General features: G+C 37.7%; 52 protein-coding genes, 1 pseudogene and 1 riboswitch (1 of these 54 running past the window's edge). Of the genes and pseudogenes, 43 read left to right on the top strand and 10 right to left on the bottom strand.

Annotated features, from left to right (window positions below):
- From JOE23_RS07020 to JOE23_RS07000, 5 genes are all read left to right on the top strand, one after another.
- A protein-coding gene (locus JOE23_RS07020) for an NUDIX hydrolase (protein ID WP_204436998.1) crosses the window boundary here: on the top strand, positions 1 to 125 show its end. Its footprint begins 292 nt before the window's first position; 125 of the gene's 417 nt are visible here — the last part of the coding sequence; its start codon lies off the left edge, out of view; it ends in the stop codon at positions 123 to 125.
- Positions 126 to 452: 327 nt separating this feature from the next.
- On the top strand, positions 453 to 1,034 hold the full coding sequence (locus tag JOE23_RS07015; protein ID WP_204436997.1) for a TetR family transcriptional regulator: 582 nt from the start codon (positions 453 to 455) through the stop codon (positions 1,032 to 1,034).
- 47 nt (positions 1,035 to 1,081) lie between these two features.
- Entirely contained in the window at positions 1,082 to 1,786 is a 705-nt protein-coding gene (locus JOE23_RS07010; RefSeq protein WP_338021902.1) for an ABC transporter ATP-binding protein, read from the top strand.
- A 1-nt stretch (position 1,787) separates the two neighbouring features.
- The gene (locus JOE23_RS07005) at positions 1,788 to 2,201 is read left to right on the top strand and encodes a hypothetical protein (RefSeq protein WP_204436996.1); all 414 of its coding nucleotides are present in this window, start codon (positions 1,788 to 1,790) and stop codon (positions 2,199 to 2,201) included.
- 65 nt (positions 2,202 to 2,266) lie between these two features.
- Positions 2,267 to 4,102, top strand: coding sequence for an ABC transporter permease (locus tag JOE23_RS07000; RefSeq protein WP_204436994.1), 1,836 nt, complete (start codon positions 2,267 to 2,269; stop codon positions 4,100 to 4,102).
- Between the two features lie 313 nt (positions 4,103 to 4,415).
- Here the strand turns inward: JOE23_RS07000 and JOE23_RS06995 are convergent, their stop codons facing one another.
- From JOE23_RS06995 to JOE23_RS06980, 4 genes are all read right to left on the bottom strand, one after another.
- Complete coding sequence (locus JOE23_RS06995) at positions 4,416 to 4,556, bottom strand: hypothetical protein (RefSeq protein ID WP_204436991.1); 141 nt, start codon at positions 4,554 to 4,556, stop codon at positions 4,416 to 4,418.
- 226 nt (positions 4,557 to 4,782) lie between these two features.
- Positions 4,783 to 6,009, bottom strand: a complete 1,227-nt coding sequence (locus tag JOE23_RS06990; protein ID WP_204436988.1) for an MFS transporter — start codon at positions 6,007 to 6,009, stop codon at positions 4,783 to 4,785.
- Positions 6,010 to 6,122: 113 nt separating this feature from the next.
- Positions 6,123 to 7,166 carry an ArsR family transcriptional regulator gene (locus tag JOE23_RS06985; protein ID WP_204436986.1) on the bottom strand — a complete coding sequence of 348 codons (1,044 nt, stop codon included), beginning with the start codon at positions 7,164 to 7,166 and terminating at the stop codon, positions 6,123 to 6,125.
- A 457-nt stretch (positions 7,167 to 7,623) separates the two neighbouring features.
- Complete coding sequence (locus JOE23_RS06980; protein ID WP_204436984.1) at positions 7,624 to 8,220, bottom strand: YkoF family thiamine/hydroxymethylpyrimidine-binding protein; 597 nt, start codon at positions 8,218 to 8,220, stop codon at positions 7,624 to 7,626.
- Between the two features lie 74 nt (positions 8,221 to 8,294).
- Positions 8,295 to 8,403, bottom strand: a riboswitch (TPP riboswitch).
- 272 nt (positions 8,404 to 8,675) lie between these two features.
- Between JOE23_RS06980 and JOE23_RS06975 the strand changes: the two genes are divergently transcribed.
- The 7 genes from JOE23_RS06975 to JOE23_RS06945 are packed head-to-tail and all read left to right on the top strand — an operon-like array spanning position 8,676 to position 14,917.
- Positions 8,676 to 10,625 (top strand): BglG family transcription antiterminator, encoded by a 1,950-nt coding sequence (locus JOE23_RS06975; protein ID WP_204436981.1) that lies wholly within the window; start codon positions 8,676 to 8,678, stop codon positions 10,623 to 10,625.
- On the top strand, positions 10,622 to 11,065 hold the full coding sequence (locus JOE23_RS06970; RefSeq protein WP_204436978.1) for a PTS sugar transporter subunit IIA: 444 nt from the start codon (positions 10,622 to 10,624) through the stop codon (positions 11,063 to 11,065). Before JOE23_RS06975 ends, JOE23_RS06970 begins: the two co-directional genes overlap by 4 nt.
- On the top strand, positions 11,062 to 12,063 hold the full coding sequence (locus JOE23_RS06965) for a 6-phosphofructokinase (RefSeq protein WP_204436977.1): 1,002 nt from the start codon (positions 11,062 to 11,064) through the stop codon (positions 12,061 to 12,063). Before JOE23_RS06970 ends, JOE23_RS06965 begins: the two co-directional genes overlap by 4 nt.
- Positions 12,064 to 12,067: 4 nt before the next feature.
- Entirely contained in the window at positions 12,068 to 12,358 is a 291-nt protein-coding gene (locus JOE23_RS06960; protein WP_338021901.1) for a PTS sugar transporter subunit IIB, read from the top strand.
- A 16-nt stretch (positions 12,359 to 12,374) separates the two neighbouring features.
- Entirely contained in the window at positions 12,375 to 13,658 is a 1,284-nt protein-coding gene (locus JOE23_RS06955; RefSeq protein ID WP_204436976.1) for a PTS sugar transporter subunit IIC, read from the top strand.
- Between the two features lie 15 nt (positions 13,659 to 13,673).
- Positions 13,674 to 14,060 (top strand): tetratricopeptide repeat protein, encoded by a 387-nt coding sequence (locus tag JOE23_RS06950; RefSeq protein WP_204436975.1) that lies wholly within the window; start codon positions 13,674 to 13,676, stop codon positions 14,058 to 14,060.
- A gap of 14 nt (positions 14,061 to 14,074) precedes the next feature.
- Positions 14,075 to 14,917: a class II fructose-bisphosphate aldolase gene (locus tag JOE23_RS06945; protein WP_204436974.1), complete on the top strand. Its 843-nt coding sequence runs from the start codon at positions 14,075 to 14,077 to the stop codon at positions 14,915 to 14,917.
- Between the two features lie 285 nt (positions 14,918 to 15,202).
- Here JOE23_RS06945 and JOE23_RS06940 read toward each other — a convergent pair whose 3' ends face one another.
- The 5 genes from JOE23_RS06940 to JOE23_RS06920 form a co-directional block, all read right to left on the bottom strand.
- Positions 15,203 to 16,594, bottom strand: coding sequence for a prolyl oligopeptidase family serine peptidase (locus tag JOE23_RS06940; protein ID WP_204437400.1), 1,392 nt, complete (start codon positions 16,592 to 16,594; stop codon positions 15,203 to 15,205).
- Positions 16,595 to 16,689: 95 nt separating this feature from the next.
- The gene (gene srtB, locus JOE23_RS06935) at positions 16,690 to 17,376 is read right to left on the bottom strand and encodes a class B sortase (protein ID WP_204436973.1); all 687 of its coding nucleotides are present in this window, start codon (positions 17,374 to 17,376) and stop codon (positions 16,690 to 16,692) included.
- Positions 17,377 to 17,994: 618 nt separating this feature from the next.
- On the bottom strand, positions 17,995 to 20,247 hold the full coding sequence (bglX, locus tag JOE23_RS06930; RefSeq protein ID WP_204436971.1) for a beta-glucosidase BglX: 2,253 nt from the start codon (positions 20,245 to 20,247) through the stop codon (positions 17,995 to 17,997).
- A gap of 199 nt (positions 20,248 to 20,446) precedes the next feature.
- Positions 20,447 to 21,847, bottom strand: a complete 1,401-nt coding sequence (locus JOE23_RS06925; protein WP_204436968.1) for a sucrose-specific PTS transporter subunit IIBC — start codon at positions 21,845 to 21,847, stop codon at positions 20,447 to 20,449.
- A gap of 83 nt (positions 21,848 to 21,930) precedes the next feature.
- Entirely contained in the window at positions 21,931 to 22,767 is an 837-nt protein-coding gene (locus JOE23_RS06920) for an AraC family transcriptional regulator (RefSeq protein WP_204436966.1), read from the bottom strand.
- Positions 22,768 to 23,282: 515 nt separating this feature from the next.
- On the opposite strand from JOE23_RS06920, the gene bglS reads away from it, so the two are divergent.
- The 3 genes from bglS (at position 23,283) to nfsA (ending at position 29,030) form a co-directional block, all read left to right on the top strand.
- The gene (gene bglS, locus JOE23_RS06915; RefSeq protein ID WP_204436965.1) at positions 23,283 to 26,711 is read left to right on the top strand and encodes a beta-glucanase; all 3,429 of its coding nucleotides are present in this window, start codon (positions 23,283 to 23,285) and stop codon (positions 26,709 to 26,711) included.
- Between the two features lie 285 nt (positions 26,712 to 26,996).
- Complete coding sequence (locus tag JOE23_RS06910) at positions 26,997 to 28,064, top strand: LacI family DNA-binding transcriptional regulator (protein WP_204436964.1); 1,068 nt, start codon at positions 26,997 to 26,999, stop codon at positions 28,062 to 28,064.
- Between the two features lie 228 nt (positions 28,065 to 28,292).
- Positions 28,293 to 29,030, top strand: coding sequence for an oxygen-insensitive NADPH nitroreductase (nfsA, locus tag JOE23_RS06905; protein ID WP_204436963.1), 738 nt, complete (start codon positions 28,293 to 28,295; stop codon positions 29,028 to 29,030).
- A 180-nt stretch (positions 29,031 to 29,210) separates the two neighbouring features.
- Here the strand turns inward: nfsA and JOE23_RS18265 are convergent, their stop codons facing one another.
- A complete protein-coding gene (locus JOE23_RS18265; RefSeq protein WP_204436962.1) occupies positions 29,211 to 29,354 on the bottom strand; it encodes a helix-turn-helix domain-containing protein in 144 nt (47 codons plus the stop codon).
- Between the two features lie 366 nt (positions 29,355 to 29,720).
- Here JOE23_RS18265 and JOE23_RS06895 point away from each other — a divergent pair, with 366 nt between their 5' ends.
- The 28 genes and pseudogenes from JOE23_RS06895 to JOE23_RS06760 form a co-directional block, all read left to right on the top strand.
- Positions 29,721 to 29,957, top strand: a complete 237-nt coding sequence (locus JOE23_RS06895) for a hypothetical protein (protein ID WP_204436959.1) — start codon at positions 29,721 to 29,723, stop codon at positions 29,955 to 29,957.
- A 587-nt stretch (positions 29,958 to 30,544) separates the two neighbouring features.
- Positions 30,545 to 31,639 (top strand): hypothetical protein, encoded by a 1,095-nt coding sequence (locus tag JOE23_RS06890; protein WP_204436956.1) that lies wholly within the window; start codon positions 30,545 to 30,547, stop codon positions 31,637 to 31,639.
- Positions 31,640 to 31,738: 99 nt separating this feature from the next.
- The gene (locus JOE23_RS06885) at positions 31,739 to 34,999 is read left to right on the top strand and encodes a MucBP domain-containing protein (RefSeq protein WP_204436954.1); all 3,261 of its coding nucleotides are present in this window, start codon (positions 31,739 to 31,741) and stop codon (positions 34,997 to 34,999) included.
- Between the two features lie 140 nt (positions 35,000 to 35,139).
- A complete protein-coding gene (locus tag JOE23_RS06880; RefSeq protein ID WP_204436953.1) occupies positions 35,140 to 36,738 on the top strand; it encodes a T7SS effector LXG polymorphic toxin in 1,599 nt (532 codons plus the stop codon).
- A gap of 12 nt (positions 36,739 to 36,750) precedes the next feature.
- Positions 36,751 to 37,113, top strand: a complete 363-nt coding sequence (locus JOE23_RS06875) for a hypothetical protein (RefSeq protein WP_204436952.1) — start codon at positions 36,751 to 36,753, stop codon at positions 37,111 to 37,113.
- Positions 37,114 to 37,387: 274 nt separating this feature from the next.
- Positions 37,388 to 37,869, top strand: a pseudogene (locus JOE23_RS18260) (DUF2247 family protein).
- A 181-nt stretch (positions 37,870 to 38,050) separates the two neighbouring features.
- Positions 38,051 to 38,854 carry an HNH/ENDO VII family nuclease gene (locus tag JOE23_RS06865; protein WP_204436951.1) on the top strand — a complete coding sequence of 268 codons (804 nt, stop codon included), beginning with the start codon at positions 38,051 to 38,053 and terminating at the stop codon, positions 38,852 to 38,854.
- Between the two features lie 13 nt (positions 38,855 to 38,867).
- The gene (locus JOE23_RS06860) at positions 38,868 to 39,338 is read left to right on the top strand and encodes an SMI1/KNR4 family protein (RefSeq protein ID WP_239585315.1); all 471 of its coding nucleotides are present in this window, start codon (positions 38,868 to 38,870) and stop codon (positions 39,336 to 39,338) included.
- Positions 39,339 to 39,555: 217 nt separating this feature from the next.
- A complete protein-coding gene (locus JOE23_RS18255; RefSeq protein WP_420827536.1) occupies positions 39,556 to 39,792 on the top strand; it encodes a hypothetical protein in 237 nt (78 codons plus the stop codon).
- Between the two features lie 783 nt (positions 39,793 to 40,575).
- Positions 40,576 to 40,959 carry a hypothetical protein gene (locus tag JOE23_RS06850; RefSeq protein ID WP_204436947.1) on the top strand — a complete coding sequence of 128 codons (384 nt, stop codon included), beginning with the start codon at positions 40,576 to 40,578 and terminating at the stop codon, positions 40,957 to 40,959.
- Positions 40,956 to 42,206, top strand: coding sequence for an ATPase, T2SS/T4P/T4SS family (locus tag JOE23_RS06845; protein WP_204436943.1), 1,251 nt, complete (start codon positions 40,956 to 40,958; stop codon positions 42,204 to 42,206). Before JOE23_RS06850 ends, JOE23_RS06845 begins: the two co-directional genes overlap by 4 nt.
- Positions 42,203 to 43,021, top strand: coding sequence for a hypothetical protein (locus JOE23_RS06840; RefSeq protein ID WP_204436939.1), 819 nt, complete (start codon positions 42,203 to 42,205; stop codon positions 43,019 to 43,021). The genes JOE23_RS06845 and JOE23_RS06840 overlap by 4 nt, the downstream gene beginning before the upstream one ends.
- Entirely contained in the window at positions 43,018 to 43,743 is a 726-nt protein-coding gene (locus JOE23_RS06835) for a hypothetical protein (protein ID WP_204436937.1), read from the top strand. The genes JOE23_RS06840 and JOE23_RS06835 overlap by 4 nt, the downstream gene beginning before the upstream one ends.
- 11 nt (positions 43,744 to 43,754) lie before the next feature.
- A complete protein-coding gene (locus tag JOE23_RS06830; RefSeq protein ID WP_204436935.1) occupies positions 43,755 to 44,117 on the top strand; it encodes a hypothetical protein in 363 nt (120 codons plus the stop codon).
- A 62-nt stretch (positions 44,118 to 44,179) separates the two neighbouring features.
- Complete coding sequence (locus JOE23_RS06825; RefSeq protein WP_204436934.1) at positions 44,180 to 44,326, top strand: hypothetical protein; 147 nt, start codon at positions 44,180 to 44,182, stop codon at positions 44,324 to 44,326.
- A 171-nt stretch (positions 44,327 to 44,497) separates the two neighbouring features.
- Positions 44,498 to 45,616, top strand: a complete 1,119-nt coding sequence (locus tag JOE23_RS06820) for a hypothetical protein (protein ID WP_204436933.1) — start codon at positions 44,498 to 44,500, stop codon at positions 45,614 to 45,616.
- A gap of 26 nt (positions 45,617 to 45,642) precedes the next feature.
- On the top strand, positions 45,643 to 47,301 hold the full coding sequence (locus JOE23_RS06815) for a T7SS effector LXG polymorphic toxin (protein WP_204436932.1): 1,659 nt from the start codon (positions 45,643 to 45,645) through the stop codon (positions 47,299 to 47,301).
- Positions 47,302 to 47,429: 128 nt separating this feature from the next.
- The gene (locus tag JOE23_RS06810) at positions 47,430 to 48,254 is read left to right on the top strand and encodes a hypothetical protein (protein ID WP_239585314.1); all 825 of its coding nucleotides are present in this window, start codon (positions 47,430 to 47,432) and stop codon (positions 48,252 to 48,254) included.
- Positions 48,251 to 48,706 carry a hypothetical protein gene (locus tag JOE23_RS06805; RefSeq protein WP_204436928.1) on the top strand — a complete coding sequence of 152 codons (456 nt, stop codon included), beginning with the start codon at positions 48,251 to 48,253 and terminating at the stop codon, positions 48,704 to 48,706. Before JOE23_RS06810 ends, JOE23_RS06805 begins: the two co-directional genes overlap by 4 nt.
- Complete coding sequence (locus JOE23_RS06800) at positions 48,703 to 49,158, top strand: DUF5085 family protein (protein WP_204436925.1); 456 nt, start codon at positions 48,703 to 48,705, stop codon at positions 49,156 to 49,158. The genes JOE23_RS06805 and JOE23_RS06800 overlap by 4 nt, the downstream gene beginning before the upstream one ends.
- A 229-nt stretch (positions 49,159 to 49,387) precedes the next feature.
- Complete coding sequence (locus tag JOE23_RS06795; protein ID WP_204436924.1) at positions 49,388 to 49,684, top strand: WXG100 family type VII secretion target; 297 nt, start codon at positions 49,388 to 49,390, stop codon at positions 49,682 to 49,684.
- Between the two features lie 122 nt (positions 49,685 to 49,806).
- Positions 49,807 to 50,241 carry a type VII secretion EssA family protein gene (locus JOE23_RS06790; RefSeq protein WP_204436922.1) on the top strand — a complete coding sequence of 145 codons (435 nt, stop codon included), beginning with the start codon at positions 49,807 to 49,809 and terminating at the stop codon, positions 50,239 to 50,241.
- On the top strand, positions 50,222 to 50,488 hold the full coding sequence (locus JOE23_RS06785) for an EsaB/YukD family protein (RefSeq protein ID WP_204436920.1): 267 nt from the start codon (positions 50,222 to 50,224) through the stop codon (positions 50,486 to 50,488). The genes JOE23_RS06790 and JOE23_RS06785 overlap by 20 nt, the downstream gene beginning before the upstream one ends.
- A 20-nt stretch (positions 50,489 to 50,508) precedes the next feature.
- Entirely contained in the window at positions 50,509 to 51,708 is a 1,200-nt protein-coding gene (gene essB / locus JOE23_RS06780) for a type VII secretion protein EssB (RefSeq protein WP_204436918.1), read from the top strand.
- Between the two features lie 62 nt (positions 51,709 to 51,770).
- Positions 51,771 to 56,216, top strand: a complete 4,446-nt coding sequence (gene essC, locus JOE23_RS06775; protein ID WP_204436916.1) for a type VII secretion protein EssC — start codon at positions 51,771 to 51,773, stop codon at positions 56,214 to 56,216.
- A 10-nt stretch (positions 56,217 to 56,226) separates the two neighbouring features.
- On the top strand, positions 56,227 to 56,652 hold the full coding sequence (locus JOE23_RS06770) for a YwqH-like family protein (RefSeq protein ID WP_204436913.1): 426 nt from the start codon (positions 56,227 to 56,229) through the stop codon (positions 56,650 to 56,652).
- Complete coding sequence (locus JOE23_RS06765) at positions 56,645 to 56,920, top strand: TIGR04197 family type VII secretion effector (RefSeq protein ID WP_204436910.1); 276 nt, start codon at positions 56,645 to 56,647, stop codon at positions 56,918 to 56,920. The genes JOE23_RS06770 and JOE23_RS06765 overlap by 8 nt, the downstream gene beginning before the upstream one ends.
- A 33-nt stretch (positions 56,921 to 56,953) precedes the next feature.
- Positions 56,954 to 57,671 (top strand): T7SS effector LXG polymorphic toxin (locus tag JOE23_RS06760; protein ID WP_204436907.1); only part of this gene is annotated, 718 nt, incomplete at its 3' end.

Raw genomic sequence — 57,671 nt, 5'->3', positions numbered from 1 at the left:
TTGCTTTTTTTGATGTGGAGGAGGCTTTACAGCTCATTACACATGATGAATTCAAGCAAGAACTGTTAGCATGTTTAAATCAAGATGAACACCCTTTTTTACTTAATTTTTATGGGAAATTTTAATTCACAGCTATCCGTTAATCTAAAATATTTTTATAGCGACTAAACGGGGGCTGCAGATAGTGTGAAGCCATTCAAACAAGAGATACACTTTTATATTTTTTTACATTGGCTCAAAACGCCATTCAAGTATTCTATTCATATTCAATAAAGTCCAACATAAAGCTTCCTAGCTACGGTTCAATAATGTAGAATATATATTTCATTACAGTCCTCCGATGTGTTAATTAAGATAAGGGTTATTAATTGATAACCCCTAACATTTTTTGTATAATATAAATGACTAAAAAAATTAATTTAGTCATTTATAAATTAAAAGGTGTGATAAACGTGTCAAGGGGTTTCAGTGAAGACGAAAAAAGAGAAATTAAGAAGAAACTAATTGTTTCATTTGAAGAACAGCTAGCAAAAAGTAATATTTCAAAAATAAGCATTGACGATCTTGTTTATAGAGCTGGTATTTCCAAAGGCTCATTTTATGCTTTTTACCCATCAAAGGAATTACTTTTTGTCGACGTTGTTCATCATGTTCAAGAAAAATTATTGATGAAGGCCAGTGAAGTATTAGCTGATGATAGACAGTCTAAGAAAAAACGGTTAAAAGACATGTTCTTTATCATCTATCACCACATAGAAACATATCCATGGTTGCTTAAGCTTACCTCGATTGAATACGAAAAATCGATTAGAAAGCTACCATCAGAACTAAGAAATGAGCTTATATCCCAAGATAATAAGGACATTGAAATGGTTTTAGAGCAATTAGATATTGAAACAGATTTATCTTTAGATGAGATATCGGCTGCCTTAAGAACCATTTTATTTTCAATAGAATTTAATAATAAACCGAAAAGCAAAGAGGGTGTATCACTATTAATTAATGGGTTGATTGATCAAATTATTAATGATTAGCTTTGCTAAAACGATCCGCATTCAATAATCAAAGGAGAGAAGAAAAAGTGAGCCTTATGGTTGAAGTAGAAAATTTATCAAAAGTTTACCAGATGGGTGAAGTCAAAATTGATGCGTTAAAAAATGTTTCATTCTCAATTGATAAAGGTGAATTTGTCGTTGTTTTAGGAGCAAGTGGTGCAGGTAAAAGTACTTTATTGAATATTTTGGGCGGAATGGACAAAGCGACGTCTGGAAAAGTAATGATTAGTGATGAAGACATCAACACTTATTCAGATAAGGAATCTACCATTTATAGAAAAGAGAAAGTCGGCTTTGTTTTTCAGTTTTATAACTTAATAAATAATTTGACAGCCTTAGAGAACGTGGAATTTGCCAGTGGATCTATTAAAGATAAACTTAATGCTGAGTCAACTTTAAAGAAAGTCGGGTTAGAAGAGCGGATTCACAATTTTCCTGCTCAATTATCTGGTGGAGAACAACAAAGAGTTTCTATTGCCAGGGCAGTTGCTAAGAATCCTGATATGTTATTATGTGATGAGCCAACTGGTGCCCTTGATCATATAACCGGAAAATCGGTACTTCAGTTACTATTGGATATTCATCAAGACTATAACAAAACAATTATCGTTATTACGCATAATCAAGCTATCTCATATTTAGCTGATAAAGTGATTAAGATGAAAAGCGGTGGGATAGAAGACATTATTAAAAATGCTGACAAAAAAAATATTGATGAGGTAGAGTGGTAAGATGAATCATTCATTCAAAAAATTTATCAGAGACACTTTAGGCAACAAAGGTCAATTTATTGCTATTACATCTATTATTGCTATTGGAATAGCTTTTTTGACTGGTTTATCAGTGGCCTATCGAGACATTAATGATTCGATAGATGATTATTATCAAAATGCTAATTTAGCAGATTACTGGTTTATGTATGATGCGATTGATCAATCAACCATTCGTGACTTGGAGCTAGTTGAAGGTGTTAAGAATGCAGAAGGAAGAACAAAGTTGATGGCAGCTACTGATAACGAAAAAGAAATCTTGTTGCATTCTACTACAGAGGATACTGAGATCAATCAACCTTTAGTCACAGAAGGGCAATTACCAACAGGTTCAGATGAGATTGCATTGGATCAGGATTTCAGGCTAATCAAATAAGTATTGAAGATGATTTTACCTTAACGATTAACAATAATGACATAACATTTACTGTAAGTGGATTGTTGAGTGCAGCTGAGTATATGTATATGGTTACTGACAGTGCGCAACCTGTTCCGGATCATGAGAATTTTGGAATAGCTTGGGTGAATGAAGACTATTTTGATTCTATTGCATTTAATGAAGTGATGATAACTACCGAAGAAGATATCAATGAAGAGCAACTTTTGCAAGATATAGAGGAGAAATCAGAACCTTCTTCGCTACTATCAACAACTAAGCAACAACAACATGTGAGTTATAATATGGTGGATAGTAAAGTAACCACCATAAAAAATATGCGATTTGCCTTGCCTGTTTTGTTTTTCTTAATAGCAGCTGGCATATCCTTTATTAGTATGGGACGACATATTGAAACGGAAAGGTCACAAATAGCCATCTTTAAAGCACTTGGAACGAAAAAAGTGTTCATTTTAATTCACTATCTTTTCTATCCAACCATTACCACATTAGCTGGAACTGTAATAGGCACAGCAGTGGGTACGACCATATTTCCTAATGTTTTAATCTCTACACTTTCAGTACTCTTTAGTTTACCAGATATCACAGGGCAGGGCTTTATTATGTATGCTTTAGGTGGTTTTTTAATGGCTCTGGTGTTAAGTGGCTTGGCTACCATTTTAGCGTGTAGGTTAATTTTTAAAGAAAATCCTGCTCAAGCACTTAGGCCGAAACCGCCTAAGAGTGGGAAAAAGGCGTTGATAGAGAGGCTGCCAATAGTAAAAAACAAATTATCATATTTACACCTGTTAATTATCCGTCAAATGACAATGAACAAGAGAAGGTTTTTATTAAGTAGTTTTGGCATTTTGGCCTGTACGGGACTAACTATTGGGGCGTTAGGATTGAAGTTTGCATTTGATGATGTTATTGATACTGAATTTAATCAAGTTAAAAATTATGATATTAGTGCCTCTTTAGTTGAACCTAAGCCCATTGAGGAAATTGACAACTACGAGTTAGAGGATGCTTCATTTCCAAGTCCCTATACGTCAGGTTCAGTTACAATAGATCGTGATATTGAAACCACCTATCATGTCATTGATCATAACAATCACGATATTAACTTATTTCACCTTGATCAGGAGATCGACTTGAATGATCATGGCATAGTCATCTCGGAAAAATTAGCAACTGAACATAACATTAAAGTTGGGGATACACTTTCTTTGAGTGTTTTTACCCCAACCAATACAAGTGAAGAGCTAGATGTACAGGTAAAAGAAGTTTATACGAGTTATACGAGTCAAGGTATTTATTTGACTTATGATTACTTAACAGCAAATGATGTAACCCTTCCTGTTACTAGGCTTTTTTATTCAGTTGAACAACCCAATCATTTATCTGAATTAAAAACTGAATTAGCTGAATATGAAGACTTAACAAGAATAGCACTTAAGCGTGATCAAGAAGAAGACTATCGATCAGGTTCCGAATCGATTAACTCCATTATATTAATCATGATCATTGCTTCGATTATCTTAGTAATCGTCGTTCTATACAATATAAGTTCAATAAACATTTTTGAAAGAAGGCGAGAAATTGCTACTCAAAAAGTATTGGGCGTACTTCCTGGTGAAATAAACAAACAAATTCTGACGGAAAATATAATTCTAACGACCTTATCAGTGTTATTAGGTATGGTCTGTGGACATTTTATTTACAAATGGTTAAGTGAAGCCATTATTCCAGAGGAAATGGCTTTTCCACAAAATATAAATTTAATGTCAATTCCAATAACGATCCTTATTGTCTATGTATTTACTTTACTTGTTAACCTCTTCTTAAAGAGAAGAATTAAGAAAATACAAATGGTGGAGTCATTGAAAAGTGTCGAATGATTTTATCGCTAAATAAAGAAGCAGAAGTCCTTCTGTAACAAAATTTATCTTAATCGCAGATGGTCCGTAAAACCCCCACCTCAAAAAGGAGAACATCTGTAAATTTATTGAGGTGAATGATAACGGACGCAAATGTCCAGATTCACTCAACTAAACATCAGTGGGCGAAGGACGAAAGCGCCCACTGATTGAAGGTTCATTTTTATGTATACGCCATATCTGACATTGCAGGAGAACAGCTGTTAGTTGTTCTCCTGCAATGTCAGTCCTTGCGTACATTATAGTTTCATATCGGCGCCATCGCTTTGACAGATTAAGTATGTTTACTGAGTAACAACCCACTCATTGTAACACCGATAATTAAGAAAAGTGCACGCTTGGTGAATAAGTAACTGATACATCCCATAAATAAGACAAGCATTGAAAGTGCAATTTTTGTTTTTGTCTTAGACATTGTAAATCGCCTCTCTTTATAAGGGTGTAATATAAATTTTTTCAGTTCATTTTGTTAATGTATTGTAATTTGTTCTTAGAATATAATCAAATGAAAGTTTAAAGACATTCACATGGTCATTTGTGAGTGTGCTGCCTAAAAAATTACAGGATAATGAGAGTCGGAAAAGTGAATATCTTATTAGCTATTTTTGAACAGTATTACATTGAAGCTCCTCACTAACCATCTACGCCGATAAATTATCATCCTTTTCAATTTTAGATGTATCAATAAACTTAAAATACGGCAGAGCCATACCTAATAACGAAATCGTACAAATAATAGACCCTATCATTAAATACAATGGTCGAACACCCCAGACATTACTCAAAGCCCCACCAGCTAGGACGCCTAAAGGCATACTACCCCTGATAATTAATAGCCTTACGGAGAAAATTTTCCCCATGAGATGATGTGGAATGCTTTTTTGGCAGAGTGTTGTATTATGAACGCTGAAAATAGCCATAACGATTCCACCCAATACCTCTGTTGTCATACCGAATGCAATACTTGTATTAAAGAAAAGGGCAATAAAAGTTAATCCACCGATAAATAATGAGCCTAGCATTAATCGTCTGCGACTTTGATAGTGTATTTTTCCAACGAGCATGGCTCCTATAATGTACCCGATAGGGAAACCTGCCATAAAATAACCATACTGCGCATAGCTTCCATTTAATACCTCTGTAATATAAGGAAGTGTGGTCACCATCGTGACACCTACACCGAACTGAACAATACTTAAAAAAACACCTAGCCAAACAATAACGGGTTTTGTAAAGAAATAAGCGATCCCTGTCCCAAATTCTTTTAACCATGGTTTTCTAACCTGCTGAATTTCCCTAGACTCGTGAATAAATAGCAATGCAAAACCACTTAGCATGAGTAAGATGCTGACTAAAATAAGGGTGGGTGTTACACCAGTAGATTCAACGACGATTCCAGCAAGAAGGGGAGCTACAAATGACATTAATTTTACCGTTCCATCTATGTAGGCATTTGCCGTTTCTAAATGCTCCTTAGAGACAATGGCTGGGGTTAAGGCATGATTGGCTGGGACATATAGTGGTGTAATTAACCCCACCACCATTTGTACCATATAGATATGCCAAGGTGAAAGTGACTCCGTCAATAAAGAAAACAGAGGAATTAGGAAAATAATGCCCCTCGTCCACTGAGAAAAGATCATCACCCACTTTCGGCTCCAGCGATCGATAAAAGGGCCGATGAATAATTGGAGAATCAACGAGGGTATAAAGTATAATAACCACATACTCCCCAAGGCCATTGTAGAACCTGTTAATTGATAAATTAAAACAGAATTGCAGAAGGTTCCAAATGCGCCACCTAATTCGGAAATGCCGTTTCCAATGAATATAGAGACAAAGGACTTGTTTCTCAATATGGATGTCATCTTTAATCCCTCCTTTATCACAGATAACCGGCCGTAAAACACCTCCCCAAAAATAGAGAGGAGAGCAACCCGGTTGAGGTGAATGATAACGGACGCTAATGTCCGGGTTCGTTTTATCTGTCCAGATAGAATGCTAATTCTTTATATAAAAGTTCAAGTGCATCCCTTTTTAGTACATATTTTGAATCGATAATCTCGACTAATTTAGCTGCTCTTAGTATTTTTAGATGATGATGAATAGTAGACTTTCCAACATCAAGTTGTTCAGTGATATCCTGTAATGTCCGGTTTTTCTCTGATAGCAGTTTAGTAATCTTGAGTCGTACCTCATCCCCTAACGCTTTGTGTTTCAATACTAAGAAATGATTCGGCGTGTATTTATCATCGGGAGAGATGCTTTCATTTGAAACAGGATAGTAGAAAACCTTTATTCCCTCAATGTCTGCTTCAATAGTCCAAGGGCGATAGATAAATTGTGGGATTAACAATACAGTATGCACACTAGGCTCGGGTAGATAGGCAATGCCACCAGTAGCCCACTGGACCAATTCTTCTGGTGTTAATTTTTTCTTCATCCTTTCTTTTGCCTGATAATCATTTTTTAAAATGCTCTCTGTTTCCTCAAGTTTTTTTACTATAATTTCTTCGTACCACTTTCGCATAACAATGATGAGATGTTTCTTTAATAACGATAGGTCAACTTGACTTATAAATCTGATGTATTGCGGAAAGAACGGATTGCCCTCTGTTAGCTGTATGAACTGTTCGGTTGAATGCTCATCACCCTTTGCACTACCTACTCGATATGTTTCATATTGATCACCTATAAAGGGGAGACATTCAAAGCGCATGTTGTATGCCTCAAGATCTTCAATGTATGTAATAAATTCAGACAAGCTCGTAAATGTTTTGCAATGGAGTAATTGGAGCAGAGCTTTCCATGTGTTATTTTCTTCGACGAACTTTAGTTCTGCTTGTAATGCTGTTGTCATGGATTGCTTTAGCTGTTGCCAATACGAGCTTGGTTGATCGAGTGTTTTAATTAGCTTAGTATTTGTAATGGCGGCAATGCCTAAAGCACACTCCCATAGCGTTGAATAGTTGAGTTCCACATTGTAGGTTTCTCTTTTCTTACTGGTTAATTGAAGAATGTCCACGTGACCACCTCATCCCTTTAATTTGTTTTATAATACTATGATATTCTATAAAAGTAAAACGTTTTGTTCTAAATTTATAGAATTATTGGATTAAAAAAGAGTAAGCCTCTTTAGCTAGTGGCTTACTGGATCTATCTTTAGATTAATAAGTCATTTCCAAAATAACATCATTATTTTTATAGTAAGTATCTGCTTCGTCACAAGGCAGATACTTACTGTGTTGATTTTTTAAATATGACGTTTTTTTCTTAGGAAGCATAACCCTAAACGACTTAAGACAGCTATGATCATGAAAACTCCAATCGAGGTAACTTCGATCCATCCTACTAGATTTTGGATCGGTGTTTCTTTATGACGATCCAATAAATGATTTTTTGTAGATTCCTGAATAATGACAAAATTTTCATTTGTGGAGCTTTCAATAAAATAAGTCACTATATTGAAGGTTTGTTTTAGTCTAGCTTTTTACTGAAGGGCTATTTGCCGATATTGACACTGTCATCACGGTATGTGACGACCCGCTTTCCTCCATATCAATAAATACTTTCTCTAAGCCGTTAAAGATATTAACAACTTCGCCGTCTAGCCGAGTCGCATAATGGGTCCCGCTAACCTCAACGCCATGTTGTTTCATCGCTTCAATTTGTGCATAGATCTGATCCATGTAATCACCACCGCCTAATGGGTACAACGCGAATTTAGTCGCTGCTTTTTGTTTAATGGTGTCAACGTTTTTCTTGTTCAGCGCATTGTCATCTTCGGCCATATAGACATCACCAGCCGTATCGCCAGGACAGCCGATTGAGTAGGTGGCTTCAAATGCGACGTGGGCCCCGGTTTTAGCAGCATGGAGAAAAATCGCCTTAGTCACATCGAAAACATGTGGAATTCTCCCCCTCACTAAGGTGGTCACATCATCAGTCTGCATCCAAACCTTCGAGGTATCGACATTTTTTAGTGCACGCATAATAATCTCAATAAAGTCATCACGCATGGGATGGATTGAAAAGCTACACCCTGCGATCCGGTTACTTCCACAAATAAACTTGGTCATAACTATTGCCTCCTTAAATGCGAAAAAACTGCACTCCCGTGGGAATGCAGTCGAATTTATCCTCTCATTTATATATCTGTTCGACTGCCCTTCCCCACGCTAGTATGATCTAGATCAGGTCCAAAGGGTTAGAACAATAATTGTTCCTCTCAGCCATCTTGTATGGCACCCCTAGTGCAATTCTCGCTATTGTTTTATGGTGACTATGGTAAAGGAATTTTCCTGACTTGTAAAGGATGATCACAGATAATCGTTCGTAAAACTCCACTGATTGCAGGTTCGTTTTATGCATAATGCCATTTGTTAACAGTGATTATCTCTTAACAAGGTTATCGTGGTACCTGCTAATTAGCGTATAATTAGTTGTGATAGGGTTTCCGCTTCATAGGAAAAAATCCAACTTAATAAAATGTAAGTGCTTTCTTATACTATAAATAGAAAGGAGCAAATGAAAAATGGAACTACTAGCGAGAAGAGAAGTAGAAATTCTTCATTTGTTACGAAACAGTAAGACGTTGCAGACGGGAGAAAGCCTCTCCCTGTTGTTAGGTGTGACACCAAGGACAATTAGAAACGATGTTAAAAAGTTAAATGCAACGATCTCCAAATATGGCGCAGAAATCATAGCTTACAGAGGAAAGGGTTATGAGTTGGAGATACGGGAGGGGGATGCTTTTCACCAATTATACAGTCGTCATTTATCACTAATCAAAAGCCACAAGGTTATGACAGGAGTCAGATCTGAAAATGAGATAGAGGAACAGATTATAAAGAAAATACTGATGAATTGTTTAACAGAGACAAGTGTTTATCAGGAGGCATTGGCGGAAGAGCTGTTTATTAGTCTCTCGGCTTTGAAAAGCTACTTAACGTCAATTAAAGCAAAAATAGCAGCATATGGCTTAGTACTCGTCACGGATCGATTAACAGGCATTAAAGTAACGGGTAGTGAAGAGAAAATCAGGTTCTGTATTTCCCAATATCTTTTCAATCATCAAAGTATTGGCGTTTATAATGACATCTTTCCTGATAATGAAATAAAACGGCTCAAGGACTTGACGCTACGCATTCTTTTGCGTCATCAGTTGCAATTGACGGATGTTGCCTTAGAAAACTTAATTATTCACATTGAAATTACCATAAGACGAGCGATGAAAAATAGATTGTCAGACTATCATGTACATGTCACTGAGCATTTGATCAAGACAAAAGAATATATGGTTGCTCGCGAAATGGTTAATGACATAAAGGAAGAGTTGGAGATTAATATTGAAAGTGAGATTTTCTATCTGACGCAGCACCTTCTTGCTAGTAGCAGGCTCCACATGAAGGATATTGTGAAAGAAGAATACAATAAAATAGCAGGCATGGTTAATGATGTTTTTGTTGAAATAGAAAAAAAGACGTCGCTTCATTTGTATGATGATCAAAAACTGATCGATGGCCTGATTGTCCACCTTAGTGTGGCACTAAAGCGGATTGAATACCAAATGAACAGTCGGAATGACATCTTAAGCAGTATTAAAAACAATTATCCATTGGCTTTTCAACTTGCAGCTATCGCGAGTAACAGAATTCGCGAGCTAACGAGTTTAAATGTTGATGAAAATGAAATAGGGTTTTTAGCCATTCATTTTGGTGTTGCTCTAGAGAAGAAGGGATTAAACAAGCAGGATGTAAAAAAGATCATCATCGTATGTGGATCAGGAGCAGCCACGGCTTCTTTGATTAGAGAGAAGCTTTTAAATCATTACGGGGACCAGGTGAGTGTGGTAGAGACGATAAGCCTTACCGAATTTCATGAAGACCTTATTGATCAGGTAGATCTGATTGTAACGACGGTACCTATCGCAATCGAATCCGATAAAATTTTCACGGTTAGCCCTGTGTTGAACTCTCAGGATCTAAGAGCACTCAAGCAAAGTATATTTCGGGGTAAGGATGACCCTGACATCATTCATTTTCACGACATTTTTAAAAAGGACTTATTCAAAAAGGATGTGCAGCTGTCGTCAAAAGCCGAAGTCTTGCATTATTTAACAAATCTAATGGTGGACAAAGGCTACATCGATTCGTATACCAAGCAATCAATCTACGAGCGAGAAACGATGGCTTCAACAGAGCTTGGCAACCTGCTCGCTATTCCTCACCCTCTTGATAACGGTATGGACGAGTCTAGTATTGCGGTGTGTGTATTAGCGAAGCCAATCAGATGGGATCGAGAAAAAGTTCAAGTTGTTATTGTTTTAAGTGTACCTAAACAGCAACAGAAAACCTGGGAGACATTATTTAGACAATTGTATCTCTTTTTAATAGAAGAGTTGGGGATTACAAAATTGATAGCAACGTATTCCTATGATGATTTCATAAGAAATCTAAGTAAGTATAAGGAGAAGAGTTTATGAAAGAAATCTATTTTACCGAAGAAAATGTTGCATTTAATGTGGAAGCGACAGATTGGGAGGACGCCATATACAAAGGTGTGGCATTGCTGAAGAAGAATGGATGTGTCAATGAGCATTATGCAGCAGAGGTTGTTAACAATGTAAACGAGTATGGTCCATATATCGTGTTATCTCCAGGCATAGCTATTCCCCATACACGTCCAGAGAATGGGGCATTAAAAGTAGGTCTGAGCCTAATAACGCTAAAGACACCAGTCCTTTTTAAAGATACGCAAGAGCCAGTCAAGGTGATGATCAGTTTCTCTGCTACTGATAGCGAAAAGCATCTCAATATTATTAAAATAATCGTCAAAATTGTTGAAAAAGGGCTTATTGATCAAATTTCGCAAATAAATTCACTATCTGATCTAAATCATTTAATAAAGGAGGAACAGCCATGAAAAAGGTTGCTTTGATTACAAGTGGAGGGGATGGAGCAGGTGTAAATGCTGCTATCAATATCATCGCCGAGCATCCGGACATTAACCTGTATGGCTTTAATGGTGGCTATCAAGGCATTCTGACAGGCGAGCCGATTTTGCTTACCGAAGCGGTTATTCACCATCAAACACTTGGTGGCGTGCACTATGTACAAACGGGCAGAAGTGATCTCCCTTATACATCAGAAGGAAGAAATAAGCTCAAGGATAAGCTCAAGTCGGCCGACTTTTCATGTTTAATTGTATGTGGCGGCAATGGTTCGCAAAAAGCAGCCCAGCGCTTACACGAAGAAGGGATGGATACACTGTTTATCCCGATGACAGTCGATAACGATGTTATAGGTAGCGATCATAGCATTGGCTATGATACCGCGCTTAACAAATTGCTTGATCTATTATATGGCTTTCATGATACCGCAGCTAACATGCCAGGCAGAATTTTTTTAGTCGAGGTATTGGGAGGGGCATCAGGTAATTTAGCGCTAGAAAGCACCATCGCCGGAGCTGCAGATTTAGCCATTATCCCGGAATACTCAACGAAATTGAGTGACATAACGCGTGTCGTGAAGCAAAAGCTAGCCAATCAAAAATCCTTAATTATCGTTTGCTCAGAATCTGCTTATGAGAACAAGAACTATAAAGCGGGTCAACAAGGTGTATCCTTCGATATTGCCAATGCAATAGAAGAAGCGACTGGTATTAGGGTGAGAAAAACAATCGCTGGCTTTTATATCCGAGCTGGTCGACCATCCTTTAGGGATGCATCTTTAGCAGTCAAGATGGGGACAAAAGCCGTCCAGTGTATGATGAAAGGGCAATTTGGTCAAATGATTGGTGTGACAAATGATCAAGTTACAGCGACAGCCTATCAGGATTTAAAGGGCTCACTAAACACCCTTCATCCGCAGACGGTTGAAGTAGCTGAGTATAACCATAAGGTGATCATAGAAGGGAGGTGAGCACGTGTTGAAAATATTAGTCGTATGTGGAGCTGGTCTAGGAAGCAGCTTTGCCTGTCAGATGAGCGTGGAAAGCGTCCTGCAAGACATCGGGGTAAAAGCAGATTTGGATCATTCAGATATTTCGTCAGCAGCTGGCACGAGAGCAGACATTATTATTTCAGGGAAAAATTTTGAGTCGCAATTTCAACGGTACGATTTACCAATGGATCTGATCTTCCTAGAACGTTTAGTTGATAAAAAGGAGATTGAGGAAAAGCTCGTCCCGGTTTTAAAAGCTAAAGGCGCATTATAAATAAGGAGGTAGTGGAATGGGATTTATTGATTTTATTATTAATAGTATCTTGACGCAGGCTTCAATCACGATTGCATTAATTGCTTTTGCGGGACTTTTATTGCAAAGAAAGCCTTTTGGTGAGGTGTTGTCTGGTAGCTTTAAAACAATGCTTGGTTTTCTCGTGTTATCGGCTGGATCATCCATTATCGTAGGTTCGTTGCTTTATTTTGGAGAGATATTCTCTGAAGGCTTCGGCATGGAGGGGATTGTCCCTTCTATTGAGGCGATTAATGGCCAGGCAATGAATGAGTTAGGGCTAGCTAATCAAATTGCCTTGACCTTCCTAGCTATCTTTATTTTTAATATTTTGTTGGCGAGGCTGACTAAATGGAAGTATATTTTCTTAACAGGACAAGCCCTGTTATGGATGGCGACCATCACAACTGTTTTTGGAAGTGCGGCCGGTTTTAACGGAATAGGACTTATTCTAGTTGGTGGACTTGTGGGTGGTATCTTCGCAGTAGCAATGCCTGCAATCGCACAGCCAATCGTCAAAAAAATAACTGGTAGTGATGATATTGCATTAGGCCATTTTTGTACGATTGGTTATTTGTTTGCGGCAGGTATAGCCAAAGTAGTTGGTAAGAATTCAGATTCAACAGAGAACATTAAGTTCCCAAAAGGATTGGGCTTCTTATCTGATACGTATCTTTCCGTTGCGATTGTCATGGTGCCTTTATATGTCATCACAGCCGTATTCGCCGGATCAGAGTTTGGTACGGTATTGTCTGGTGATGTTAATTATATCGTGTATGCTTTCTTGCAGGCTGTTCAATTCGTTGTCGGTGTCTATGTGTTACTTTCTGGTGTTCGTCTGTTATTGGGAGAGATTGTACCTGCTTTCAGAGGTATTGCGCTTAAGGTGGTTCCTGATGCCAAACCTGCTTTAGACTGTCCGGTACTATTTCCATATGCACCAAACGCTGTAACGGCTGGTTTTATTACGACAACCATTGGAACTGTCATTGCCATGTTTGTTCTGCCTTGGTTTGGACTAGCGATGATTTTACCTGGTATGTTGACAAATTTCTTTGCTGGTGGGACTGCAGGTATTTTTATGAACGCAGTAGGTGGCCGACGAGGTGTCCTAATTGGTGGCATTGCGCATGGCTTTTTCATCACGTTGCTACCCGCATTACTTGTGCCAAGCTTTAACGGCCTAGGTTTTGTTAATACGACGGCAACCGATGTGGATACGGTAACAGCTGGCTTGTTATTTGAATGGATCATTCAACCTATCATGAGTTTATTCGGCTAGGAGAGGAGGGAATGCATGTCATTTTTTAAACGAAAGAAGCAAAAGCAGCAACCAGAAGCAGAGGAGCAACAACCGGTAAAAAAAGAACATCTTCTAGAGCAAATTGATATCTACCAAAATAAGCTAGCAAGTAGCGATCAAGACGACCATGTCCCTCTATTCAATATGCTAGGTAGTCTCTATTTCGAACTAGAGGATTATGATCAGGCCATTCATTATTATGAGCAAAGCATCGAGCAAAATAAGGCAATGGGTAAGGCTTTTACTGACTTGGTTAAATTATACAACATTAAACGAAAACAAGCTTCAAGTGAGAATGATCGCGATGGTGTGCAATATTACTTGCAGAAATCTGATGAATTAATGAAGTTAACGAAAGATACAATTAGAGGAAACATGTGAGAGGGGATACAATCATGTTAAAAAGTTTAGATCAGTTGTTTAAAGAAAATGAAGGTAAGCGGGCCATAGGTTCATTCAATGTCCATTGTCTGGAGATGCTGCCAGCTATGCTAGAGGGAGCAAAAGAGCTCGACGCGCCAATTATTATTCAAACATCGCCGGGGACGGCTGAGTATATTGGCTTGGATCTGCTCGTCTCAAGTATGCATACATTAGTAGAACGATTAGGGATCAATGCCTGCCTGCACATGGACCATTGTAAATCGATCGAGTTCTTGAAGGAAGCAATTGATGCAGGGTATACCTCGGTCATGTATGATGGCTCTAGTCTAGAGCTGGAAGAGAATATTAAAAACACCAAGAAGGTCACGGACTATGCAAAATCGAAACGGGTGTCGGTCGAAGGTGAAGTAGGGACAATTGGTGGTGCGGAAGATGGCTTGGTTGTAGCTGAAGAGGATGCTATTTACACCAATCCAGCAGATGCGTATCTATTCGTTAAGGAAACAAAGGTAGATGCAATAGCGGTAGCGATAGGAACGACCCATGGTCAATATAAATCAAAAGCTAAGATCAATTTAGACCTCTTAACAGAACTTTCTACTAACCTTCGGGATGTTGGGCTCGTTTTGCATGGTGGTACGGGCGTGTCAGATGCGGATATGCGAAACTGTGTCGCACAAGGAATGAAAAAAGTAAACGTTGGAACAGAATTGAATAAATCATACATTGAAGAAGTCAATCAAACCTTTTCTACAGCAACACCGTTAACGTCATTACGAAAGCTTCTATTACCTGCCAATAATAGAATCAAGGAAATTGTTGTAGAGAAATCAAAGCTGTTCCAACTGATGTAAGACGTATTATACCATATAAATCAAATTATTTACAGCGGAAATGCGTGTACATTTCATCATCTCAAAATACTAAGAGCAGCTAAATTAGTCGAGATTATCGATTCAAAATATGCACTAAAAAGGGATGCACTTGAACTTTTGTGTAAAGAATTAGCATTCTATCTAGAATTAATAATTAGGTTAGGAGATCTTACTAGGCAAATCAAGCGATTTACAAAATAATATCATTAATTTTACAGTAAGTATCTGCTTCGTCATAAGGCAGATACTTACTGTGTTAACTTTTTAAATATGACGTTTGTTTCTTAAGAAGAATAACCCTAAACTACTTAAGACAGCTATGATCATGAAAAAACCAATTGAGGAATGATCGCCTGTTTTTGGATTTTCAATTTGATCTGAAGTGTTGCTATCAGTGTCTTCGTTAATCTCATCAACCCCATTATTATCATCAGGCAGTGTTGACGTTTCCTCTTCTGTGCTCTGTTCATCATCTGTAACTGTTTTTTCTTGAGCGAATAGCCAGTCAAGAATCGTGTCATCATTAAAAACAGGTACCCAAGACCAGTGGGCAAGGGGGCCATAAAACCTTTGATCGTTCATCGTTTGCTCATCATAAATTGTAAGGTGTAAATCTTCTGCCCCTAATGTTTCTAATGCTTCGTGGGTGAGTAAGCTGGTTCTAACATCCGTAATCGGATCCGTTTCGGCATGGATAATCCAATGTGGGATATGTTCAATACCTTGTAAAGCGTCAATAAAGGCATCGACATCGCCCGTATAATCAGCCACTGCATCTTTCGGTGCGACGGTAATCGCTGCTGCAGCTAAGTCAGGGTATTGCATTAAGAAACGTAAAGTCCAACCGCCACCACTAGAAATGCCGTAAACATAAATGCGATCTTCATCAACATCGCCACTGTCGATGAGTGATTGGATTAATTCGTAGTAGGCTTCAAACTGTGCTTGCATCGTTGCCAGTTCTTCTTCGTTATCGTAGACCGCCCAGTCATAATTATCAGGGAATTGGACGCTAAGGACGTTCGTTGTTTTTCCAGCTTCTAAACCGAAAACAGCACCGCGATTGGAGGTAATGTGAATTTGATTGTCAGAACCCACTTCACCACCTCCATGCATAAATACCATTAAAGGCTCGGGCTGTCCGGTGTCTGCCAAATTCAAGCGATAGTTCAATGTTGTCCCGTTCGAACCTGTGAATGAGTTAAATTCGAAGTCATCTATGGTGCGTCTCGTTTCACTTGTTACATCATCTGCGGTAAACGATAAGGTAGGATATTGTTCGTTTACCACCTCAAAATCTTCAACCGGACCGCCGGGATATTTGAATGGTCTGAAGGTTAAGGTAATCGTATTTTCGTCAATGGATAGAGCAAGCTCATCATCTTGATAGTTTTCTTGTGCTGTCTCTTCCGCCTCGTTCAACGGATAACCGTCATAATTACCGGTAATGTCAAAGTCTTCAGCTGTTAAGTCTACTAGCGTTGCTGGATCATCGACTGTAATCTCAAACGATTCTACCATTTCTCCGGCATCACCAATAAATAAATTTGCTTTAATGTCCTCGATCACCACTTCCTCTTCTCCTGATAGTTTAAGGGGAGTTATTAAACCAAGGATGCATACAAACGTAAAAGCAGTAATGACAAGTTTTTTCATCTTGATCGCTCTTTCATTAAATTTTTTATATTAAACTAGTGTGCACTAGTTAAATAACGGTAAATCCATAATCTCTATTGATTGCGCTTACATTTTTAAGAAGTACGCTTGGAATGTACAACATAACGCCCATTTTCAAACGTATAATCACAAGTCGACAATGTGAGAATATAATCATCCTCAGTGACACGAGTATTCGTGCTGATGAGTGACCTTTCAACTAATTCCTCAATAAAAGCTGTGAATTGAGCTGGATTGGCGAAATCTATATCAAGGTAATAGAAGTCAGCGCCAACGGAATAGGATGAAAATACTTCCCAGACCATCTCTTCTCCTTCAGGACTAAGTGTATAGATGTGCGTGTTTTCTTCATAAAATGATTGGTTGCTATATAAACTTAAGTCATGAAACATAGAGCCGTCTTTCATATGGTGACCATAAATAATCGTGTGCTTATCCTGTCCCAATCCTTTGTTTCGAAAGTCCATAAAGATTGATCCGTATTTTGAATTTTCTTTGTTAATATTGCGCGTTAAATAAAAGTCATTATCATCGGCTTGAACGACAGGGTAGTTAATCGTAGTTGATGTCACTTCGATCCACCCTACTAAATTTTGGACCGGTGCTTCTTTACGACGATCCATTAAATGATTTTTTGTAGATTCCTGAGTGGAGACATATAAATTTTTATTTGTAGAGCTTTCAATAAAATAAGTTGCTATGTAAAATAAGGAAATGATAAGAAAAGAAAATAGTATCGTTTTCACAAGAGCTAGCTTCATTCTATCCCTCCATAATAAGAATTAATTTATAACAGATAATCAGTCCATAAAAAGAGAATAGAGCAAATCGATTAAGGTGGGTGATAGCGGACGCTCATGTCCGGATTCACTCAACTAACAACCAGCAGGGAAGAACGTAGACTAAAACCGCCATATCTTTAAGAAGGATGACAGACTAAGACCGCCACGTCCTGTGGCAACGTCTGCATGACCTATGTTCTGTAGCCCTCCGCCCGATGGTTGAAGGTTCGTTTTATACGCCCTCTAAATACAAAAAACCCAAGTTAACCAACACATAGAAGTGCCTATGTGTTGATCAACTTAGGTTTTGCCTGAAAAACAGTAACAATCCTAAATTCACCATTAATGAAAACGCTTTATAAATTATTATATATTAATAGCTTTTAAAAAACAAGAGTAAGTTTATAGGGGCTACTATTTGTTATCGGAGATTGGAGCCACCCTTTTGCGTCATTTCCAATTAAAATGCATTTAGGGAAAATGATCGCCAAAGTATTTCCCTAAATGCATGTCATTTAAGCTGTTAAAAGCGGGTAATACCTATTCTACTTAAACACGAAATCAGAAGTTGAAAACGTGTTGTTATTGTATCGCTGATTAAGTAGTATGTTTAGAAACGAGTCGAATCTTTCTTTTAAATAAATGTTCCGCAGAATCTTTACCGATAAAGATATCGAAATCGCCAGATTCACTATCAAAACTTCCATCCGGACGATAAAATTTCAACATATCATTATCTATTTCAAATTCGACCCTTTGTGATTCGCCTACTTTAAGCTCTATTTTCTTAAATGCTTTTAATAATTTTACAGGTCTTGTGATGCTAGACACTTTATCACAAATGTATAATTGAACAATTTCTTTTCCAGAATATGATCCGGTGTTTTTTACAGTAAGGGTTACTTTTATTTGTTCGTTTTTTGTCATCTCTTCTTGATTTAAACGAAAATCACTGTATTGAAAGTGTGTGTAGCTTTTACCAAATCCGAATGGATAAAGCGGAAGATTGGATTGATCGATATACCTTGAAGCAAATCGGTACTTGTTCTCTTCATCCAATTGTGGTCTTCCCGTACGAAGTTCATTATAATAGATTGGAATTTGACCGACAGATCGGGGAAATGTCATTGATAGCTTTGCAGACGGATTTGCCTTTCCTGTCAGAAGGTTAGCGACTGCAAGCCCGTTCATTGTCCCTGGGAACCATGCATAAAGAATCGCTGATACTTTTTCCTCAACTTCAGTGAGGATCAGAGGTCTGCCACCATAGATTACTAGTACAATCGGTTTTCCTAACGTGCTTAATGCATTGATGAGTCGTAGCTGAGTAGTAGGCAATACGGGATTTGTACGCGAGCCACCTTCGCCACTTTGGTAAGTATTTTCCCCTACTGCTAATACAATGGTGTCAGAAGTTTTGGCTATAGCAATTGCTTCTTCAAGTAATGCTTCTTCATCTTCACGCTCAACGGGTAATTTATCAGTATACTTGTCATATAGATTTTCTGTATGTTTATCTAAAAGGTAAGCGCCTCTTGCGACTGATAAACAGCTACTATCTAATAAGGTGCTTAAACCGTCTTTTAACGTAATCGTGTCTTCTTCATCTCCAGTAATTGCCCAAAATCCTAAAGTGGCTTTTTCCTCTGCATACGGGCCTATTAATGCAACTTTTTGGTTTCTACTTAATGGTAAAGTATGCTTGTTATTTTTTAATAAAACAATCGACTCTTCTGCTAATTTAAGTGCTGTTGCTTTATGCTCTTTCGATAGGACGACGCTTGTCATGTCTTCTTCTGTTGTTTGAATCCCTCGATAAGGATCATCAAATAAACCCAAATCATTTTTAAGTATTAACACTCTTAAGACCGCCTCATCTAACAAGGCGTGTAATTCCTGATTTTGTTCAACCAATTTTTCTAATTCGTTCGCATATACGGCGGTTTTCATATCAATGTCCACACCAGCTAACAACGCTTGCTTAGCGGCCGAGGTTTGGTTTTCTGCGTAACCGTGAGTGATTAATTCATCGATAGCAGCATAATCAGAAATAAGGACACCATCAAAATCAAGTGCATCTCTTAAAATATCCCTATTAAGCCATTTGTTCCCCGTGCAAGGGATGCCGTTAAGTGTGTTGAAAGCAGTCATGACTAATTTAGCGCCAGCTTCAATGCCTTTCGCATAACTTGGCAGGAAAAAATTCTTTAGCATGTTTTCAGACATATCGACAGCATTATATTCTCTACCCGCAACCGCAGCGCCGTATGCAGCAAAATGTTTAATGCAGGCGGCAAGTTTTCCTTTTGGAATATGTTGAGAAGCACCGTTACCTTGAATCCCATTTACCATGCTCTCTGCATAGCGTTCTCCAAGCAGTGTGTCTTCTCCCGGTGCCTCCATCACGCGTCCCCACCTCGGGTCACGCACTAAATCGACCATAGGTGCAAAGGTGACATGAATGCCTTCCTCATAGCATTCTTTGGCAAGTACAGTTGCTGATTCCTCAATTAACGGAAAATTCCAACTGCATGTCTGTGCTAAGGGAATTGGAAAGATGGTTTTAAAGCCGTAAATAATGTCGGCCATAAAGAGTAATGGGATTTTATGAGTGGATTTAAGGAGGTGATTCCTTTGTATCTCTATAATTTGCTGCTTATCAACTGTGTTCAGAATCGATCCTGTATTATGGATTTGATAAGATCCATTTAAACCAATCTTCTTTTGTGGTCCGGTAACCACACTGTCATTGTGTTTATCGAAAAAGTTACCTGTTAACTGAATTAACTGTCCAATTTTTTCTTGAATAGTTAACTGATCTACTTTCTTTCTTAACATTTCATTATTCATGTGAAAAGCTCCAATCTATTTATCAGGTTGATTAAAATGAATGATATCCGCTTGTGTTTGCAACTGAAATGAGCACCATTGGTAAAGATAAGAAAAGGGCAATGCGGCATATTGATTATGCCTTTTCGCCCTCTTTATAAGATACTTTTCAACTGCACGATGATGAAGCCAGACATTTAGATGAAACGAAATATGCTGTTTATTCTATTTGATCTTTATAGCCAAAAGCATAGGTTAGTGCAAAGGCGACAGCAAATCCGACAAAGGAAACAAGGATGTAAAGTAATAATTGGTTATTTAAGTACAATAGAACGCCCGGAATTGCTGTAATGGACATACCAGTCGCTTTAACATTTAACAGAGTGGCTAGGAATCCACCTACGCCTCCACCTATTAAGCCCATAATAAAGGGTTTACCATAACGAATATTAACACCGAAAATCGCAGGTTCAGTAATACCAAGTAACGCGGACATTGCAGATGGATATGCGATCGCTTTAATTTTTGTGCGTTTGGCTTTCATACCTACTGCTAATGCAGCACCTGCTTGAGCACAAATAGAAGCCGAACTAATTGGGTTAACCAAATTCCAACCCGTATCTGCTAACATGTCAATTTCAATTAAGTTTAAGGCATGATGAAGTCCTGATATTACAATAATCTGATTGATCGCTCCATATATAAGTCCACCAATACCGAAAGGAAGCCCTATTAATACATTTACTAGTGCGAGCATCCATACCTCTACTTCATGAAAAACCGGTCCAATAATAAAGAAAGCGAGTAACATCATGATCAGAAGAGAAAGTAAAGGCGTTAGAATAAGGTCTAGTGCTTCTGGTACTATCTTTCTTACTCTTTTTTCTAATGTGGCTCCAACTGCCCTAACAATAAATGCTGGTAAAACAGATCCTTGATAACCAGCGACTTTTATAAAACCAAAGAATAATAACGGTTCATCGTTACCTTGTGCAACATCCCATGAAGTGGGTAACAATGGGCTAACTAACATTAATCCTAGCAGAATACCTAGAAGTGGCGATCCACCAAACACTTTAAATGCTGACCAGCAAACCAAAGCTGGTAGGAATGCAAAAGCTGTATCGGTCAAAATTTGTGTTAATACTATAAAATTCTGTGAAATATCAGCTGGCGTTAAACCAAACCACGAGAGTAGTTCTGGTTGCGTAATTAAACCTCGTAATCCCATAAATAATCCAGTCGCTACTAATGCTGGAATAATTGGAACAAATACATCGCCAAATATACGAATCATTCTTTTGAACGCATTGTCTTCTTCCTCTGAAGCGAGCTCTTTTAAGTGGGATTTTGATGTAGCTGATACCCCTTGATTCACCATTTCTTCATAAACTCTATTTACAGTACCTGTCCCAAAAATAATCTGATATTGTCCCGATGTGAAGAAGAATCCTTTTACTTTATTAATATTGTCTACTTTGTCATCATCAATAATATCTCGATTTTTGACAATCAACCTTAATCGTGTCGCACAGTGAGCCATTGAGATAATGTTATCTTTTCCTCCGACTGCTTCTATCACTTGTTGAACGATGGAAGTGTATTCGTTATCAATACTCATAACCCTACATCCTTTCTGTATTTGCATTATTATTAACGTAGTATTAGAGTATCATGTTTGCGGTTACAATAAGAGTTTTTATTTTACTTGATTTCGGTCGTTTTTTTACTACTTTTATATTCCCGAGGTGTTTTACCTATCACTTGTTTAAACACTTTTCTAAAAGATTTTTCATTTGAAAACCCTGTCTCCATAGCAATTTGTTCAAAAGTCTTATCGGATGTTTCCATCAATTCGATGGCTTTTTCCAAACTTAGTATTTGCTTGAATTCCACAAAAGATTGTCCTACATGTTGATGAAACATTCTGGATAAATAAGCGGGTGAATACCCACAAAGTGACGCTACTTCTTTTAAGCTAATATTATCCTGATAATGTTCTTTAACGATATGAATAATTTCTTTAATCTTTTTTTGTTGATTTGAATAGAATTTTTTTTCGTTTTTCAATTGACAAGCAAGTTGGGTGACTAATATATATTCTAAATCTAAAATAAGACTCTGCTCTTTTAAAAATGAGAATTTCCCATAAGAACAGTGAAGTTCATACAAGGAAGTAATTATCTTTATTATTTGTTTTTTTATACGATCTGGTATATCTTCATTGACAGTATCAAGTTTGATATATAATTTTTCTTGTACAAATAGCGCTTCAGGTAAATGAATGACAATCACTTCATTTTTTGACGTACTTTGACTCAAATGGGGCATTCCACTATTGATGAAAAGGAGATCATCTTTACACATAATGCTATTCTTACCTTCGTGCCATATTTTTAATTGACCTTTAACACAATATATTAACTCTATTTCATTATGAAAATGCATTGGTATGATCCGGTCAATGTCTGTAGCTTTAAACTTAAAAAGATTCATTTGTGTATTTCTATCAATACTTATGTTTTCATATATTTTTTTCATAAAATACTCCTTGTCCACTTTTATCACGGATAACCGTCCGTAAAACGTCCACTGATTAAAGTTTTTTTATAGTAGGGGTTTTCATAAATTGAATAAAAGCATCCTTCTTCTTTTAGCGGTATACTACCATTAATGATGGGTAGTGTAAATGTCGTTACGTAAGTATCTATATAAAAGTCTGATGAAAATTCATACGAATGTCAGTTTTAAAAAAGTACCTTTTTGAAAAAGATTGATTTATTTATAAATATCATTTAAAATATTTTTGAAAGCGCTTTCGATATATTGTTTACAACAAAAGCTCTTATACAGCACTTAAGAAGGTGCATGATGGTAAAGTCTATTTTTTTACTCATTGACTAACGCGCGTTAGTAATTGAGTTAGTAAATGAAAGAGAAGTAATTGATCGCAGTACTGTCCATTGTCTCAATTCACAATGGACGGTTAGCTGCTTTTAAGAAGGTGATGCTTCATTTGCAACACTATTTACAAAAAATAATGGAGGTTATTTAGTATGAAGCTTAGGAAAGCATTTATTGTTTTATTGGCAGTAATTCTAGTTAGTTCCAACTTTAGTTATTTCGGTGTAGGTAGTGTTTCTGCAGAAGATCGTTCAAATGTTGACAGAAGCTCAGATCCAGAATCAGATGGTTGGGAGTTAACGTGGTCAGACGAATTTGATGGTAACGAGATAAATATGGATAACTGGAGCTTTGATGAACCAACAAATGGTAGATGGAACGATGAGATACAATCATATACAGAGGATAATGCTTGGGTTGAAGATGGTTCTTTAATTATTGAGGCTAGAGAAGAAGATATTACAGAGGAGGATGGTCAAGTATATCATTACTCTTCTTCTAAACTATGGACGCAAGATAAGCAAACGTTGACTTATGGAAGAGTGGATGTAAGAGCGAAATTACCAGAAGGGCAAGGCATGTGGCCAGCGATTTGGATGATGCCAAATAATGAACCATTTTATGGGACGTGGCCAGTAAGTGGAGAAATTGATATTATGGAATTGTTAGGGCATGAGCCTGATACAGTCCATGGAGCGGTTCACTTTGGTGCACCACACCGATCAATCGAAGGGACATATAGATTAGAAGATGGTACGACCTTTGCTGATGATTATCATGTGTTTAGCATAGAATGGGAACCTGGAGAAATTAGATGGTATGTCAATGATGTTCATTACCATACTGCAAATGACTGGTTCACTAAACACCCTGACCATGCAGATGCTTATACTTATCCTGCTCCATTTGATCAACCATTCATGTTAATTTTAAATATTTCTGTTGGTGGTGGATGGCCTGGAAATCCTGATGAAACAACCGTATTTCCACAGCAAATGGCAGTTGATTATGTAAGATTCTACGAGAAAGATGAATATCCAGTCCATGAAAAGCCTGAAAGTGCGGAGGATGGTGAAGGAAGGGCCCCTTTAGAAGATGGTAACTATGTATATAATGGGAACTTTGATAGTAATGATCCTGAAATCGATGGAATAGAAGGTGTTCCGTATACAGATTATTGGACATTTTTACAGGCTGATGGTGGTAATGCTACCCTTGAAGTTAATGACGGAGCGTTAGATGTTCAAATCGGATCAGGCGGAAATGTCGAACACGGCGTTCAGGTGCTTCAATCTCCAATACATCTCGTTGAAGGTGCTACGTATAGAGCCTCTTTTCGTGCAAAAGCGGAGAATGAAAGGCCGTTAAAAGTAAAAATAGGTGGAGATGGCGATGCCGGTTGGGCTGACTATGCCAGAAAAGAGCCTTTTACGCTTTCTAATTCTTGGGAAGATTATGCATTTGAATTTAAGATGGAAGATTTAACGGATGTAAAAGCAAGATATGAATTTAATATGGGGTTAGACGATAGCAATGTTTCGCTTACAGATGTTAAATTAGAGAAAATTGCTGAACCAGACCCTGCTGATACGATAAGAGGTCCCCTTCCAACTGGAAATTACATTTATAATGGCACGTTTGATCAAGGGGAAGGGAGAATGGGATTCTGGGAATTCCATACCGATGCAACGGCAGATGCTACTTATTATATTGGAAGTGCAATAAATGAACGTCGATTCGATGCATTAATTACCGATGGCGGTACTCATGTAAATGCTGTACAGTTAACACAAAGCAATTTTAGATTAGAGAATGGCAGAACATACGAATTAACTTTTGATGCAAGTGCAGAAGCTGAGAGAGATATTCAAGTTGCTTTTACAAACTCAAATGCCGAAGTTGTTTATGAAGAAACAATTGGCTTAACAACAGATACAGAAGTGTATACCGTATCATTCACTATGGAAGCTGAACATGATAATAATGCCATGCTTCAATTCAACTTGGGTGGTCATAACAGTGATGTCTACATTGACAATGTATTTTTAGAGAGGCTTCAATTAGATATAGAATCAGAAAATCTTCTAGAAAACGGTACCTTCGATTCTTTATCTGGTTGGAGAAGGGAAGCATATAGTCCAGGGGAAGCAACTTTCTCTGAAGAAGATGGACAAGCTAAAGTTTCCATTGCTAATATCGGCGAAGCTGATTGGAACATTCAATTATTCCAACATGGCGTTGAAATAGAACAAGGTGCTTCTTATGAAGTGACATTTGATGCAAGATCAACAGTGGATCGGCCATTACGTGTTCAAATTCAACGTAATGGTGAAGAAGATGATATATGGACCGAGTACTTTGATGAAACCGCAGCGTTAACGGATCAATTGCAAACGTTTACTTATTCTTTTGAAATGACAGAACCATCTGATCCTGCAGCTAAGTTTGGTTTTGCTTTAGGGAAAGATGCCGAAGGGTTAACGCCTGAAGAAGAACATGATGTATTTATTGACAATGTTGCAGTTAGAAAGGTTGAGGTTGGGGATCCGGACATAGGTGATCCAGATACAGAAGACTCGGATAGCGAGGATCCGGGCAATGAAAATCCAGGCAATGAAGATCCAGACATAGACGATCCAGATGCGCCGACAGAAAGGCCAATGGGTGCGGCGTTTTTTGAAGAATTTCATTTCCATGATGAAGAACGATGGTCAATGGCAGGCGTTTGGACAAACGGAGATATGTTTAATACAACGTGGTATCCTGAACAAGTGACGTTCGATAATGATAAAATGCAATTAACGCTTGATCATGACGAGAACGCTTCGGAAACAGGCATACCGTACAAGTCTGGTGAACTCCGTACAAATGATTTCTATCACTATGGTTTTTACGAAGTAAGTATGAGACCTGTAGCATCAGAGGGAACCGTCTCATCCTTCTTTACGTACACAGGTGAATGGGATTGGGATAATGATCCTTGGGATGAAATTGATATCGAATTTTTAGGTAAGGATACAACAAGAATACAATTTAACTATTTTACTGATGGTGTTGGCGGTAATGAATATTATCATGATTTAGATTTTGATGCATCTCAGTCATTTAACACCTATGGATTTGATTGGAGAGAAGACTCTATTACATGGTATGTAAATGGTGAGGCTGTTTATACAGCAACAGAAAATATTCCACAAACACCACAAAAAATCATGATGAATCTATGGCCTGGAATTGGTGTTGATGACTGGACAGGAACCTTCGATGACGATGATATTCCGTTGGTTGCAGAATACGATTGGGTACGCTATACACCGGTTTCAGAATTAGATGACCCAGAAATAGTAATACCAGAAACAGATCCAGACGAAGATCAAGATCCAATAACAGATCCAGATCAAAGCGAAGATCAAGACCATTTAGAAGATGAAGATCGTGAAGAGGATGATAGAGATGGAGAAAAACTCCCAAGCACAGCGACGAGCATCTATACAATGCTGTTCATTGGCGTCCTAACTTTACTTATTGGAGCGGTTTGCTTCGCGGTGGTATCTTACCGGAAGCGTTTGGAGCAAAAGTAAAGTTATAATAACAAAAGCGTCTAGGTATTAGTCATACGCTTAATCAAAATACAAGCCTCCGATCTTTAAATAGTCGTTAGCCTGGTAGGTATGATATCTATATTGTTTCTGCGAGTGGGCGTGTAAACTTAGGTGAGCTGTGGTTTCAAAGCGGTTGTCGAAAGGCTACTATGCCCAAGAGACAGCCGCTTTCTATGAGAAGGAAAGATAATAAAAAATCAAACATATAACGTTCTGTGTTTTCTGATATAATGGTGTAAATATCATTTAATAGGTGGAGACTTTATGCGTAGTGAGGATTTAGCTAAACTTTTAGGGTTATCCAGAAGTACGATATCAAGAGTGATAAACAATTATCCAGATATACCCCAAACAACAAGAGATAAGGTTTGGAGAGCGATTGAAGAGTATAATTATGCGCCCAATGCTTCAGCGCGAAAGTTAGCTGGAGTGAAAAATAAAATGATCGCCCTCATTTTATTGGATGTAAAAGATAATGAGGAAGATCATCATATAAAAGTATCAGAGCATACATTAATACATGATAATCCTTTTTTTTCTCCAATTGTTAACGCAGTCATAGACCAGGCGAATAAAATGGATCATTACGTCCTTGTCTCTATTTCATATACAAAAGATGATTTGAGAAAGGTTCAAAGTATTTTTCAACAAAAGCTAATTGATGGAGCTATTTTTGTAGGAACACAAGAAGCGGAAAATGAACTTATCTTTAGTCTCATTGAACAAAACCATTTGATTGCTATGATTGATACGAGTGAAGTGAATAACGCTAATCATAATGCAATATATATTAATGCAGATAACTACGAGGGCAGTATAAAGGCGGTGTCCTATTTACTAGAACTTGGCCATCGTTCGATTGGTATTATTACGGGAAATTTAAATAAATTGTCTGCGCAAGAAAGGCTAGCAGGTTATGAAACAACGCTAAGGCAACATGGAATAGAGATGACAGAAAAGATGATTTATCAAGGTGATTTTACAGAGAATAGTGGTTACGAAGGGATAAAGCATTTTTTTAGAACGGCTAACCCTCCGACAGCTATTTTTGTAAGTAATGATACGATGGTAGTAGGTGCATATAAAGCCATAAATGAGTTAGGGTTACGGATTCCTGAAGATATATCAATTATTGGATTTGATAATTCTTTTTTTTCACCTTATTTAAATCCACCGTTAACAACCATCGACATCTCGTTTTCTGAAATGGCGAAAAGAGCAACAACACTACTTATCGAATCAATAGAGCAAGAGCAACAACGTGGGATTGTAGAAAAGGAAAATGCAACGCTGATCAAAAGAGAATCCTGTAAAAAAATACATGGAGATTAAATGTAGAAAAGCCAGTGTCAGCTCAATTGCCCTGATTTTCTTACGTGTTTTATTCCAATTAAAGATACATATGGGGTCATCTGCACTTAGAAAGGCACCCAAACTTTAGTCAACAACGTTTGATATATAACATGGCAAGCATTCCAATCCGAATGCTTGCTGCTTGCATTTTAGCTGATATGAAGTACGCTAATAATAGCGTTGCAACAGCAAAAGGAGTGGTGATAAATGAATGAAGTGATCAAGCAAATGGAGGCCCATCGATCGATTCGTTCTTATACGGATCAAGCTGTTTCAGACCAGCAAGTTGAGGCAATTACCCGGGCGGCAAGATGGGCTTCGACCTCAAATCACGTGCAGTCCTACACGGTTATTGTGATTAAAGATAGTGAGAAGAAGCGCATACTAGCTGAGCTAACTGGTGGCCAAAGCTGGGTTGAGCAGTGTCCGGTGTTTTTTGTCATTTGTGTTGACTATACGCGTCAGAAATATGCGAGTGAAAAACATCAAATGAGCTTTGATGTAGGGGGAGCAGAACAATTACTTGTAGGAGCTGTTGATGCTGCTCTAGTTGCGCAGAATATGCAACTTGCCGCGGAGTCACTAGGTCTAGGTGGCGTTATGATCGGTGGTATTCGTAATCATCCTGATCAGGTGAGTGATCTGTTAGGGCTACCGGATTTTGTCTTTCCTCTTGTTGGTCTTACAGTGGGACATCCAGATCAATTGGTTGGGCAAAAGCCAAGACTACCTCAAACAGCGGTCGTCCATTATGAAGGCTACAACGCAGATCACGTCAACGAGATCGAGCAATATGATCAGGAAATGGAGCAGTATTATCACATGCGAACGAATGGGGCGCGCCAAACATCGTGGACAGCGTTAATGGCAACCTATACAGAAACTCGCAAACGCCCTCACATGGATGCCTATTTAAAAAACAAGGGATTTTTACAAGCTGATTAAAAAAAGCATATTTGAAATCTGGAGAAAGACTAGCCTAATTAGAAAGCTAGTCTTTCGTATTTAAACACTAAACTAATTTATCTTTTCTTTGTAGTAATTCTAATACCATGAGGGCTCTTGTTCTATCACTATCCTCCATTTCAAGTAAAAGCGCCATGGCTTGATCAATCGATTGATTATCTAGTCGGTCGAAGCAATATTTACAATATTGCTTCGACCGACTAGATAATCAATTGAAACCTCGAATACGTCGGCAAGCTTGATTAAAATAGTAAAACTAGGATAGGCAGCATTCTTTTCGTATTTAGAAATGGTTGGAAACACTTAGTAAATCGGCTAAATGTGCTTGGGTTAATCCATGTTGCCTTCTTAGCAATACCAATTGATATCCTTTGTTAGCTTATGATACATTTTTACCCCCTCAATAAAACTACTATAAGTTGATTTCAAACAATATGTAAATGTGTCAAAAAATAAGAAAAGAATTAATATTTTCTAGAATAATATTGTAAAAACAGAATCTATATGGTATTTTTATATCATAAGTTTTCAAAAAGTTACAAATAAGTATTTTTTACCCGGTAAATTAGTCGTTAATGCATAGGGTAATTTGTACTATTATTGAATTAAATTCAACATTCTGTGTGCAATCATTAGTATGCTAATCATAAATAGGAGGTGATCTTATATATGACGAAAAAATCACTAATGCAAAGGTTTGATTTTTTAACAATTAAACAAGGAACAGTCAGAACCTTTAATAAAGAAATCTATGAGGTTAAAGCAAGCCTAGTTGTAAAAAATATTCAAACGAATACACTGAAAAAAGTTGAAGATATTTACTATGACATTAGAACAGTAAAAGATAAGCATGGAAAAGTTATCGCGAAAAGAAAAAGCCCTAATCAAGATTTATTTATCCTTTAAGTGATTTAGAGCAGGTTGTATACGTTATCATGTGTGTAATTTCCAATACACATGTCGCAACTTGACAATTTGATATAGCGTGGTGCTCAGATTAATCCAAAGGAAAAGTCGCATTCTGAGTTAACTATACTACAAATCGAGTTAGTGGACTGCATGCTTAAAATCCACTTGTGACTTACCAAAAGAACAACACATATGTGTAGGGTTGTTGGAATGAGCCAAAAACCAACAAATCATTCATTATATTAAAATGAATATGAAATAAAAATGCACTAGATAAACACATCAAAGGTTGTTCTTTCAAGATTATTGAAAGAACAACCTTTTTCTATTTTTAAAGATTAAAAGTTTCTTGTCATTAATTATAGGTATGATAACGTATATAACAGATTTCTTTGTCCAATTGGCCAAGAATAGTATGCTTACCGACTTTAAAAGAGTTTAATGTAATTCGAATAAGAATTATGTTAAACTCTTTTTTAATTTTATAAAGGATAATTAAATTCTAACATTGAAAATTAAATCAAGATAAAGTTTAATTTTACAGTAAAATATTGAGATGAATTTTTCTGTGTAGGGGGACTAATATGAAACGAAGCAAAAGAGGACTTATGATGATCTTAATCATGATTGGACTAATGGCGATAGCTGGAACAACCTATGGTTATGTGCAACATCAAAATGACCAACGACTAGAGGAACAGCTTACAGAAGGGCAGAATAAAGTACGTGCTAGCTGTGAGGAGCTAGACACCTATCTTGATGAGCAAGGATTTATGACGGAGGCCTTTGCTGTAGAAAAAATAGAAACGATCAAAACTAATCTTATCTCGTTACAAACGACATATTCTGAAATGACGATTAGGAAGGGTACTTTAAAAGAAACAGCCGACCAGTTGCTACATAACATTGATACTCTTCTGGATCGTGCGGATCAGCTCTTAAGTCAGTACGATCATCAGCAGGCTTTAAACCAGTTTTTTGTTGAAGATGCTATTACTGGAAATGAGGTAACCCATCCAGTAATTGTTGAAAATCTCGATCATGAGAAGTTGGAAGCTTACTATGAAGCTTTTGAGCAACAAGGTTTTGATGAAGAAACAACATGGTATCAAGCTATTGCGCAAGTGCTAGAGGATGCCTCAGAGCAGTTAACACAGATTGAAACAGCAGAAGCTGCAGTAGCTGAACTTTTTAATAATGACGAGGTAATAAAAGAGCCTTCACGCTCAATTTATGAAAATGCACGAGTTAGCGTAGCTAACATAAGGAACGTCAAAATAAAAGAATTTTCAGATGCTAGGTTAGATGCTGTGTTAAAAATAATTGAGGAGAATGAAGCTAAAGCTAATCGTTTGGCAGAGGAGATGGCACGTGCTGAGAATCAGCAGCTTACTCAGGAACAATCATCACAAACTAGTGGGAATGCTAACTCAGCTGGAACTTCAAGTCAAGTGTCTACTGGTGAGAGCTCGCCTAGTGACACAGCCCGTCATTCGGAATCTAATGACGAACATGTGTCAAGTTCCGTAGACGATTTGGAATGGAAACAGGTTGTAAAAGATGAACCCATGCCTAATTGTGAGGATAAAAGCAGGGCAAAAGAGTTAGGGTGTGCTACATACGATGCATGGATAACAGAAGGTAAACCAGAGGATTTTAAAGATCTTTTTGAAGACTAGTTTATAAAGTGGTTGAAGTAAGTCTAGTAATGTCTATTTAACATTAGATATTTCTAGGCTTTTCTTTATGGATCAGAAAATACAGGGAGGGATAAACGAGTGTCTAAATTCAAAAAAACATGTATTGTTTTATTGATGATGATATTGCTTTTTAGTGAAATTTCTTCTCTATTAGTCATCATGGCATCTTCAACTAATCAAGAAAATAGTATTGATGCAGATGGCAAAGGAACGAATCATTCAATCGAATCATTAGAGGAGGAAGTACCAACAAACCTGGATGTTGAAATAGATCATTCCGATGTAGGCACTGATAAAGAACACAATGATGATGATTATTTAATGGATACAGAGGATATTGATATTCAATTTTATGAAGGTAACTATGAAAATATAGAATTTCCAGATGGAATTCATGTTTGGAGCCCCAGCAATTACAATGAACTAGTAGTGAATGGTGATGAAGTGCTTGAGGTGGATGATAATGGAATCTATTGGCTCGGTGATGCTATTTTTTCTACTGAAGGGGATCATAATTTTGATCCAAGACTTGATTTTTTGTTAGCAAAGCCAGCGATTAAAAAGGAAACCAGTAAAACTGTTTTCAGTAGTTTTACAGATATGATAACGTCTATCCTATCTGTTGAAGAATTAAATGCTAGCAGTAACCCCTCAATAGAAAGAATTAGAACTGTTCAATCGGGGTTGTCTAGTGTAGGAGAGTACAGAGTGAATAACAGGCTTGCTTATTGTATTGAGCATAACTCGCCCCCGGCTCAAACGGGGTCATCTTACACAGCCCAAACTCCTTATCGAAATGCTGAAATTCTTAGAGCGCTCTATTATGGTTGGGGTGGTGAGGCTAATATTTTTAGTTCAGGCCAACAGGATGCTGGACTTGTAGTAACATCGCTAATCTTATCTAGGGTGCAGAATCCTGGCGATAGAGAGACTGGTAAATCGTTACCTCGGTATGAGCAACTTTGGAATTTAGTGCGTAATGGAACGAATCCGCCATCTTCGGCCATTAGTCTAACGAGAACAAATTTAAGTGTGAGTGTTAGTGGTAATAGGCAAGTATCTCAGTCAACACGATTGGAGGCCCACAGTTCTAATAGAATTCAAATATCAGTACCTAGTAAGGTTAGAATCGTAAATGAAACAAGAAATACGAGTTCAACAGGGGGCACATTAACTATTAGAGGTGGAGATACGTTCTACTTCTCAGCTCCTTTAGATTATAATACGACATTAAGAAGATCTAATATTAAGGGCGACCTAAAAAGGTACACCCCGATGATTACTTATCATACTAGTGGGAGATCGCAACCATTAATACAAATGAGGGTGGATGATGATCCAAAGGGATCTGTTTCTTTTACTGTTCCTTTTAAACGTCAAGAAGTAGGATTAAAAGTATTCCATAGAGATCTACATTCAAATACTTTATTTGATACAACAACAGCTAAAAGATTGATAGGTGATTCTTACAGAGTTAGTCACTCTTTAATTGAAGGCAAAATAGGGAGTAAGAAATATCCGTTAATTAATGCTGGTGGACAAACGGGTGCTAAAACGATTAGTGCAAATGCATCAAATAATGAGTGGACGGTGTACTACAATACAAGGCACAACCATACTGTTCAGATAATAGATAAGTATTCAGGTAAACTGTTAGAAACTTCGAGTACGAGAACATATAGCTACAAACAAGATTATAGTCGTTCGTTCACGAAAAACAGGACTTACAACGGTACAAACTATGTGTTAGAAGATGGGACAATTGTATCTGGAACGATGGGGCGTGGAGACAGGACAGATAAGTTATTGGCCACACCTTATCATGATATAACGGTAAAATGGCAGAATAGATTCCCGTCGTTTGATGTTTTAAGAGAGATAGAGACAACCCAACCTGTGGGATATAGATACAACTACACACAGCCACTTACGTTTCCCTTAAATGATGGTCGTGTCTTTGAACGTGAGAATAATGATGTTTTTGCTGGTACGCTAGGCTATCGTGACCTATCACACACCTTCCTTTATCGCTTAAGGCGTGATGTGACCGTTAACTATATCGACAACCGGACAGGTGAACCGATTCGGGATAGTAAGGTTTATACTCTGCTTCAAGGGGACACATACAGTGAAGTACCGGCTGTTATTGAGAAGGGTGAATATGTCTACCGATATATTCGCCATGATGGGGATCCTGAATCAGGTGTGATAGGGACATCGCACCTGACGGTTAATTACTACTATGACATTCCTTTAATTAAAACGGGGTTAGAACGGATCCAAATCTATACCACACCAGCTTCCGAAGGCCTTCCTGTAATCGTCGATTTGTTGAAGGAAAACAACTATGCCGATACTTTACAGGATATGGGTGAAGCGACGGTGATGGTTAATGTTTATAAAGGGGATACATTGATTACAGGCAAACGTTATACAGCCCGATCCTTACCAGAACAGCTCACACTCACGATTCCGCCAGAGGCATTAGCGGTGAATGAGACGGCCATCTATACCGTTAAGCTCGAAGACTTTAATCCGAATGATATTCGGGTTCCTGCTGAACAAGCAGAGGTCGACACGGAAGGGCACACAGCTGAACAGGGCGCGCTCCATGCAGAAGTAGCCGGATCAGATGTTCTCCGCTATGAGGGTGTGATCAAAACCGAGCGCATGATTGGCGAAGAGATGGAGGTGTTTCGCGAAAGCTTTGCCATCCCGCTCGAGCCGATTCGCAAGATGAAGACCGGCTATGGGTTTGACATGCCGATTGATCTGACCTATCAGAATGCGCTTGGTAATGCCCCTGTTGCCTTTGGCTTTGCCTTGACTGCGCCAGAGGAGTTGGTGGACCTAAGCTATATCGACTATGCTCGCCAAGCGGGAAGTGTGACGGTCCCACTTGACATCACCGGGCAGACAACACTTGAGAACCTCACCCAGACCAACCAACAGTTTGCGTTACCGGAGGTTCAAGTTGAGATCCAGACCGGTCATTTATTCTCAACCGAGCAAGTGGCAAATGGAGATAGTCGGATCACGCAAAGTTTAATTGACGGTGGAAGGAAGCTATACTTGCCGATTTGGGGCTATGTCGGTGATTACAGTGTCGACGTCACGACCGAGGTGCCAATTGGTATTCACCAGATGACGGTCGCGCTAACTTATCCATTAGAAGTAGTCGGGCATATGTATTTGCATATCGATTCCGAGACAAAGGATAAGGATGCGATTCATATGGAGCCAATTAATCAGGATAACCCCTTCCCGCTAGGGGTGCCGGATAATTGGACTGCGGAAGAGATAGTTGAACTTCAGAACTTCCTGACGCAGAATGACTAGGTTTCTTAATTGAAATAGTATATATGCTTATCAAGCTGCTTTCTAAAACATGAAAGCAGCTTTTCTGTTTTCTAAAAATATAACGGAGCCGGGATGCTTTTTATCCGGTCATACTTTAAACTAAAAGGAGGAGAAGCTGAATGGCAACCCGTGTCAATATGGAAGAAGTCCGAGGCTTTCGGGATGAAACCCGTACATTATGCCGAGAGATACGTGGCGATTTACAGGCAATTCGCCGGGCGCTTGAGGCAATGGGCCAGATGCGTGGGTTTTCAGGGCAAGCCGCTGACCAAAGCAAGCGTTACGTGCGCACCTTTCACCTGACCGTCGTGAAAACCTTTGACAGCCTGTTCGCCGATCTATTGGTCAAGCTAAATCAAGATATCCAAACCTTTCATAACGAGGTAGATACAGCGAGTCGGACGCAAATCAATCGCCACGCCCTTCTGGAGCTACGGGAAGATATTCAGGATGATTACCGCCAGTTTTATCGAGGGTATGAACGGGCGCGTGATAGTCTGTTGAAGGTGACTGATATTAGTGGGGTCAAGGTGCCGGCAATTAAGGACGTCAGTCAGGATAAGGGGGCAACCCGTGAATATATCAGCGAGGTGCTTGATGATCTTAAAGGCTTTGATCGCGGAAAAAAACACAGCCAGATAGAACAGGTCTTGGACCAGTTACGGAAAACGTTAAACCAAACGCAGAAGGTACCGGGCCCTTTAAGGGCGGGACATTATCAACATGTCGTTACCCAGCCAGCGTTTGGAGAGCTCCATCGCTACCAACAAATCGTAAAGCACCAGCAGGCTCACCAACCCCGTCATGTCGGTGAACATCCGGGTGTGAAACGCCAGTTAGCCGACACGCATGCGATATACATGGCAGAGCTAAAGGCTTACCATGTTTATGGACGGATTTCAACCGGTCTAGAAGGCGAGCCCGTGATGATCTGGCATCTTGAAGATAAATTAACAGGGTATGGGGTACAAAATCAAGAGTTGTACCGCTTTTTACAAGAGGAGGGACACCGGCTTGGCCCAGAGCAGTTTGTGCTGATTGATCAGGAGACCTACTTAGCGAAAGTCAATGCTGCCTGGCGCAAGGGTGTCAATTATGTGACGGGTGAAAAGCTTGTGTTTCCGTTTAATTGGGTGATGAGCGCTTCAGTAGGGGCACAGGATATCGTCGCATGGAGCCAAGAGGACGAATTGGGTCAGGCGTTGTCGGTTCTTGGATTCACTTACGGTTCCTATCGGATGTCGACAAATAGTGGCCAACAGCGGATACATGTTGAGGAAAAGAAGAGTGTGCAAACACCAAAGGGGAATGGGAATCAACCGGTGGAATCAAAGCCACAGGCGCAAACGATAAAGGGGAAGGTTAATACTCAGAAAGATCAGGCTGTTTTGAATGGGGATAAGAAAGTCAGTGGGGCTAATTTCGGAAATATAGAGAAATTAGAGTCTCATTTTTCAAAACATGGTTCTAAAATGAAGCAGGCTCTAAACAAAAATAATTATACAATAGCTGATTATTTAAATGATGCTAATCATGTAATTAAGGAAGGTCAATTTGTCCCTGAAATGAATGGTTATGTCAAACTTGTTGGTGGTGAAGGAGGTGCTAAATATGCATTTGTCGGATTAGATAGAGCGACAGGCAATATAACAACTTTACATCTGAAATCTGTAAAGGAACTTGCTAAAAAAGCACCTAGTTTAGGTTTAAATCCATAGGAGGGAATAAAGATGATTATTGTAAAAAAAGTAAACTCGATAGATGAGGATTCAGGAGAGGCGGACATTACTCTTTCTGATAGTGTTTATTCCATAGAATGTTTTTGTAGTGATTGCAATTTATCAGAAGGTGATACGTTTTTAGATATTCTTTACGGGTTTGATGTTAGAAATATTGTTAAAAGTTTCAATGAAGAATGTGTAATAGACAGAAAAAATGATAGTTACCATATTCAGGGTAAACTTGTAGATAGTGAGAATAAAATTATGGAAATAGGGGAACTTAAAATAGATTTGTCAGACGGTAATATTCCTAAGGATATTAAACAAAATGAGTATATAGAAGTTGATATTTCAAGAATCGATATTTATTAAACAATAAAAAGGCACTTCACCATTCGACAGGAATCGAGAAGGTAGAGTCTTGACCAGTAAGAACTAAATTCACTAATCAAGTTAAGGATAGCTGTGTTTATTATTTAAAGTCAAAAGTTAAATAGGGGAGTGAAACGATACTAGTAAAAACTGGTGTCGTTTTTTGAGTGTATCATCTATTTAAGGTTTAAGCCAACGATTTTGCTCGATTCTGAGGTGGAAGAAAAAAACGGGTAAACCTAACCAAGCACCTAAAAAATAAAGGGGAAGGATTATGGAATTGAAGGACTTTAAAGAAAAAAAAAATCAAGTATGATTGGAAAACCATTTATGTAGGAGTAGTGAGAAAATATTTTGATAAGAAAATCATTTCAGATTATGCTGTTGAACTAGTGGAAAGAGGGAATGATGATCCTTTTATTATTGATTTAGCGTGGGAATTTAATTCCAGTAGATTACAACAGATATTATTTGAACTAAAAAATAAATATTTTAATAACTTAGAGGAAGATAATGATGAATTTATACTAGAAGAAAGAAAACTTAGGCTTATACACTTATCTAAATTAAAGGAGACAATTAAATCCGAAGATGAATTACTAAAAAAAAATTGCAGAGTTTTACGATAATAATAATTACCCTGACGACATGGTTAGATTTATAAATTACATGCCTCAGGATTCTCTGACTACCAAAAAAGATTTAATAGTTAGGTTTCAAAATTTCTTAGACTTAGAAAGTAATAAAATTGAATAAATCCAAAAAAGAGTTGAAAACGTTTGTTTTAAATAGGATTAATGGTAAAAGTTTAATGATTATGAAATCTAAGCTTGGGTATAAGGATCTCTTAATCTTAATACAATCATATCTCTTATCGTTAGCCCAAAATGGATAAGGATTTTCTTTATAGAAAATTACTCTTTCATCTAAAAAGAAGTTGTACCGCTTTTTACAAGAGGAGGGACACCGGCTTGGCCCAGAGCAGTTTGTGCTGATTGATCAGGAGACCTACTTAGCGAAAGTCAATGCTGCCTGGCGCAAGGGTGTCAATTATGTGACGGGTGAAAAGCTTGTGTTTCCGTTCAATTGGGTGATGAGCGCTTCAGTAGGGGCACAGGATATCGTCGCATGGAGCCAAGAGGACGAATTGGGTCAGGCGTTGTCGGTTCTTGGATTCACTTACGGTTCCTATCGGATGTCGACAAATAGTGGCCAACAGCGGATACAGGTTGAGGAAAAGAAGAGTGTGCAAACACCAAAGGGGAATGGGAATCAACCGGTGGAATCAAAGCCACAGGCGCAAACGATAAAGGGGAAGGTTAATACTCAGAAAGATCAGGCTGTTTTGAATGGGGATAAGAAAGCCAGTGGGGCTGAGATTCCTAAAGACTATTTACAGACTAGGGAATATTGGAAAAATGATATTGAATTTAAAGGAACGAAAGTTTATCAAAGAGATGGTATAATTGATATTAATAAAGTAGACGTTAAAGGACGATCTAATCTTCAAAGAATGGAACAGGGTTTGGCTCCTTTAGGACCAGATGGTAATCCTGTGAACTTGCATCATATGACTCAACGAGATATAAGTTCTATTGCTGAGGTAGAACAGTCTTTCCATCAAAGTAATTCTAGAACAATTCATATTAATCCTAATTCAGTTCCGTCTGGAATAGATAGAAAATCTTTTAATAAATGGCGTTCTGATTATTGGAAAAATAGAGCGAAGGATTTTAAATAAAGGAGATTTTGTGATGATTACTGAATATAATAAAGCGAAAAAATTAATTGAAGAGAATGACGGTTTAGTAGACGATTTTGGAGGAGCCTCAGATGATATTATAAAAAAAGCTCAAATAGCTCTTGGTGTAAAATTCCCAGAAGATTACAAACTTTTTTTATCTAGTTTTGGAGCTTTAACTTTTGGTTCTATCGAAATTTATGGAGTGTTTAGAGAAGACTTTGAAAATTCAGGTGTTCCAGATACAGTTTGGGCTACTTTAAATGAACGAAGATTAGTAAATATGCCAAAACATTTAGTTATCTTGTTTAATACTGGGATGGGAGAAATGTATTGTATGAACTACGAAGATTTAAATAGTTCTAATGAACCCAAAATCACATCATATTTCCCGGGATTTTCTGAAGATGCACAAAAAAATGAAGTTTTATACAGTAACTTTGGAGAATTTCTTTTAGATATGGTAACTGAAGAAGTTAATTAAATCTAAAATAAAAAAAGCACTTGACTAGTAATGTAGGTTTGAATAAATAAAAAAACACATTTATTATAATTTACCATAAGGTACAAGCTCAACTAACAGATGGAGATCGGAAAGAATAGGGGGGGACTATATATAGATAATTATTATGAAAGATATGAAGGAAATCCTGAGATAGATATTTATATTTTTTTAGAAGGTAAAAAAAGTAGGTATCGAGATGTGGGATGGATATTTTGATAGTATTATGAATAAACTGGAACCACTCAATGGGAAATGGACTTCGTTGGCATACTATTATAATTTAGATGAGGGATGGTATGGCGAAAGTCCCTGGAAAATCCCAGACAATCAAGAAGCATTAAAACAACTTGAATCAATTGATGAAACCAGCTTGGACAAAGTTCCTAAAGAAATATTAGTAAAATTAATTGAGTTAATAAGAAAACTTAGATAAGAGTATTTTCATAGAATATTCCTAAAATAAAGAAAGCAATCGACCTTTAATTTTCATCAAGTATAAAATCTTGACTGCACCTAGAAATCAAATGAATACATGGAAATTTGAAACTACTGATGTTACAGTAATAATTAACGATTTGGGTGATATAATCACAGTGATACCGAAGTAAAGGAGACGGGTGACAATGAAATACGATGAATTAGATTTAATGGAACTTTTTCTATCTGAAAATGAAAGTTTGACGGCATACAGGAGATAGATCCTAAAATACATCAAATAGTCAATAGCTAACATAGGATAAGGATAGCTGATTTTAGCGTAAAGAAATTCAACAGACTCATTAAAATAAAACAATATAACCACAGTAAAAAAAGCTGCTTTCTAAACGGTAAAGCAGCTTTTCTATGTTTATCGTTAAACCAAACGCAGAAGGTACAGGGTCCTTTAAGGGCGGGACATTATCAACATGTCGTTACCCAGCCAACGTCAGGATCACCAACCCCGTTTACAGCAAAATGGGGTATCCGAGTGAACAGCAAGTAAGAAAAGAAATAATAAACGGGCCATAGAGACAGTATGATAAAGGATTAGCCTTTCCAGCTAAGTATGTTGTAAATCTCTTATAGATCTTAAGATGTTTTCTAAATGAAAGCATCTTTTTTTATTAAGAATTTTTAGTATAACAAAACAGTTAGACTTAGCTTTTAGAATATATGCAAAAGTGTATTTATATTAAAAGTAATCATAAAGCCTAAAGTAATAGAAAGAGGTGATGGTTTGAAAGGTTATATTACGATTATTGGCATGCTGTTTATTGGGTTGGCTACGACCTTCTTCCTTGTCAATATGTTCTCCGAGAGCTATTCGAAGGATTCTGTCGTATCTTCTATGATTGAAGCAGGAAAGGTTGCAAGTGTAAGGGCGTATGATCATAGCGCAAGAGTAAACGAGCATACTGTCAATCTATCAATTGAAACTTTTGAAAGGACCTTTGAGGAAGAATTAACGAAGAGTTTAACTGGTTCGTTAACAATTGTTGATTTCACATATCATTACTTGATGTCTGGCGAAGATGTGAAAGCTATTAATATAGAAATTTGTGATGATAATGGCAATGTTTATTCAACTAATTTTAGGCAGAGTATAAGTGAAATGGAGTGAAAGAACTTGTGATTAGTCAAGAGATATTAAAAGAGATTAAAAATGATTTAAAAGAATTTCATTCGGAGCTGTATCTTGAATCATTTATTAACATGGAGTCAAGAGAGGTTTTGAAACGGATTGTTGCCAAAAAGCATAAAGCCCTGTTAGGAACAGAGGAGCGCTTGCATTATGCTATTCAGGAAATTGTCGGTTTAGGGGTGATCGATGAGATTATTAACAACAATCATCTGGTAACGGATGTTAGCTTTAATGGTACTGCACTTATTATTGAGACCCCTGACGAAAAATATGAATATGAACAGGATGTTGAAGAAGAATATATCATTCAGATTATCCAAAAGTTTGCGAATGCAGTTGGGAAAGAATTCACTCCCAAAACGCCAATTCTCGATGCAGCGTTAAATAATCTAAGAATTAATGCTGTTCATAAAACAATAAGTAGCTATGGGACAACAATGGCCATTCGGGTCAGTCGACCTAAGCTCGTTTTAAATGAGGACACCTTTCCCGGCTTTGCGCCTATCTACATGCTTGAGTTCTTTAGAGCCGCTGTAGAAACACGCTGTAATATGGTTATTGCTGGAGAGACGGGAACAGGTAAAACGGAGTTTCAAAAGTTTCTGACAAGCTTTATCCCGTTTAATGAAAAGATTGGCTGGATTGAAGATACGTTAGAAGGCCATGTTAAGGAATTATTTCCTGAGAAAGATATTATCAGCTGGCTTGTGACACCAGGTACAAGTATTTCCGAATTAATTAAGGCTATGCTGAGAAATAATCCAACCTGGATTAATGTTTCAGAGACTCGTGGAAAAGAGGCCTATGAAATGATCCAAGCTGTTCTTAGTGGGCACCATATTATCACGACTGCTCACACGGTTGGAGCGAAGGCTATTCCTACTCGGTTTATCAACATGGCCAAGATGGGCTATGAAATTGATGAAAAATCACTTGAACGAGATATTTTTCGTTATTTTCAGATTGGTGCGTTTATTAAGAAAAAAAGAATTAAAGGCCGCATGACGCGGTATTTATCTGAGGTGGTTTTCTTTTTAGAGGATGGGAGTTGTCATACCATTTTTGAGGTGAAGGAAGTGCACGGCGAACAGCATTATATGACATATGACCTACCAGCCGAATTTATTGAGCGCTTAAAAGAATACAACATAGCTTATGAGGATCTTTTAAGCAACAAGTTATCTTCCTACCAAGGAGCATACTTGAAAGGTGGTGAACACACATGAAGAAGAAAAGAAAAAAGAAGAAATTATTTAATATTGATGAAATCAATGCTTATCGCGTTGCATATGGAAATCCAATGCAACGCAAGGATTTTATTAAAATCATTGTGATTCCATTTGGTGTCTGTTTCCTCTTTGTGTTTTTATTATTTTTTAAATGGTGGCTTGCTTTAATAGCTGGAATAGGAGGGGTAGTCTATACGTTTAGCTTTCTTCTACCTAATAACGAGAAGCGCAATTATGAATTAAAATCATTTAGAGAACGTAATAAGTTTGTTAACAATATGACGCAAATTTTAACAAATGAAGATAGAACGGTTATTCAAGCTGTTAAGACAATTACTGAAAGAGCGCAAGGGGAATTTAAGCAGGATTTAATTAAGCTCCAGACCGATTTAATCGAAGGATCTAATCAGACGACCCAAAATGCCTTTAGAGAATTGGAGCATAAATATCAAACAGATGTGATCTTTTCACAGTATTTGGAGCAGCTTACCACTGCGATGCTTGAAGGTAGAAGTAATATTGATACCTTAAAGGATATTAAGACTTATCATAATATGATTAAGGACAGGCAAAGCACCTTTTTTATTGAAAAGGAGCAACGTGCCAAGGACTTTCGATTTATGATTCGGATTGCGCTAATCTTTATTGGGGTGATTATTTTTTCCTTTGGAATCAGACAGTTTATCCAGGCCTTCACAGAAAGCTTGATTGGTTGGATTGCCTCAACGATTTACTTAACATTGCTTGCTTCGATCTATCATAGCTTTGCGAAACGGGTTGCAGATGATAGTGTACTGGAGGTGAAGCTATGAAGGAAAAGCTACAGAAGCTTTACCGGAAGCTTGCTGAAAAGGATCTTGAGAGTATGCTAATCAAGATGCGTTATGATGAAGATAAATTTTATCAGATTCAACAGAAAAGAGTTATTAACTTTGTCATTATGCTGTTAATAAGCGGTCTGCTCGGTATCATTTCAATCGTATTTACGGCTTTTGGTCTTGCACTGGCCATTTATCAATGGATGAGTAAATTTCGATACATCCAAAAAACCTATAAGAATTTTTTATTTCAACAGCAACTCAGCTTCTCAAAGTTTACTAGAATGCTTATTCCATACCTCTATCAGGAAAATGCAACGTTGTATAATGCGTTTAATCGAATGCTATTGCGAATGGAGGATGGTTTTGTGAAAGACTGCTTAGAGCGGTTAATTATTGAGATGAATGATAATCCTAATTCGGCGGTTCCCTTTGAGCATTTTGCCGAGTCGGCCTCTGGTACGGACGAAGCGACATTATTTATGCATACGCTCTATGATTATCAGCAGAATAGCTTTGACCGAAGTATTATTCAGGAACTAGGAAGAATGGCTAGTGAGGAGCTATTTAAAGGTGTTGACGAGATTATTGCCTTTAAGCTTGGACGATTTAACTTATTCCCAACAAAATTAACCATGATTAACTTAATTATAGTCATGGGCTATATGATAGCTGTGTTTATTGAAATGCTTAAGCAACTTATTTCAGGCAATTAGGAGGTGATAACATGCTTGAGAGTAGCATTATGGAGACTGGGAAAATGTATATCTCAATGGTGCTCATTGTCTTTATGATTGCCATGGCCGTTTTCGTTTTCCAAGTACAGCAGTCTAATCACTTCACCCAGTATGTCAATTACCAAATTGAACGAGGTGGAGGCCTTACAGAGACAGTCATAGATGATATTAATGACTATAGTGAAGCGCACTTTAATGGGATCTTTAGTATTAGTCAATCCCAGGCTACTGGAAGACAACCTTTTGGAACTGTTGTGCAATATACGGCTGAAGCAAGGCTTCAAGTTTTCTTTTTTGAATTTGATCGGATTGTACTACCGATTAATGGATCGGCAACAACAATGGTCAGGTAACAGAAATTCGCATGCCAATTATGGACATGCTTTTTTAATTTCACTTGAAAGGTGGTGAGATAATGTTAGATCAAAATACGGATCGTTCGGGATGGGCTATGGTAGCGTTAGTTATATTAGGTGTTGCCTTAGTCATTATTGACAGAGCAACAAATAATATTGGGAATTTGGTTATAGAGCAAATTATACAACTTTTTAATGGTGTATAAAGATGCTCGATCATAGAGGAGGCTAATAGGTATAGTGCCAATGCTCTATGCTCATTAGCCTTTTATAATTAAAAAAATCGCCACACAACATGATACACCTAGAGACGATCATTACATAGGTGTATGCTTTACAACAGTTCTTCATAAAAAAAGTAGGGGTGGAGGGCTTACATGTACCTTATTGAATATAAAAATATTGATAATAAAGATAATTTAATAGAATTTAATGAACTGCTACCTTTGCCAGAGGCAAATGATATGTTGTTATCTGTTATCGAACGTTACAAGGAGCATGGAACTAAATCGAAGATATGGTATGAAATTATTGAAAAAGGAACAAATGAGGTGGTTTATAGTTCACGCTTGCTAATTTTTGACGATGTTGAAAGCTTATATGAGGTGATCAGAAGCAATCGGCGAATTGAAGAGCCAATTAAGGAATATATTGATCAAATCGAACGTGTTACCACCGATGTTCCTCTAAATGAAGCGATTGAAATGAATAATCATGTTCAAAAAGAGGCGATTCCATCTAATGCCCAACATGGAGAATCTGCTGAGCAAAACAAAGTATCCGACTATGAAACAACGATAACAACGCTTGAAGAAAAGATGAAGAAAACAATCGGTGATCTTGAGTTAATGAGAGAACAGTCGGAAAAGGAAAAGCTTGAAAGAGAGGAGGAACGACTCAGGCTTGAAGAAGAGCGCAAAGAAATGCTCGCTAGTAACATGGCTTTACAAGAAATTAACGGATCTATAGAAAGTAGATTGAGAGACTCATTTAGTATTTCGAGAATTTTTGAAGATAAAGAGAAATGGAAGGAATATGCTAAGCAGGCCTTTATCTATGCAAAAAAAACAGCCATTCTTATCAGAAGAGGCTCGCGCATTGTTTATGTCAAGCTGAGAAAAGCCATTATGCGCTATCAGCGAAATAAACAGAAGCAGCAGGTACTCGATCTTCAATTAAAAAAAGCTAAGCTGGAATTTATGAGTGAGCTAGAGACAGAAAGAAATCAGCAGATTAGGGTTGCGATGCGTAAGCAAAAGAAGCAGGAAAAGGCAACCTCTTCTATGCAACGTAAGGAAGAACGATATCTAAAGGAATTAAGAAGAAGAAAGAAAGGGAGATGGTCCTTTGGTGGTTTACTTAAGCTGCTGCTAGTCGTGTCAGTTGTGGTACTTATTATTGAGTATCTTTATAACGGGGATACGAGTACATTAACAGGGTTGCAGCAGCGGGTGTCAGAGCTTTATACAATAATAAAGAATGCACTAATGAAATAAATAAGAGGGAGGGGTGAGTATGGGTAATGAGTAAGCGAATTGATATTCAAGAGGTATACGAGCTTCAAAAATCATTTCTTTCTTATTCGAATTCTGTACAAACTAACCTTAGGGGCATCGAACGTGAAATTATTAATTTCTCTAGAGACAATACTTTTACTGGGCAAGCTGCCGGTCAAGCCAAGCGTTATTTTCAAGAATACCATCTAATAAACATAACAGCGTTTATCAATTTGTTTGCAGATTTATCTCGCAATCTTAATCAAAATCTTCGTGCTTTTCATGCTGAAGTAGATAGTCATCAACGAACGTTAGTTAGAGAATATGATTTAGAGGATATTCAAGAAGAGATTAGAGATGAGTTTAAAAAGGTCAAAAGTTACCATAATACAATTCACTCTACACTGCGAAATGTAACAGATATTGCTAGTGTTAGGGTTCCTTCTCTAGATGACGTAACAAGTGACAAAGATCAAAGTGTTCGTCATATCAATCAATTAAAGTCAGACCTTAATAGTTTTAATAGGAGGAAGCATACTAGTAAGATTGAAGCTGTGACAAGACAGCTCAATAATAATCTAAAACAAACGAAAGGTATTTCAGGTAATGCAAGACTAAAGCTCTATAATAAATTGGTAAAGAGTGGTGACCTTGACCAGTTAAAAGTTTATAATAAGGAGAATGCACTAAGCAAGCGTCATACTAGCACAGTACGTGCTTTAATAAATATGTATAGACCCGACAATCCAACTGTTCCTTTTAATATCTTTACGAATGGTGCGCTAAATCGTTATCTAATTGAGATGATTAGTGGTGGGCAGGTTAGAAGTGACAAAAATCTAGCTGGACTCTCTGAAAAACTATTGGGAGAATCAACTGCCTTGTCGACTGTGATGCAAACAATTATACAGGCAGATTCATTTGATACAGCATTGAAAATGATAAAGGCCAATAAAGGTAACAGTATTCTGGGTGCATACTCACATGTTAATTCAAGAACGGGGAGTTCTTCTTTTAGGTTAACAATTAATCGTGAAGGACTAGCAGCATTGGGAGTTGAGGCAGATTATCGAGCAATTAGTGATTTTAATTACCGTCTGCCTAAAAACGGGCAATCTTGGAGCGCGGCTGATGCTATTCGTGCACAACAGAATCAAACGATCTTAAGACCGGCCGACCAAAGATCTCTATTCAAAACGCAATTTACTAATTTAGGTGAAAAAGTAATTGGTAGACACCCCCAGATGCAATTCCTAGGTAGTGGTATGAAGCATGTGGGTAGTGCTGGATTGAAAGGAGCAAGTCAAGGAGCAGTAGAGGGCTTTACGGATTTTTATACTATATTTAGTAAAAATCAAAGCAAAGTAGCCTTTACCTCTAAAGCTGTAGGTAATGCAGGGACTTTACTATCATTCTATTCAAATTATGATGAAGCGCGTAACAAGGATGGACTAAGTGTGGGTGAATCTATTGGCAGAGCAAGTTTGGACACAACAATTGATACGGTTGTAGCAGGGGCTGTGCAAAAGGGAATAACTGCAGGGATGACCGCAGCTATACCAATACCAGGTGTAGGAACTGCGGTTGGAGCAGTAATAGGTATAGGTGCAGTATGGGCATTAAATCATGATTGGGGGGGCAATGGGAAAACGGCTATGGATGTCGTTAAGGGTTGGTTTAGGTAAATTTTAAATGCCATCTAGATTTAAGGGCCATTATTATTGGCCTTATTGGGTTATTGCGCTAGAGAAATTACAATTTAAAAAATTGTAATAACATAACTCTTAGAATACTTAATGAGGTGATTGATTTGTTGAAAAAAATAGCAGAAGAGGATTTTCTAGTCTTAAGGGGTCCATTTGAATCAGGAAGACAAAGTCCAAGTAGTTTAGCCAGTGCTTTTTTCGGAATTATATTAATTCAAGCTTTATTTCTATGGTTAGAACATTTCGCGAGTGAGGAATCAAATTTCCCTCTATATAGGAGTGTGTTTGTTAATCATCTCTGGTTCTCAATCATACTAACTGTCCTAATGATTATTTACATGATTCCAAGTGTTTATATGCGATCACAGAAAATACAATATTTACTTACCATTATTGTTTCGCAAAATATAGGGGGTGTATCAACTTATATTCTAGCGTTACTTGTAATAGCTTCCACGTTTACCTCTGACTTGAATACCCTAATGTTTATTATTAAAACGACATTATTAGGTGGGGTGTTAGTCTTTGTGATTACTTGGATAAGGTTTATGATTTTATTGAAAAAAGGGCATTATAGAAAAGGCTCAACGAAAGATCAGTTGAGACAAAAATTTGAGACCAAGTCTTTGTTGCCCTTTGCAACGGCTGTAGGGGTGCCGATAGTACTTGTTATGGTACCGTTACTACGCCTTGTCCAACCGGGGAATATAGAAGAATTATTTTTCACATGCTTGTTTCTTTTCGTTTTTTATACCATGCTCTTTATCCTTCCAGAGCAAATTGTCATCCTTTACTGCAAATATCGTTTTGATAGCTTTAATTTTGAAACTAACGGGTGGTTAAAGCCAGTCAGAGATCAAGAAGGTAAACCGGTGTCAACACATGATTTAATTTATGCTAATCAGTTTAATAATGAAGGAGTGAAAAAATGAAAATTGAACGCAGAGGTATGCAGTTTGATCATCTACTAAGTTATCAGGCTGTTCTATCAAGAGACAGATGGCAAGAGGGTATTTTTATTATGGAGGACCTTGCTGTTGGCGAGGGTATTTATCAAAATGGTCCATTTTTCTTCTCTGCCACAAATAATGAAGGAGAAAGCAGTTCAAGATCATTTACTTACTATATGCCTATAATTGGCCCGATTTCTATAGAGGAAAATGATGAATTTCACTTTAGAGATAAGTTTGTTATAGAGGACGCATTAGTTATGCGGCAGGCAGATCAATTGCTGGATTTTTATGAGGCAGAGACGAAACTACGTAAATATGCTTCTGAGCAGGATATTTCATTGGAAGCCAGAACCTATGTTGTGTTATTAGAGGTCTACAATGAAATTATGATAGATTTGTATATCCCAATTCAAGAATGGGGTAATTCATGATGCTGATAGGTCACCAAATAGCATACAGAAATGTTGCATCTAAATATTATCATTGCAAATCAGAGGACTTGCAACTGGCTTTTGAAGATTTTACTGCAATATTGGAAAGGTATCAGTACCACCCTACTGGAGATATGTTCTTTGCCCTCATGAGCGATCCAACAGAGGACGAGATGATTGTAGAAATTTTTTTACCTATTCAAGAATCAGTTTTTCGATCTATCGAAGGCGAACAAATATACTTTCAAAGCTATTATGCCATTAAGCCTATGATTATGACTAGAATAAAGGACCACTTTATTCAACAGGCTCAAGATAAATACTGGGAACTTTTTTCGTTTATACACCAACATAAGTTTAAGCAAAGAACACCAATATTTATTGAATATAAACAGACGAGAAATAATCAGTCTTATATTGAGATGGGTGTCGGTATTCACCCTGAACGCTAATGTAAACCCAATTAATCATTGGGTTTTTTTTAATCCTTATGAAAACAAGAACGATTCCATGGGTCTAAATACTCACTAAAAGTAAAAAACAAGTGATATTTTAGAACAATATATACTGTTTTTTACTTAAATGTATAAATTTGTTGATAATATATGAAAATTATACTATTATAAATTATAAAGTAGGAATAAAGTCACCCTACTAAAAAGGGAAAAGGAGAGGTTTAATATGGCAGGACAAATTAGAATGACCCCGGATGAACTGAAATCAAGAGCAAAGACTTATGGAAGTGGTTCAAGTCAGATTAATGATGTGTTAAAACAATTACAACGTCTTCAGAATCAATTAAGAGGCGAATGGGAAGGACGAGCCTTCGAGCGTTTTGATGGTCAATTTCAGGAGTTAGTTCCTAAGGTGCAAAATTTCTCACAATTACTAGTAGATATTCAGACTCAACTCGAAAAGACTGCACAAGCTGTACAGGATCAAGATCAAGCACTTTCTCAGAATTTTGGTCTCAGATAAAACTACTAAAATATGCTTAATTAATAAGCTACACAATAGCAATATTGTGTAGCTTAATTTTTAATAACTGATATTTCAGGGCTTAGCATTAAGCCCAATTTAAAATGATTGGGTAGATAAAGATGAAAAAAAGAATCACTTTCTATGTTGTTTGTATGCTATTATTTTTGCCTCCACTAATGGTTCAAGCTTCAGATAACGAGGTGAGAAGTGAGACTGAATTAGATAGGCAATATCCCGAGTTATTTAGTAAAGGTACAGAATTATCATTCCAATTACAACAGGAAAGGATAAAAGATCATATTGAAGAAGTTAAAGCGGATTTATTTGTTATAGATATTGAGGCGCGCAGTTTTATTGAGCAAACAAAGCCAAAGCTCTTCCTTGAAGAACATGCCATTCCGTCAAGTGATGAATTAATGGAAAAGGATGATAAAGGAGTCAACCTAAGTGTGTTAGGGATTATCGTATTATTTACGGTAGCTATCCTAATGGTTTATTTAAACATTCAAAGTAGACGTAAGGGGAGAATACTCAATGAAAACGAATCATATTGATGTCACAGTTGATTTAAGTGGTTATGGTATTGAGCAACCTTTTGATTTAAGAATACCTGTCCACATTACAATTAAACAGCTGATAATTAATATTGCAGACGCGCTGAGGCTTGAGTCTAAAACATTAGCTCCAGCTATCAGAGTTAAGACAAAAGAAATTATGATGATGGATGACGACATGCTAACAGATTATCCAATTGCAACAGGTGATATATTAACGATAATTGGTAGATCAGTTAACCTTTAACATACGGAGGGATATGGGAAATGGTAGAGCAAACAATTGAACTAGACGAATTAACAGTTTCTTTTAATGTTTTAGAGACTAAGAGAGAGGCCGTATTACCTAAATCGCAAACGCGAATTGAAAGTATTGATCAATTGCGCTTGTTAAAAGAGGCAAATAAGACGGTTTTTATCCCGATGAAAATAGACGAAAAAGAGGACGCATTTACTTTTTCGTTTCATATAGACAAATACATGAAAACTTGGCAAGACATTAAACGTTTACCTCGACATGAGAAGCTTCGCTTACTTAAAAATCTAACAAAGTTAAAAGGTTGTTTGTCTTCGAGAATAACGTTCTTTATTCATCCGGATAATCTGGTTTTCGATGAGAACCTTATGCCGAGAATTATTTTTCGTGGGATAAGAGCGTATAGCCCGCCTTTTAGCATAGATGAGCATATGCTCTTAAAGCAGATCAAGTGCTTTAGTGTAGCTTTACTATCAAATAAGCATTCTTTCGATAAGTTGTACAATGGTGGATTAGAACAGGCCAAAGATACAGAATTCGAAAGGAAGGTGCAGCAATTCAATCAATTAATTGAACTAGAGCAATATTTAGTCACCGTCTATAGCGCAGAAGAGCAACGCACAAACAAAAAAATGAAGTTAATTGCCATCAAGCAGTTTAAAATGTTCAAGCGATTAACCTTTGTCTTTGCTGCTTTAGCTATTGGGCTAGCAATCCCGTATCTCTATACGAGGCTAGTAACGCTACCGTTTCAAGCAGATTTAACAAGTGCTTATGAAGCGTACTTAGCCTCAGAATATGAGGACGTGATTGAAGTTTTATCAAGTTATGAGGTCGAGGAATTACCTGAAATGAGCCTATATACGCTAGCTCGCTCTTATATTTTCGAAGAAGAGCTTCCTGAAGAAAGTAAAGCTGTCTTAGCAAATAATCTAAGCTCAGAGACTGATCAAGACTACTTATTGTTTTGGGTTTACACAGGAAGAACACAACATGAGGAGGCAATGGACAAGGGCGTTTATTTAGATGATCCGCAGTTGATTATCTATAGTCTCATTAAGCAAATAGAACAAACGAGAGAAAACCCAGACCTTAGTGGTGACGACCGAAATGATCAAATTAATCAGCTGGAAGGTCAACTTGAAAACTACTTAGAGGAAACTGGGTTGGCCGCAGAAGCTCTATTAGAAGGAGAAGAAGAAGTAGAGTAAATGATATAAGTCTACTTAGAGCTGGTATCACCTGTTTTAAAGCAAAGGAGAGGAAGAGCGCTATGGATTATAAGACACTTGTAGTGTTGTATGAGGGAATCATGCACAAGGCATCACTTCCAGTAGATGCCCCTAAAGAAATGACTGTCGGCAATCAAACAAGTCACACGATTACCATTCCTTCACTTAAGCGGACGATTACTATCGTGTGGGAAGGTCAGGTGTGTTTAATAGATAAGCAAGTGCTTGATCAACAATGCTTGATCCCAATAGAAGACGGAGAATCGATTACTTTTTATCTAATAGATGATAGCAGGACATTTTTATACGATATCGCTGATAAAGATATGGTGACCATAAGTAAGCATGAATATGACGATATTGTTATTCAAGATATTGAAACGAACTTTATCATATATAGAGAACGACAGGGTTATACATTAGAAAAATATGATGGTCAAGCCTTTCAAAATGGTAGCAAAATAGAAAAGAACGGTTTATTAGAATATGGTGATCAGCTTTTCTTTGATGGCGTGAAATTAATTGTCTGGCAGGATGAAGTGATGATTTTTCCATCTCAAAAACGTATTAGTTCAAAGCTTACTAGACTAACGAAAAGAATGGATTCATATAGTACGACTTATCCGGATTATCACCGTTCTCCACGCATTATTTATCGTGAAAGAGAGGAAAAGAAGACCATTGCTAACCCAGCACATAAGCCCAATAAACCAAGTGAACAACTTGCGCGAACGATTGTCCCTCCTCTTATTATGGTGTTAGCATCTATTGTTATGTCTTTTTTTCAGCCGGGTGGTAGCTATGTTTTCCTTATGTTAGCTATGACCCTTTCGACGGTTGTATTTTCAGTTACTTCTTATGTTAAGAATTTAAAGCAATATCGTATTGATATGAAGGAAAGAGCAGAAGCTTATCAACATTATTTAGATCGAAAAACGAAGGAGCTTTATCGTGCTGCTCAAGAACAACACCATGCCCTAACCTATCATTATCCTAATGTGACCGAGATTAAACAAATGGCTTTAGAAGTTAATGCTCGCATCTATGAAAAAACAAAATACCACCATGATTTTCTACATTTTAGAGCAGGGCTGGGAGATATGAAATCTAGCTTTGAAATTGAGTTTTCAGATGAAGAATTCACTCAGGATCGGGATGAACTACTTAATCAAGCGCGTGAATTGCGCTCGCAATTCGAGGTGCTCGAAAACGTTCCGATCGTATCGTCTTTAACCAATGGTCCTGTCGGTTATATCGGGCAGAGGGGATTAGTGGTTGAGCAGCTACAGCTACTTATTCTGCAACTTGCGTTATTTCATAGCTATCATGATGTGCAGTTTGTTACGATCTTTCCAGAGAATGAAAAGCAGAGTTGGGATTGGATGCGTTGGCTTCCTCACGCAAAGCTACAAGAGTTAAATGTTCGTGGCAATATTTATCATGAGCGTTCTCGCGATCAAGTTTTGCATTCTCTCTATCAAGTGCTAAAAGAACGAAAGCAGCAGCTTGATGAGAAAGGAAATACGAATGAGCAGCTCATTTTCACACCACGATATATCGTTTTTATCACACATGAGCAGTTGATCATTGATCATATTATCATGGAGTTCTTTAATGAGGATCCGCAGGAACTAGGGGTTTCACTGGTCTTTGTCCAAGACGTCATGCAGTCATTGCCTGAGCATGTTAATACGGTTATTGACATTAGAGATTTTAAAAGTGGCAATATCATATTAGAAAATGGCGAACTAGTTAACAAGACTTTTAAACCGGATCATTTTCCGGAGGTATTTGATAAAGAAGAGGTCTCTCGAGCACTTGCACCACTCAACCATCTACAAAGTTTGAAAAATTCGATACCAGAGAGCGTGACATTTCTTGAGATGTATGGTGTAGAAACGGTAGAAGAACTTGATATCACACAGCGTTGGTTAACGAATGAATCGTATAAAACGATGGCAGTACCGCTTGGGTTGAGGGGTACTGATGATATTGTGCAGCTTAATTTACATGAGAAAGCACATGGGCCCCATGGCTTAGTTGCTGGAACAACAGGTTCGGGTAAATCAGAAATTATTCAATCCTATATTTTATCACTTGCAGTCAATTTCCACCCCTATGAAGTTTCATTTTTGTTGATTGATTATAAAGGTGGTGGAATGGCAAATTTATTTAAACATTTGCCGCATCTACTTGGTACGATAACTAACTTAGAAAAAGCGCAATCAATGCGAGCGCTAGCTTCTATAAAAGCGGAACTACAAAAACGCCAACGCCTATTTGGTGAGCATGACGTTAATCATATCAACCAGTATCAGAAGCTGTATAAGCAAGAGAAGGCTAGTGAGCCTATGCCTCACTTATTTTTAATATCAGATGAGTTTGCAGAATTAAAAGCTGAGCAACCAGACTTTATGAATGAGCTCGTTTCAACAGCAAGGATTGGGCGTTCTCTAGGGATCCACCTTATTCTGGCAACACAAAAGCCAAGTGGTGTCGTTGATGATCAAATCTGGTCTAACTCAAAATTTAAATTAGCATTAAAGGTACAGAACGCCAGTGATTCGAATGAAGTGCTCAAGACACCAGATGCTGCGGATATCACTTTGCCCGGTCGTGCCTACCTTCAGGTTGGAAATAATGAGATTTACGAGCTTTTCCAAAGTGCCTGGAGTGGCGCAGATTACATCCCTGATAAAGAGGATCCTGACTATATTGATACAACCATCTATGGGATTAACGACCTTGGTCAGTACAATGTTCTAACACAAGATTTAAGTGGTCTAGATCGAAGAGAAAAAGTAGGAAGTGTTCCATCAGAGCTGGATGCGGTCATTGAATATATTCAGGATTATGCAGAGGTCCATCAAATCGCACCATTACCTCGCCCTTGGTTGCCACCATTGCCGGAGCGTATCTATGCAAATGAACTAACAGATGCACACTTTCAAAATGATTGGCAAACTAATAAGCGATCTTTAGAGGTAGTGATTGGCATGCTTGATCAACCAGAGCTACAAAAACAATCCCCTCTAGCCATTGATTTAAGCAAGGATGGTCACTTGGCTATTTTCTCTAGTCCAGGCTATGGTAAATCAACATTTTTACAGAGCATGGTTATGTACTTGGCACACCGCCATACACCTGACCAATTACATCTTTACCTGCTGGATTTTGGTACAAATGGCTTGCTACCGCTTAAGCAATTACCACATGTAGCAGATACACTGCTTATTGATGAGTATGAAAAGATAGGGAAATGGATCAGGATTATCAGTAACCAAATTAATGAACGGAAAAAGAAATTAAGTGAATATGGTGTAGCTGACATTGCCATGTATGAACGGGCAAGTGGTGAAGCCATTCCACATATTTGCATCATTATCGATAACTTTGATTCAGTGAAGGATGTTGATTTTGAAGAGGAATTTAGCAAAGTTACTACTCAGATAGCACGAGAAGGTGCAAGTATCGGTATTCATCTAGCCATTAGTGCGGGCCGACAAAGCTCAATGAGAATGCCATTGATTTCTAATATAAAAAGACAACTTGCCTTATACATGATTGATGATATTGAAGTGCGTACGATTGTCGGCAGTACAGATGTTGATATTGAAGAGATCGCAGGTCGTGGCTTAATAAAGTTAGATAATGCTGTCCTCTTCCAAGCCATGTTACCAGCAGTCGGTGAGAATACACTAGAAATGATTGAAAGCATACAGGCAACTACGAAGGAAATGGATGATGCTTGGTCAGGAGATCGTCCGGATGAAATCCCGATGATGCCAGATGGTGCCATTAATTTTGAACAGTACAAGCAGAAGCGTAAGACTAAAGAGCTAGTCAAGGGCAATCAGCTGCCACTAGGGTTAGACTTTGAGTCGGTATCACCAATTGGTTTTAACCCAGAATTAGAAGGAATGCTAGTGGTTATGAGTGATCGGAAGGATGGCTTGGAAAAACTAACAAACGCTCTCGGGCAAAATATGTCGTTACTTAAAGATTCAATGGATACTGCTATTTTTGATTCCGCAGATGGTGCATTGGGACATTTAGAAAGTGAAATGAATTCGTATTATAAGGATACAGACGCACTTCTTTCGGCCAAAGAAACCCTACTTGAAGAAATTAGCGGTCGAAGTGAAGGCTATTTAGACAAGGTAAAACAAATTATTATTATTAGGGATTTAGATGACTTTGTAGAGCGATGTGACTTAGATGATGATGAAGCAGAAGTTTTATTCGAACAAGGACCTGCTGTGAATATTTATTATGTCATTTGTGGTACGGCTGATTATATTGCGACAAGCTACGAAAGAACCATCAAATTAGTCCGCAAGCTCGCAACAATAGGTTTAATATCTATGCGACTAAGTGATCAGGATATGTTTAGTCAACCCTTCATTCGTCAGGAATCTTATCCAAAGCCTTTTGAAGCATACTATGTCAGAGAGCATGAACATATTAAGATCAAGGTCACACAATAGGAGGAGAAAAATGAGTCAGCTACTGCATCTTCAAAATAGAAAGCGGAATCTATCATGGAAAATTACAAATAATCGAACAACCATTCGTAATTTGGATAATAGATTAACACGTCTCAAAAATGCAAAAAGACAAATATCTTCAGCCTTGACCACGCTACGCTCTTCACGAAATAAAGTGAATCGTTTATCAGTGAGTGCTTTAGCATGGCGAGGAAATCGCAAGAATAATTTTAATGAAAAGTATGATAGATATAAAAGCAGTGTTAAAACATATGTTACTAAAGTAGAAGATTCACTTGAAAGTATATCAGAGGAAATTAGTAACATTGAAGCAAAAAAATCAACATATTTGGCTAATATTACTGCGATGCAAAATACAATTGAGATATTAAACACTCAGATTGATGTTATAGAAAGGACGATGAAAAATGGCTAAACAAGTTTCGATTAATATAAATGAATTTAATACTAACGTTAGCAATTTAAGAAAATCGGTAGGCAATTTAAAAAATTCATACAGAGTCAAGGGCTATAGAAAAACAAATACGAAGCCCTTTAACCGAGACCTGGAGTACATAGCAGATGCGCTAAGCTTACTGAGCAAGTACAAGAAAGTGTTAGAGGCAGATATTACCCTGTTAATCCAAACCGGAAAAGGCATTCAAGATATTGATAGACAAGTATCTAATCTGTCTGGTAGATAGACATTATGGTAAACTAAAAGGAGGAGAAACTGCATGGTAACCCGTGTCAATATGGAGGAAGTCCGAGGCTTTCGGGATGAAACGCGTGTATTATGTCGCGAGGTACTGGGTGATTTACAGACAATTCGTCGTTCATTGGAGGCGATGGGCCAGATGCGTGGTTTTTCCGGCCAAGCCGCTGACCAAACCAACCGTTATGTTCGCACCTTTCACCTGACCATCGTGAAAACCTTTGACAGCCTGTTCACCGATCTATTGGTGAAGCTAAATCAAGATATCCAAGCCTTTCATAGGGAGGTAGATACAGCGAGTCGGACGCAAATCAATCGCCAGGCCCTTCTGGAGCTACGGGAAGATATCCAGGATGATTACCGCCAGTTTTATCGAGGGTATGAACGGGCGCGTGATAGTCTGTTGGAGGTTTTTGATATTAGTGGGGTCAAGGTGCCGGCAATTAAGAACGTCAGTCAGGATAAGGGGGCAACCCGTGAATATATCAGCGAGGTGCTTGATGATCTCAAAGGGTTTGACCGCCGAAAAAAGCCCCGTCAGATTGAGTCGGTCTTAGACCAACTGCGGAAAACATTAAACCAAACGAAGAAGCTCCCCGCGCCTTTAAGGGCAGGGCATTACCAGAAACTCGTGACCCAGGGTGGACTAGACGGATTTAACATCTACTCGAACATCGTTGGACGAAATCCCGAAACGCGCCATGTCCATGGCCAGCTTGATGCGCTCGGTATTCGTCCCG

It is taken from the genome of Amphibacillus cookii (genome assembly GCF_016908375.1).
Classification (GTDB): domain Bacteria; phylum Bacillota; class Bacilli; order Bacillales; family Amphibacillaceae; genus Amphibacillus_C; species Amphibacillus_C cookii.
Note: the sequence above shows the minus strand (reverse complement) of the source record. Positions and strands in the feature narration are given on the sequence as shown.

Excerpts from the sequence above, each read along its gene's own strand:
- JOE23_RS06835 (WP_204436937.1), top strand. The coding sequence starts at position 43,018 with ATGAAGGAAAAGCTACAGAAGCTTTACCGGAAGCTTGCTGAAAAGGAT.
- JOE23_RS06890 (WP_204436956.1), top strand. The coding sequence starts at position 30,545 with ATGAAACGAAGCAAAAGAGGACTTATGATGATCTTAATCATGATTGGA.
- JOE23_RS06765 (WP_204436910.1), top strand. The coding sequence starts at position 56,645 with ATGGCTAAACAAGTTTCGATTAATATAAATGAATTTAATACTAACGTT.
- JOE23_RS06980 (WP_204436984.1), bottom strand. The coding sequence starts at position 8,220 with ATGACCAAGTTTATTTGTGGAAGTAACCGGATCGCAGGGTGTAGCTTT.
- JOE23_RS06785 (WP_204436920.1), top strand. The coding sequence starts at position 50,222 with ATGAAAACGAATCATATTGATGTCACAGTTGATTTAAGTGGTTATGGT.
- JOE23_RS06790 (WP_204436922.1), top strand. The coding sequence starts at position 49,807 with ATGAAAAAAAGAATCACTTTCTATGTTGTTTGTATGCTATTATTTTTG.
- JOE23_RS06860 (WP_239585315.1), top strand. The coding sequence starts at position 38,868 with ATGATTACTGAATATAATAAAGCGAAAAAATTAATTGAAGAGAATGAC.
- essB (WP_204436918.1), top strand. The coding sequence starts at position 50,509 with ATGGTAGAGCAAACAATTGAACTAGACGAATTAACAGTTTCTTTTAAT.
- bglS (WP_204436965.1), top strand. The coding sequence starts at position 23,283 with ATGAAGCTTAGGAAAGCATTTATTGTTTTATTGGCAGTAATTCTAGTT.
- JOE23_RS06830 (WP_204436935.1), top strand. The coding sequence starts at position 43,755 with ATGCTTGAGAGTAGCATTATGGAGACTGGGAAAATGTATATCTCAATG.
- JOE23_RS06950 (WP_204436975.1), top strand. The coding sequence starts at position 13,674 with ATGTCATTTTTTAAACGAAAGAAGCAAAAGCAGCAACCAGAAGCAGAG.
- JOE23_RS06820 (WP_204436933.1), top strand. The coding sequence starts at position 44,498 with ATGTACCTTATTGAATATAAAAATATTGATAATAAAGATAATTTAATA.
- JOE23_RS06940 (WP_204437400.1), bottom strand. The coding sequence starts at position 16,594 with ATGAAAAAACTTGTCATTACTGCTTTTACGTTTGTATGCATCCTTGGT.
- nfsA (WP_204436963.1), top strand. The coding sequence starts at position 28,293 with ATGAATGAAGTGATCAAGCAAATGGAGGCCCATCGATCGATTCGTTCT.
- JOE23_RS06955 (WP_204436976.1), top strand. The coding sequence starts at position 12,375 with ATGGGATTTATTGATTTTATTATTAATAGTATCTTGACGCAGGCTTCA.
- JOE23_RS06975 (WP_204436981.1), top strand. The coding sequence starts at position 8,676 with ATGGAACTACTAGCGAGAAGAGAAGTAGAAATTCTTCATTTGTTACGA.
- JOE23_RS06815 (WP_204436932.1), top strand. The coding sequence starts at position 45,643 with ATGAGTAAGCGAATTGATATTCAAGAGGTATACGAGCTTCAAAAATCA.
- JOE23_RS06880 (WP_204436953.1), top strand. The coding sequence starts at position 35,140 with ATGGCAACCCGTGTCAATATGGAAGAAGTCCGAGGCTTTCGGGATGAA.
- JOE23_RS06805 (WP_204436928.1), top strand. The coding sequence starts at position 48,251 with ATGAAAATTGAACGCAGAGGTATGCAGTTTGATCATCTACTAAGTTAT.
- JOE23_RS18255 (WP_420827536.1), top strand. The coding sequence starts at position 39,556 with ATGTGGGATGGATATTTTGATAGTATTATGAATAAACTGGAACCACTC.
- JOE23_RS06875 (WP_204436952.1), top strand. The coding sequence starts at position 36,751 with ATGATTATTGTAAAAAAAGTAAACTCGATAGATGAGGATTCAGGAGAG.
- JOE23_RS07005 (WP_204436996.1), top strand. The coding sequence starts at position 1,788 with ATGAATCATTCATTCAAAAAATTTATCAGAGACACTTTAGGCAACAAA.
- JOE23_RS06825 (WP_204436934.1), top strand. The coding sequence starts at position 44,180 with ATGTTAGATCAAAATACGGATCGTTCGGGATGGGCTATGGTAGCGTTA.
- JOE23_RS06990 (WP_204436988.1), bottom strand. The coding sequence starts at position 6,009 with ATGACATCCATATTGAGAAACAAGTCCTTTGTCTCTATATTCATTGGA.
- JOE23_RS06965 (WP_204436977.1), top strand. The coding sequence starts at position 11,062 with ATGAAAAAGGTTGCTTTGATTACAAGTGGAGGGGATGGAGCAGGTGTA.
- JOE23_RS06925 (WP_204436968.1), bottom strand. The coding sequence starts at position 21,847 with ATGAGTATTGATAACGAATACACTTCCATCGTTCAACAAGTGATAGAA.
- JOE23_RS06920 (WP_204436966.1), bottom strand. The coding sequence starts at position 22,767 with ATGAAAAAAATATATGAAAACATAAGTATTGATAGAAATACACAAATG.
- JOE23_RS06800 (WP_204436925.1), top strand. The coding sequence starts at position 48,703 with ATGATGCTGATAGGTCACCAAATAGCATACAGAAATGTTGCATCTAAA.
- JOE23_RS06995 (WP_204436991.1), bottom strand. The coding sequence starts at position 4,556 with ATGTCTAAGACAAAAACAAAAATTGCACTTTCAATGCTTGTCTTATTT.
- JOE23_RS06895 (WP_204436959.1), top strand. The coding sequence starts at position 29,721 with ATGACGAAAAAATCACTAATGCAAAGGTTTGATTTTTTAACAATTAAA.
- JOE23_RS06840 (WP_204436939.1), top strand. The coding sequence starts at position 42,203 with ATGAAGAAGAAAAGAAAAAAGAAGAAATTATTTAATATTGATGAAATC.
- JOE23_RS06970 (WP_204436978.1), top strand. The coding sequence starts at position 10,622 with ATGAAAGAAATCTATTTTACCGAAGAAAATGTTGCATTTAATGTGGAA.
- srtB (WP_204436973.1), bottom strand. The coding sequence starts at position 17,376 with ATGAAGCTAGCTCTTGTGAAAACGATACTATTTTCTTTTCTTATCATT.
- JOE23_RS06770 (WP_204436913.1), top strand. The coding sequence starts at position 56,227 with ATGAGTCAGCTACTGCATCTTCAAAATAGAAAGCGGAATCTATCATGG.
- bglX (WP_204436971.1), bottom strand. The coding sequence starts at position 20,247 with ATGAATAATGAAATGTTAAGAAAGAAAGTAGATCAGTTAACTATTCAA.
- JOE23_RS06945 (WP_204436974.1), top strand. The coding sequence starts at position 14,075 with ATGTTAAAAAGTTTAGATCAGTTGTTTAAAGAAAATGAAGGTAAGCGG.
- JOE23_RS06795 (WP_204436924.1), top strand. The coding sequence starts at position 49,388 with ATGGCAGGACAAATTAGAATGACCCCGGATGAACTGAAATCAAGAGCA.
- JOE23_RS06910 (WP_204436964.1), top strand. The coding sequence starts at position 26,997 with ATGCGTAGTGAGGATTTAGCTAAACTTTTAGGGTTATCCAGAAGTACG.
- essC (WP_204436916.1), top strand. The coding sequence starts at position 51,771 with ATGGATTATAAGACACTTGTAGTGTTGTATGAGGGAATCATGCACAAG.